Raw genomic sequence first — 57,671 nt, 5'->3', positions numbered from 1 at the left:
AATAATAATACAAACCAGGATAAAGCTTTTTTTCGTCCGAACCGATCCGATAACCATCCACCTATAGAAGCGCCTAAAAACATACCTAAGAAAGAGAAAGCTGTTACGTTTGCAATCGTTTTTAAACTGATGCCCCACTGATCGATAAGAGCAGGTGCAACATTACTTAACGTAAACAAATCAGCAAGATCAAAGAAATAGACAATACAGAGAGCAAATAGTACTTGGTAATGGACACGTGAAATAGGAAGACGATCTAACCGATTTGCTACGTTGGAAAACTCTCGATTGTGTGTATGTACCTGTTTCACACTAGTATTGGTCTGCATAATTACATCAACTCCTTCTTTTTTTGAAAACACTTTCAAAATTTAGTATTGTAAACTATTAAAGAGGATAATATAGCAGAATTATACAATTATTAATACATAATATTCAATATATTTAAAAAATAATAGTTTATTATATCCTAAAGAGGTGAAATAGTATTTAATCGGTACCGCTAATTTCCGGATTTCTACCAGTTCGCTCTATCATTCTTTTAAAATACTCATTTTAATTGCTTCTCTAGAATAATATGAACACCGAAAGTATCTTTGAGTCATTTTACAGTTCTGGTGCAAACATCATTTTAAAATATAATGCAAATACTGAGCATTCTAGATGGTTTGTATTTATTGAATTACGAACAGAATGTATTTTTGTTGATTAGTTTGTATTCACCTTGGTTTTGCTATCTACTTCCTTTTGCACCAGAACCATTACATCAGCGCTTTGATTTCTGTTAAAAAAATCCCAATAATAAAACCACAAATAGCTCCATTCACCCGAATCCACTGCAGATCTTTTCCGATTTTATTTTCCATCATCTGAATAAGTGTTTCATCATCTAGCTTATCCAAATTTTCTTGTACAAGTTTGCCTATTTTTGAATGATTCTCTTCAACAAGCTTGGCAATTTGCTTTTGTATCCAGTTTTCAATGATCTTGGTTCTTGCTGGCTCTTCCTTTAGATTGTTCAGTAAGCGTGTTAAAAAGGGGAGAAGATACGTATTCGTAAACTTCCTGTCTTGAACAAAGGACAACATTTTCTGCTGAGTTTTCTTTAAGATTTCGGTTATTTTTTCAGCAGGATCCCAGTCAGCAATAAGATGGTCCTTCCAATTTGCGATTTCTTCCAATAGTTTCTGATTGTCTTTTATGTTTCGCAACTCCGTACGAACATGTAAAAGCAAAGTCTTCCTGTTCGTATCATCGATCCGGCGCAAATTCCTTACAACACTAAGGAGAAGATTTTGTAGTATGTTGCCGAGTTTTTCTTCATTCAATAGGTTCTGAAAAGACTTCAGCGCAAACTGCAGAAAACCGTCTAACTCTATATTGTCAAGTGCTCGTACTGCTAGGTTGCCGAGTTGATTCTTCGTATTACTTTTCCTTATCCATTCTTCTACCTTGCCAAGAAGATAATCTAATGCTTTCTCATCATATTCACGAATGAGCACTTGATGGATGGCAGACTGAAGGACTGTTCTCATTTCAATTGAATGCAACGAAGACTTTATTTCTTTTTCAACAAAAGGGGTAACTTTTTCAAGATTGATATGACTTATCATTTGTGCGATGAGTGCCACAGTGCCCTTTTTAACTGAATCTGAATGGAGCTCTTTCTCAAGGACAGGCAATAGTTTCTCTGTAAAATTAATTTGTTTGATTTTATTTCTAATACTTTCTTTTGAAAGCCAGTCATTTTCAAGCGTAGAGACAAGTGCTTTTGTTATTCTATTCCGATTTTTAGGCAAAAGAGCCGTATGGGGGATGGGCAATCCCAGTGGATGTCGGAATAAGGCAGTAACGGCGAACCAGTCAGCTAATCCCCCCACAAGCCCCGCTTCAAAGCCTCCTTGTAGTAAGTCTCCAAGAAACGATCCTTGGAAAGGAAGGGTGGCGACAAAACCAATCCCCATAACGGCAAGTGAAAAACTAGCTAAGCGCTTTGATTTCTTTGCTTGTTTTGTCTTTTTAGATCTCATGTTTACCTCATCCTTTAAGATATAAATTTACTATAACCAAACGATTGTCAAATGATACATAAGGGAGTACTATGGCCAGCTTTTCCTGAAAGAACATGAAAAGTTTCATCTATGTTCCGATATACGATCAGTGCACACTGGTTTAGTTTTTCTGAAAGTGTTCGTGATGTAAAACCATATGTGTTGTATGATGATTTGTAGAAGATTTTTCTCTATTTTGAGATGGAAAAAGAAGGACGCAATGCAAGTTCCCATTCCGAGAATGACTGTTTAGGAGATCCCACAGCCTTCTACAAATGAAAGGCTTGTAATACGATTGAAATGTTGGCCTTTTTTCGCCATGAAAAATCCCCTTTGAGTATAGAGTGGAACATCCCGCATCCGAATAGTGGGCTTTTTCCACTGTCTACTTAAAGGGGCGAATATCACTTTATAAATAAAAATGCTATGAAAGAATTCGTAATCCTTTTGGGTAATAGTTTTTCAATGTTCCTTTCACTTCTTTTCCCCATCCAAGCGAATATCCGTCAACGGTGACAAGGACCCATCCGTTATCATTGCCTGTTTGCAATGTTTCGCCTCGTAAATATTTTATACAGTCATGTCCCTTTACAGGAAGGTCGATCGATGCTTTGACATCGTTTCGCGTTAAAGCAAGAGCTAAAGCATGGTTTGGTTCGAAGCGGTTTTTCTTTACTTCGCCTAAATGGAGGCCAGGACGAATTACTTTTAATCCATCAAAATTTGGACATTCATCAGGTAGGGCAAACAAATGCTGCTCGAACGCATAAATCGTTTTATCGCATTTCCAATGTAAGAACTCTTTTTCAAAAGTTTGATATTCACGCAATTGTTGTTTTGTTGCGTTTGTTGCTGCTATTTTCCCTTTCCATTCACGAGTTGGGCCGATCTTTTTCATTTTGGCAACAAAATGACCTTCTCCTTTTACATAATGTGGCCATAGGCGGGCTGTATAGGAAATTTCTTGAAGATTTGTTTTTGTCCATTCTGCTTTTCCAGGCTGAATGCCGTGATGTTTTTCGATTGGAAGCAAGGCCATATCTGGATGGTTTTGGAGAAACTGCTCGACAGTTTGTTCATTTTCTTCCGGTGAAAACGTGCAAGTGGAATACACAAGAATACCACCTTCTTTTAGCATCGCATAGGCTGCTTCCAATATGTGCTGCTGCCCGTGAGCACATTTTTGGACATGATCACAGCTCCAATAATTCGCTGCTTCCGGATCTTTGCGAAACATTCCTTCACCGGAGCAAGGAGCATCAACGAGTATTTTGTCGAAGTAACCCAAAAAACGTTCTGCCAACCGCTCAGGTGTTTCATTCGTGACAAGGGCATTCGTTATTCCAAGCCGCTCGATATTTTCTGATAATGCTTTTACGCGTTTCGGGTGAATTTCATTGGCCAATAAAAAGCCAGTATTATTCATCATACAGGCGATTTGCGTCGATTTTCCGCCTGGGGCTGCACAAAGATCCAACACTTTTTCCCCGGGCTTCGGGTTTAATACTTCTGCTACAAACATCGCACTTGGTTCTTGAATATAATAAAGCCCTGCCATATGGTATGGATGTTTGCCCGGCTGACTTTCACCAGGATAGTAAAATCCGTTAGAACAAAATGGCACGCGTTCTAACGGAATGGGAAAAAGAGAAAGGAACCGATCTTGACTGGTTTTCAAAGGATTAAGACGCAGCCCGTTTGCTTTTTCTTCGTTGTATGTAGCGAAAAACAACTCGGCCTCGTCTTTTAAAAGGGTTTTCATTTTCGAGACAAAATCGTCCGGTAAATTCAACGTACAAAACTCCTCTCTGTCACTTCAGTATGGTCAAGTTTTTCATTAGAGCCATTTCACTTTCGGTTCGGTTTTATTCATGATTCTCCGAATATTTGCGCGATGGCGGTAAAAGATAAAGGCAGCCTGCAAGGTAACGATAATCATTAATGGGATATCGTCAGTAAAGAAAACCGTATAAATAATTGCATATACTCCCGCAAGCATAGAGGATAATGAAACATATTTTGAAATATAAAGAACGATAAAAAATACCGCGATAAGCGTTAAAAATAGAAACTGAGAATAAAAGAGCAATACCCCGCCTGATGTTGCTACCGCTTTTCCACCACGAAAACCGGCAAAGATAGGGTACATATGCCCAATAACAGCAAACAATCCTACGAACAATGGATGGATATCAACGGACAATAAAACAGGAAGACTTGCAGCGAGCGTGCCTTTTAAAATGTCGGCAATGGTCACGATTAATCCTGCTTTTACGCCAAGAACGCGAAACGTATTTGTTCCTCCTAAATTTCCGCTTCCATGTTCGCGAATGTCAACTCCATAGCCAAGCTTTCCAACGACTAAAGCAAACGGAATCGACCCGAGAAGGTAAGCCAATATAAGTATCAATGTTTTTGTCATCAATCTTCATACACCCTTTACCCATTAAATTTTCACATGATTTTATTTTACCATGCATGATAAAAAACGCTAGATAAGAAAAGAATATATCGGAGAGCCATTATTACTATAAGATAGATTTATTAAACAAGTAAACATATATTTTTGAGTAAAATGAATAGTTAGTGATAGACGCTCGCTACTACTCTTTTACTTGCATTATTATTTCAGAATAAGTAAACTTTGTATTAAATAAATTTTGTATGAAGATGAATAATTTGTCGGAAGCCTTAGGTGTTGACCGCAAAAATGGATGGAATGACAGAGCTGAGCACGCAATGTTATGATAATGAAGGCGAAATAGTCTCTTTCGTTGTTGATTGGAGTCGCTTTATGTGACAGAGGAAACATGATTTGTCGATGGCGGACTGATGATGCGGTAACTCGTTTTTCCGATAAACACCGCGACACAGGCCTAGCGATAAGAAAAAGAATGAAATAAAAAATAACAACTAGAAGGGATTGAAGTTAAGTGAAAACAACAGTAACATGGACAGGACAAATGGCTTTCTCCGGTATCACACCATCAGGACATGAAATCAAAATGGATGCAGCCGAGGAAATAGGGGGACAAAATAGTGGAGCAAGACCTATGGAATTGCTTTTACATGCAGTTGCAGGTTGTACAGGAATTGATATTATTTCGATTTTGCAAAAGATGCGTTTAGAGCCTACTTCTTTTCATATGGAGGTAGAAGGAACACGCGCAGAAGATCATCCGAGACGATTTACACATATTCACATTCATTATGCATTAGAAGGAGAGCTACCTGAAGACAAAGTGATTCGCGCCATTCAGTTGTCGAAAGATAAATATTGTTCCGTTGCTCATTCATTAAATGCCATGATTACAGTGAGTTATTCAATCAACGGCGTTGCCGGACAACAAAAGATATAAGCGAGCAGCAAGAGATTGACATTTAAGGAATTTTAGATCTAAGAGGATTCATGGATAATTCGAATGTAAAGTCGTATTTCCAGAAAGTAACCATTAATGCAAAAGTTCCAGAATTACAACGAATAAAACTAGTATAAAATACGCGAGGCTGGCCAAAAAGTGAAGTGTTAGTTCTCACAACCATCATAATATTAGGACATAATAAATAAAAACACTATATATGATGGTTTGGATGTGAGGTCAAACACTTACAGGTCAGCCTCTAAAACCATGGATGTGTGATAAAATAATAGATCTCCATGGTGAACGTGTGAACAAGTCAAAAGGTTTTTATCCTTGTGACTCCGATTAAAAGACATAATATGTAAACCTGTTTTCTATCGAAAAGTATAGATTTGGTTAAATTTTAAAAATTCAGAAAATAAAACTTGTATTAACCGAAACGCTCTTCTTTAAAAGGATTAGCTGTCATCGAATAGCCTCTTTTTTCCCAATACCCTGCTTCATCCTCTTTCATAAATCGAATTCCCGATGCCCATTTTGTTCCTTTCCATAAATAAAAGGAAGCAGGAGGAATGAAACGAAGAGGATAGCCGTGCTTCGGAGAAATCTCTTGCCAATCGTGATACTTATCTTTCCACCGATACACAAACAAAGCGTCCTCTCCTAACAAAGGTTCGAGCGGCAAATTAGCTGAATATCCGAATCGATTCCCGCTTAAATACCCATAAATTTTAACATATTTTACATCCGGTTCGATTTCCACTAAGTTTAAAAATTCGCGGAACGCAATGCCTTCAAATGTAGTATCGAATTTGGACCATGTAGTGACACAATGCATATCGATGGTAGCGATTGTTTTCGGTAAATCCATGACTTCTTTATAGGATAAAGTGATTTCTTTTTTTACGTTGCCAAACAATCTAAAATCCCACGTCTCTTCTTGAAATTCATATACATCTCCTTCATGAAGAATTGGCCATTTTTCTGTTTCAAATTGGCCAGGAGGCAGCTGTTTTCCCATCTCTTTTCATCCTTTCTTTCGGCTGTCATTTTATTAAATATGATACTGTTTTGCTCATTGTTATGCAAGGATGGAAAAGGGGAGATGGCGTATATATCCGATTCGAATAATTATGGATATGACAGTCATTACGATAAAATAAAACTGTAAGGTTCCTGATAAGATAAAAGGAACAAAAGTGCCCGCTTTGGTGTCGTTGTTCGATAAAGCTAAGTTCAATTTTTTGCATTGGTGGGCAAAAACGTTATATGCTCAAATAAAGGATTCTTATCCTTGAAATCGAATTTTTACTTGAAACTGTGGGATCGTGTTTTGAAATGCCTAAGTTCTATTACAAAAACTATTTACAACGAGGAAGAGGATGAAAGAGTATGTCCAATAAAAAAACAAAACAGCTTCGTGATATTCCGTTGTCAGTTCTGGATCTTGTCCCGATTGTAGTTGGAGGTACAGCGGCCGACTCTTTTCGAAATAGTCTCGAGCTTGCTCAGCATGTAGAAAAATGGGGATTTCATCGTTATTGGCTGGCTGAACATCACGGAATGCCTGGTATCGCCAGTTCAGCGACATCGGTCGTAATCAGCTATATCGCATCCGGAACTTCCAAAATTCGTGTAGGCTCCGGTGGTATTATGCTGCCTAATCATGCTCCATTGGTAATTGCCGAACAGTTCGGTACTTTAGAGTCGATGTATCCCGGCCGTATTGATCTTGGGATAGGACGTGCACCGGGCACGGATCCGCTCACTGCCCGCGCATTAAGACGTGATTTTCAAAGAAACGGCGATGATTTCCCTGAATTATTAGACGAATTGTGTTCTTATTTGAATCCACCTTCATTTGACAACCCGCGCGTGCGGGCGATTCCTGGTGAAGGGCTAAACATTCCGATTTGGTTACTAGGTTCTAGCGGATTTAGTGCGCGATTGGCCGGCGAACTTGGGTTACCTTTTGCTTTTGCGAGTCATTTCTCTCCAGAATATACTCTTCCAGCTTTAGAAATATATCGCAGCAGTTTCCGGCCTTCAGAGATACTTGATGAGCCATATGTGATGGTCGGCATTAATGTGATTGCCGCTGATACGGATGAAAAAGCACGATGGTTGGCTACCTCACAGGAGTTGCAGTTTTTAAATTTATTACGCAATCAGCCAACTCCGTTGAGCCCACCGGTAGAAAATATGGATGAAATATGGAATGATTACGAAAAGGTCGCTGTCAAACGGCAATTGAGCTCCATGATTACCGGCAGCCCAGAGACCGTCAAGGAGAAACTGCAGGCATTTTTAGATGTTACTCAAGCCGATGAGTTCATCATCCATACGCAAGTTTTTGACCATAAGGCGCGATTACGCTCCTACGAAATTCTAGCTCAAGTTGTCATGGGGAAATAAGCCGGTCTTTTTCATGAAGCAGCTGTATCCACCTATTTTGCTGCAAGATGATTGTGTTTTTATACTTCAAAGTAAAAGTCGTAGAGGAAAATGGAATGTCAAGGTTAATTCACATGCCATTTTCCTCGAAAAAATGGATTCATTTATGTATAATCTCGCTCAAAGAGAAAAATAAAATGTAGTTATGTGGGAGATTAGGGTAAAGAAACAACTGAATGGAATTTTTCATGAGATTTGCGTTACAACATAAACATATGAAATATGAAAGAGGAATAATTAATTTCTCTACTTCCGTTGTGGGACAAATGTTCTCTACGTACAGTTTATACGCAGGCACAAAAGGAGTGGTAGGACAATTCACAAGCCAACTCGGGATCTGTCTACATTTATGTGTAAATTTTATATAGGGTTGAATCATTCGCGGCGCCAATTAGCGTCTTTTTTCTTATAAAGAAGATTGCTATTACATAGATTCTATCCCCTAATTGTAAAGGTTTTCAATATTCATACAACATGAATTTACTGAAAATTTACAACAATTTAGCAAAAAATAAGTATTTCATCTCTATCATTATACATTGTAATTGAGTTTAAAAGATTATGAAAGGGGATATGAACATGAAGTTTCCATCCAAACTGCTGAAAAAGGCGGTACCTATGCTTGCGTTATCGGTTGCTTTTTCTTCTGGAAGTGCATTTGCAGCCGAGCGATCACAAAATCTGGGAATTCCGCAACAAATCGATTCCTATCAACATCGTCGTGTTCATATACAGTTGCTAGGAATCAATGACTTTCACGGGCAAATTGATGTCACTCGGAAAGTCGGAGGAAGAGCGGTCGGTCGAGCAGATTATCTTGCTGCCTATTTAAAGCAGCGTGAATCCGAAAATAAAAATACGCTTCTCGTTCATGCAGGCGATGCAGTCGGAGCAAGTTCTCCCGTATCTGCTCTTCTTCAAGATGAACCAACGATCGAAATTTTAAATACGTTAGGTTTTGATGTTGGAACTGTTGGAAATCACGAGTTTGACGAAGGCGTTGATGAAATGTTGCGACTCATCTATGGTGGGACGCATCCGGCGACGGGCTATTTTTCAGGAGCTAAATTTCCATATGTAGCGGCTAATGTGATTGATAAAGAAACAGGAAAGCCGATTTTACCACCTTATGTGATTAAAAAAGTTAACGGTATTCCGATCGGGTTTATTGGAGTCGCTTTATCTGATACGCCGAGCATTGTAACTCCAAGCGGAGTAGCTGGTGTTGAATTCACCGATGAAGCAGAAGCCATTAACAAAGCGGTAGCGGAGTTGAAAAAGCAAGGAGTAGAGACGATCGTTGTACTTGCACATAACCCAGGAATTTCTAATACAGATGGTTCGAATGCAAGCGGAGAAATCGTGGATATCGCCAAAAACGTAGATGACGAAGTAGATGTTATGTTTGCTGGTCATAACCATTCTTATTTAAATGCAGAAGTGGATGGAAAACTTCTTGTTCAATCGTATTCGTATGGAACGGCATTTTCTGATGTCGATTTACAAATTGATCCGCGTACAAAAGACGTGGTGTCCAAGAAAGCCGAAATCGTCACAACATATCAAGATGCGATTAAACCTGACAAAAAAATTAAACGGTTGATCGAAAAATATGAGGAAAAAGTGGCGCCAATTATCAATCAAGTCATTGGCACGGCGAAGGCGACCATTACAGATGAGCAAAACGCAAGCGGCGAATCGGCTTTAGGCAATCTCATCGCCGATGCACAGCGTGATGCGATGAAGACTGATTTTGCTTTCATGAATCCTGGCGGCATTCGAGCGGATATTGAGCAAGGAGAAGTAATATGGGGAGAATTATATAACGTCCAGCCATTCAGCAATCAACTAGTGAAAATGACATTGACGGGCGAGCAAGTACGTCGTCTTCTTAATCAGCAATGGCAGTCGAACCAAACTCGCATGCTTCAAATTTCAGGACTAAAGTATACATGGGATTCGAAAAAGCCGATTGGAGAGAAAGTCGTTGATATTTACTTGCCGGATGGAACAAAACTCGATCCAAACGCAGAATACACCGTCACTGTTAATAGCTTTCTTGCTGATGGAGGAGATAACTTTACTGTATTAACAGAAGGAAAGAACCGCGAAGTCGGTCCTGTTGATCTTGACGCCCTTATCAACTATATTAAGAAACTCCCTCAACCATTTGACGCTAATATTGAAGGTCGAATTCAAAAGGTTTCTTAAGCTCCTTATTTTACATTTATATATCTATATATCGCGCAGTAAAACAGTCGAAATACAAACAAGCGACCATTTTTACCTTTTCTGTAAACGGGGCTGACCCCATAAGTGTTTGACCTCACGTGCATTTCACAATATATTGTTCATTTATCCAATGTTATGTCTTATATAATTGTGTTGTGGGGTCTGACACTTTATTTTTGGGTCAGCCTCCATAGCTATCATTTGTTATCCTTTCTAGCAATACTGTCCTCCAACCAAACTGTTTGCGTTAATATCTTTATGGGAAGGAAAGGTTTATTCTGGGTTGGGAGTAAAATTTTATTCTTTTATTCCTTCTTTTTGTAACAGTCTGTTATGTAGTTTAGAGAAGATCCATAACGCAACAATCGAACCAAGCAAGCAACATAACATATCCCATTGTGTATCCCAAATATCACCTTGGGTTCCTAAAAAGTCTTTAGTCGTTTTTCCTCCTTTTGGTATTTTAGAAGCTAACCATTCGATAATCTCATACAAAGCAGCGATGGCCAGCGACATACTTATGACAATGGTAAATAACCAAGGCCCTTTCGTTAATCGAGTTTTCCGTAATAAGATTTCTCTCAGTACAATCGCAAATAAGCCTTTAAGTAAATGCCCAAATCGGTCGTAATGATTTCTCTTTAAGTCATAAGCGTCCTTGATCCAATCAAAAAGAGGGACTTTGGAATATATATAATGCCCACCGACGAACATAATGATGGCTAGAATGGCCATAATGACATAAGAGAGAGTAGTAAAACGGAATTTATTATATGCTGCGATGACGATGATCAAACCGACAACAGCAGGACTAACCTCCAACATCCAAGTCAGGTAACTTGCTGGTTTGATCGCTGACCAAATAAAAACGGCAGTAACTACCAATAATAAAAATAGATGAATTCTTTTCATTCCATCTTTTTTCATTTTATTCGCTCCTTTAGAAGAACGGTTTTATTTACAGTATTAAAAAAAAAAGCTGGTTTCATACAGGGGATTGAATAATTGTCATGTTGAAAAATCGGTATTTAAAGCAACATAATGTTTATTATGTAAACTTATTAAAACGATATTCGGAAAAAGACCTTCTAAAGGTTGGTTTTGTAGAAACCAAAATGAATAATAGAAATCGAAAAATGGCGATGAATGATTCAGCATCATACACGAGATCTTACATATGAATTAAGTTTATTCTGCTCTGACTTTACGGTCGTTCCTCTTGATGGATTGTAGTTCCATCAATGGTGCTAAATTGTTCCTATTTTAGAGATTTTTGATTAAATGTATAAGATTTTTTACGAATTTCGTCGTAGATTTGTAACATATTTGTCAAACTGTCAAAGAAATTACGATCATTTTTTTGTTATAGTATTAGTGAGATTCTCATTCAATAGAGATTCTAAATAGAATTGTTTTCGTCAACCAGAAAGTGACCGGCTTTTTATGGAGTTTTCACGTTTCCCATATTAATAATGTTTAATTTTGTGAAATTGTGAACATAATATCATCTCGGGTTAAATTCTTAAGGGAGGAAATACCATTGATAAAGGTGCATAGTTATGTGAAATTGTGAACATATACTTAATTATGTGAAATTGTGAACATATACTTATGTGAAATAATGAACATGATATCGCCTCAGGCCAAATTCTGGCGAAATACTTAAAGGAGGAACTACTTACTATGGATCCAGTAATGTTGGCAAGAATACAATTTGCTTTGACTACCATCTACCACTTCTTCTTCGTGCCACTTACCATTGGCCTGGCATTTATTATCGCTTTGATGCAAACATTATACGTTGTGAAGAAAAAAGAGATTTATAAAAAAATGGCGAAATTCTGGGGACATTTGTTCCTGATTAACTTTGCTGTAGGGGTTGTAACAGGAATTATTCAGGAATTCCAATTTGGGATGAACTGGTCAGATTATTCTAGATTTGTCGGTGACGTTTTCGGGGCACCTCTGGCCATTGAAGCATTGCTTGCCTTCTTTATGGAATCCACTTTTATCGGCCTTTGGATTTTTGGCTGGGATCGTTTGCCTAAAAAAGTGCACTTGGCAAGCATTTGGCTTGTATCTATTGGGACTATGCTTTCCGGTTTTTGGATTTTAACGGCAAACTCCTTCATGCAAGTACCCGTGGGTTATGAAATTAGAAATGGCAGAGCGGAAATGGTTGACTTTCTTGCGCTGATAACCAATGGACAATTATGGGTGGAGTTTCCGCATGTCATCACAGGGGCATTGTGTACCGGAGCATTCTTCATTGCTGGTGTAAGTGCCTATAATCTATTAAAAAAGAAACATGTTGATTTTTACAAGAAATCCATGAATATCGCCTTAATCATTGGTTTAATCGGCAGTTTGGAGGCTGCCTTCAGCGGACATGCCCAAGCACAATATCTTGTGAAAACGCAGCCGATGAAGATGGCAGCTGCAGAGGGTATTTGGGAAGATACGCCCGATCCTGCACCCTGGTCAGTATTTGCTTGGATTGATACAAAGAATCAAGAAAATAAGTTTGAACTAAATATTCCTTATGCATTAAGCTATTTATCTTATTCTAAATTTGAAGGCAGTTTAAAAGGAATGAAAACTCTCCAAGCCGAATATGCGGAAAAATACGATCCAATCGTTGGCGAAGGTACAAATTATATTCCTCCAGTCAAGACGACGTATTGGAGCTTCCGTTTAATGGTTGGCTTGGGTACAGCGATGATATTATTATCGATGATTGGTCTGTATCTGTGGAAAAAGGGACGCCTTGAGAAAAGCAGTATGTTCTTGAAAATCCTTGTTCCTGCTATCTCGTTTCCGTTTTTGGCAAACACTTTCGGTTGGATCATGACCGAAGTGGGCCGTCAGCCATGGACGGTATTTGGATTGATGACAACAGCTGACGCTGTATCACCAAATGTTTCTTCAGGGACCATTTTATTTTCAATCATTATGTACACGCTGATATTCACGATTCTTGCAGGCGTGATGGTTTATTTAATGGTTCGCGAAATTAAACGAGGACCGGTAGAGCATCATGATGTAAATTCAACGGTATCAATAGATCCATTCAATAAGGCAGGTGCTTAAGATGGAATTGAGCGAACTTTGGTTTGTCTTAATCTCTGTACTCTTTATTGGATTCTTCTTTCTTGAAGGTTTTGATTTTGGCGTAGGAATGTCGACTCGTTTCCTTGCTCGTGATCAAAAAGAGAGGACTATAATGGTGAATACAATCGGTCCTTTCTGGGACGCGAATGAAGTATGGCTAATAACTGGAGCGGGCGCCATTTTCGCGGCCTTTCCGCACTGGTATGCAACGATGTTCAGTGGCTATTACTTGCTGATGCTGGCAGTTTTGCTGAGCTTAATTGGACGCGGCGTTGCTTTTGAATATCGCCGCAAGGTTGAAGACCCGCGCTGGACGAATGTGTGGGATTGGGTGATCTTTTTCGGAAGCATGCTCCCACCGTTTCTTTTAGGTATTCTGTTTACAAGCATGCTTAAGGGTGTGCCGATCCATGAAGATATGAATATGAAAGCAGGGTTATCGGATGTTATGAATATGTATTCCATTTGGGGCGGCTTAACGATTACATTGCTGTGCTTATTGCATGGTTTGACTTTCCTATCATTAAAAACAGAAGGAGAGATTAGACATCGGTCGGCTGCATTAGCTAAAAAATTGGTGTTGGCTGTATTTGGATCACTTGTCGTTTTTGTAGGACTCTCTTGGTTTATGACAGATATTTTTGAAGTACGCCCTATCCTTGAGCTTATTATTGTGGTATTAATTGTGCTTACTTTTGGATTATTATACTATTTCATTTCCAATAAACGTGAAGGAATGGCATTCACCATGACAGGGCTTGGAATCGTGCTAACGGTATCATCGATTTTCGTTGGACTGTTCCCAAGAGTGATGGTGAGTTCCTTGAACAAAGCCTTTAATTTAACGGTCTACAACGCATCCAGTGGGGCCTATTCCCTAAAAATAATGACAATTGTGGCCGTAACTATTTTACCGTTTGTATTAGGGTATACTATTTATAGCTATTACGTATTCCGGAAACGAGTATCTGATAAGGAGCATTTAACATACTAATGGATAAAGCGTTGTTCTCTTACAAAGGGATTAAGTCGGTTCTAGCTGGGCTGGCGATATTAACGGCTATTCAAGGTGCTATCATTATTATTCAAGCTTATTTTTTGGCAGACGCAATCTCCTCCCTTTTCGGGGGAGATTTGTTTGCCAATGTCTTTAAAAAGTTGATCATTTTCTTTCTTGCGTTAGTTGTTCGCCAACTGCTTACTGTTTGGAAAAGAAATATAGCCTACCGTTTTGCTGCCAGAACGAGTAAAGAGTTCCGGGAATCATTGTTGCAAAAGTTGTTTCAACTCGGCCCTCGTTTTGTAAAAGAAGAAGGCTCCGGACAGACAGTCACCTTGGTTATGGAAGGAATAATGAAATTCCGCCGCTATTTAGAGCTTATTCTTCCGAAATTGATGAATTCGGCAATGATCCCTGTTATGATCTGTATCTTTATCTTTTTCGTAAATATCCGTTCCGCTGTCATTTTAGCCCTAGCTGTTCCGATACTTATTGCCTTTATGATTTTGCTTGGATTGGCGGCAAAAGTAAAGGCTGATCGCCAATATGAATCCTATCAAATGCTGTCCAATCATTTTGTCGATTCTTTGAGAGGGTTGGAGACACTCAAATATTTGGGGTTAAGTCGGCAGCACATCAACAAAATTATTTTAGTAAGCGAAAGATATCGACGCGCGACAATGGGAACTTTGCGTATCGCCTTTTTATCTTCGTTTGCATTAGATTTTTTTACAATGCTTTCCATAGCGACGGTCGCTGTTTTTCTTGGAATGGATTTAATAAACGGGAAGATGGAGCTTCGTCCAGCGTTGACGATTCTTATCCTGGCACCGGAATACTTCCTGCCAATCAGGGAGGTGGGGGCCGATTACCATGCAACGCTTGACGGTAAAGAAGCAGGAAAAAAGATTCAGGAAATCCTCGATAAGGAGTCGTTGCAGCAAAAACAGGAGCCGATCCCTCTTTGGAAATCAACAAGCACATTTTCTGTTGAAGGAGTAAGTGTACATTTTCCTGACAGCGATCGTCCAGCTTTACACGATATCCAATTTTCTGTTTCAGGCTCAAAAAAAATTGGAGTTATTGGCGCCAGTGGTGCAGGAAAATCTACATTGATTGATATATTAAGTGGATTTTTAGCACCTTCGTCAGGCGAATTTCAGATAAACGGCAAGAAGTTAACTACTTTATCTCAGTTGAATTGGCAAAGTCAAATAACGTATATTCCCCAACACCCTTATATATTTCACGATACCGTTTTAAACAATATTCGTTTTTATGATCCGGAGGCAACAATGAAAGAAATAGAGGAGGCCGCAGAGAGAGCGGGCCTCACTGAAGTGATTCGATCGCTTCCGCGGGGATTTGAGACCATCATAGGGGAGGGGGGACGGAGCCTAAGTGGCGGACAAGAACAACGAATCGCCCTCGCGCGTGCATTCTTGGGCAACCGTCCTATCATTATGCTTGATGAGCCAACTGCCCATCTTGATATTGAAACGGAATACGAATTAAAAGAGACGATGTTACAATTATTTAAAGGCAAGCTTGTATTTTTTGCTACACATCGCTTGCATTGGATGCTTGATATGGATTTAATCATTGTTCTTGATCAAGGCAAAATAGTGGAAATCGGGACGCATGAACAGCTAATTGGACAGAAATCTACTTATTATCAGCTTTTTAAAACACAAATGAGGGGTATCTAATGGATAAGGAGAATTGGATCTTCCCATATTTGCGTCAATATCGCGGCTTGTTTGCGTTGGCTATTCTTCTTGGTTCGCTTACCATTCTCTTTGGCGGAGCATTGATGTTTACTTCGGGTTATTTAATTTCTAAAGCGGCGACACAACCTGAATCCATTTTAATGATTTATGTGCCGATTGTAGGTGTCCGTGCATTTGGAATTGGCCGTGCTGTGCTTAGCTATGTGGAGAGGCTGACAGGACACCAATTCATTTTGAAAATACTTTCCGAAATGCGCGTGCGCTTATATAAAATCATTGAGCCACAAGCCTTGTTTCTTCGTTCTCGCGTACGCACGGGTGACATTCTTGGTGTACTCGCCGATGATATTGAACATTTGCAGGATTTTTACTTAAAAACACTGTTTCCTTCGATTATTTCTTTAGTCATTTACACAGTAATCCTTATTTGTACAGGACTTTTCTCGATCCCATTCGCAATTCTCTTAGCTGTATTAATAGGGTTGTTGATTTTTGTCGGTCCAATTATTTCATACATTTATATGAAAACAAAGAATGAACAATTGAAAAGGGGAAGAAACCGACTTTATCAACAGTTTACCGATACGATTTTTGGCATAAGCGATTGGATATTTAGTGGGAAATACGCGACTTTTATTCAGCGATACGAAACACAAGAACATCAATTACTTGAACTCGAAACGAAGAAACATTCCTTTGTGAACTGGCGTGACGTTATGAATCAAATTGTGCTTGGTATCATTGTGGTCTTAGCCATCTATTGGGCCAATGAGCAAACAGTAGGAGGAGAATTCTCGCCCACGATGATTGCTGCTTGTGGTCTCGTAGCACTGTCTTTAGTGGAATCGTTTTTACCGATTGCAGGGGCAGTTAGTGAAACATCATCCTATCAAGATTCATTAAAGCGTCTTGAAGCCATTCAAGCAGAGTCCTCTCACCCCTGGATAGAAGCAGATGGATGGAAAGATTCCCTGGACTTATCTCAAGTAACGATTGAAATCAACCATTTATCATTTGGGTATCCTTCGGAAACACCACTGCTGGACGATTTTAGTTTAAAGATAGGGCAGGGTGAGAAAATTGCCATTATCGGGCGCAGCGGATCCGGAAAATCGACGCTGTTGAAATTAATCCAAGGGGCACTTGTACCGACTCGTGGAGAAGTGCTTATAAATGGGATGAATGCACATGAGTTGGCTTCGACTGTTCCAAAATTAATGGCTGTTCTCAACCAAAAGCCTTATTTATTCAATACATCCGTCATGAACAACATCCGCCTTGGCAACCCGGAAGCAACAGATGAAGAAGTATACGAAGTAGCCAAGATGGTTCAATTGCATCAGATGATTATGCAATTGCCTAAAGGGTATGAGACGAACATGCATGAAACAGGACAGCGCTTTTCCGGTGGTGAACGGCAAAGAATCGCACTGGCACGAATATTATTGCAAAAAACTCCGATAGTGATCATGGATGAACCGACAGTTGGGCTCGATCCTATCACAGAAGCGAACCTATTGGCTACTATTTTCGATACACTGAAGGGAAAAACCATCATTTGGGTAACGCACCATTTGATAGGCGTGGAGAAAATGGATCGCATCCTTTTCCTTGAAAAAGGAAAAATCACCATGGATGGCAGTCATCAACAACTTCTTAAAAGTGAGGAAAGATATCGACGTTTATATGCACTAGATCGTCCCCTTTACAGGAGTAAGTGGTAGGTGGTGTTATGTCAAGAAAACGGACACGTTAAACAGAGAGAAATAGCTGAATTGATGCAATTATTTTTCTCTCGTCAGCGTAATATGCAGCAAACACCATCTGTTCCGTCTCGTCAATCATTGGATGAGACGGAACAAATATCATTATCGTTTCTGCCATCGCTGTTCGTCTTTTTTATTTTCGGCTTTCTGATCATCCTCTTCAACGTATTCGTTCCTCGCATGAAAAAGTTTGTTCTGTAAACAGGTTATTTTTGGCATGTTTAGTATGACAGAATAATAGATTAGGAAGAAATACTAGATGTTTTGTATGATGGGATAATGAAAAAACTAATGGTAAAGTAGACATTAGATTTAAAACTAATGAGTGTGGTGACAGAATGGCTGTAGGTTTTAAAGTAAAATATTATTGGTATCCAATTGGTTATGGTGACTTTTTATATTCGTTTTTTCAACAGTAAGCTATCATTTAGAGCCGAATGGTTGGGAAACAAAGTATCCTCTTTTATTAAACAAACTATATAATGGTAAACTTGAATATAAATATATTTGCTATTAAAGAAATAGATGAAATTGAAGAAAATTTGAAAAATTACAGTCCATCACAAGTCATTTGGGATATCGAAGATCTTTCAAAAACACCTCCGTGGGGAGATAATATAAGTGGTGAAATTACAGACTTTCTAACTATTTTGTTACAAGTGATGGAGAAGATTTAATTACTACTTTAAAAAAAGCCTTAAATAAGGCTTTTAAAGTAGAGTCAGACATTGAAATAGAAAGTATTTAAGAAAGTTCAAACTATGATTTTTGATAACCTTGAATGGCTATAAGCCTTTCAAGGTTTTTTATTTTAAGGCTGATTATCTAAACGATACACTCGTTCAAAAAACAATGGAACGAGCTTCTTGCCAGCGTACCATCTGTTCAATGGCAGCCGGCATTGGCCGGGGTAGGGCCGGTTCCAGGGCAGGGATACAGGAGACCGCGGAAGAAGCCGCCAGCTCTGTGCGCTTTTCGATGAGTCAAGTCGGGGATGAAGTGATTGAAAAAGGAACAGGTGGTGTTGCTAAGGGTACGGGTAAAAAAACAATTGAAAATGGAAAAGATTATTCAACTCGTATTGACAATCAGGTAGAAGAGATTGAAAAAATGCCTTTACCTTCGAGTATTTCTACTACATTTAAAGATGCAAATTATAGAACAGTGATTATAAAAGAGGATATTGCAGTTTATAGAGCATTTGTTGGACATGCAGATGCAGGCGGAACATTTGCTACAACTTCTCCGGTTGTAAATAGGATACAAACTAAAATACGAGGAACTATGAAGCCGTAATTGAAGTTCCAAAAGGAACTATATTGAATATTGGCAGAGTTGGAAAACAAATTACTAAAACCGGTAGTATTCTAAAAGGGATGCTGACCAAATTTTATTACCTTTAAATGATCCTTTAGAATGGATAAAGGAAATTAGACCAATACCTTCAAAATAGGAGGTTTTGTTATGCAAAATGAAGAAATGGATAATATTAAAATTCAAGTACAAAAGGTTATGGATTTAGTTTACGAAAAAAAATCAGAGGGAACATAAATTTTTAGATACATTATTAGATAAGTTGCAAGAATTATCAGAAGCTGTAAATGCTAATAGCAATATTAATGAATTAAGGAAATATTCTAAGCTAAAAGGAGCCTTGATGGCATATTTTGATACCAACTTAGTTGAGAGTTACGATGAACCACTAGTAATTGAGTTAGATAAATTAGAAGTAATGTTACAACAGAAGATGAATTAAAGTGTTTTTTTCATTTAATATCTACAGGGAACATATTTATTCCAAAGAATTTTATGGGGGAGGGACCAGGAATTTTAAAAATATGTTTCCTCTAAATTTAATGTTGGGTATACACAATTCTCTAACGTATAAACAAAAAATTTACTAAATATTAAGAGATAAGAGTAAAATTATTATCTTAGCATCAAAAAATAGACAATTCAAAATGCATATACAGCTAAAAGATGACTCCAGTACAGTTTAAGTAGTTCAGATAATGTGGAGAAAATCTGAATTCACATTAAAAATTTCATTAAAAAACACAGTTGGAATAACATTAGGTTTAACAGTCCATTTAGCACCTAAAAACGCTTGGAGAAACATCCAAGCGTTTTTAATCGTATATTTTGTTCTTCAACTAAATCACCTTTACACGAAAAATATAAAAGGATAAAAGATATAATAGTCATCTATATTATGAACTAAAAGATACCAAACGATATAAGAAACGACACAGATTATAATGGAAATACCTATCAATATTAAAACATTCTTTTCTTTTTTTAGAAGTTTGAAAGATATTGCCAAACCGAAAAATAAAAGTAAAATTGCCCCAAATAACACATATAATCCAATTGAAAATCCAGAAATAAAACTTAAAAAATAAACAAATAAAGCACCCAAATAGAACCAAAGTGACACCTTCATTTCTTCACCCCCCTATTGATTTATAATTATTCACAATCTTATAAATTTATTTTAACATAAAATTCCATTATCCTTAAAAAACAAGTTCGCCTTCAAATTGACGAACTTATCTTTGATAGATTATATCTTTCAAATCAAATACTTTATCGGTTATTCCCAATCGTTGTGCAGGAGTTAGTTTTTTACCATCGGCAGATTTATAGGGCTTACAAAAGTTGTAATAAGTTCTCAAAATAGTTAAGGCATATTGAGCATATCTCGGATTGAAATTGGCGTAGATATAACTTTTGCCATCACCTCTGGCGGTCATTAAAGGTCTTTCAAGAATTGATAAACTTCTACGAATTTGTTGAATAAAACTATTCGTGGCATTATCATTCACATTGATTACCATTTTCGCTATGTCCTTCGGTTCGAGAGAAGATAAATCAGTTGTGCAATCCACTATATGAAATCCTTTATCTCTTGATGCTAATGGGTGTGTAATTGGATTTTTAGCCCAAACATTAAAGGATTGTTTTGGTGTTTTAATTTCGCTATGAAAATGATGCGTTTCAAATAGTTCTTTTAATGAAAGATAAGCCAATTTCCGTAAGTTCTTTGTTTCGTACCCTCTATGAAAACCCCAATCCAATAAGTCGGCTTTTGCATCGTCAAACTCTTCTAAGCATTGTTTTCTGCTCTTGTTCTTGTCAAGCAAACAAAGGAAGTGGTGTGCATCATATGTTCTTACTTCCTTTGAAAACACCCTAAAAAACGCTGTAATTACGGAAGAATCATTATCGCTAATCATTCTCCATTCAGATGCCTTTACAAGCTGTTTAATGAGCCAATAATGAGCAATTGTCGTATAAGTAGGATTGACGTGAAGACCATCTACATACTGCATTCTCTTATTAAAATTATTTAGTTCAGTTCGATATTCGTGTGGCTTTTGAGTATCTTTCGGTGAAGGTTCTTGTGGGTAATAGGAAAAGTCCAAACGATTATTCTTCTTGCTGAAATCATTCAAATGGTCTTCTTTATATATAACCGTATCGTATTTTAAATCTTCCACTGTCATTTCCCAATCATAAGCGACATCAGAGCGAAATACATATCGTGAGAGTGCATCTGCTGATACGACTACATATGTCTGCACTTGGCTGTCTTCTAAGCCAAAATACTTTTGACCACCTTGCCCCTTCTTGCGAACATTATTTAGGTTATAGTGCATTTTGTCAGTATTTAACCACATTTCTTTGAATGACATATTTGCTAAAGATGTTGTTTCGTACTTCTCTAAAAACTCCAAACTCATTAGCCCCCTAATGAATTTGGACACTCGATAAGGTGTTTTTTATAATCGAAGTGACCAAATGAAGGAGGCTTTTGATCTACATGAAACGAAGAAAACATTCGAAGGAATTTAAGCTACAAGTAGTGAAAGAAGCGTTAGAAGTTGGAAATAAAGCATTGGTAGCTAGAAGATACGAGCTTAGCCCGAATCTCGTGCAAAGATGGGTAAAAGCGTATGAAGACGGACAGCTAGGACAAGAAACGGTTACCCATTCCTCTTCAGCTGAGGTGAAAAAGTTGGAGGAGGAAAACGAACAACTCAAGAAGTTATTAGGGGAAAAAGATTTAGAAATCGCGATTTTGCGTGATTTGATAAAAAAGAAGAACCCTCACTTACTGAAAGATTGGAAGTAGCCAAGCAGTGGATTAAAAAAGGATATCCGATTACGAAAGTGCTGGAGATATTAGAAATTAATCGCTCAACCTACTATTATCAACAAAATGGAAAAGTCAAGGAGAAAACAGTAGGTGGGGGACGTCCAACACCCGGCTATTCTCTAACGATAACTGGTGAAAAAGTACCAGACGAACAAATCCAAGAATGGCTCTCCGAATTTGTGATGGGAGAAGGATTTGCCTACGGATACCGGAAGCTAACGATTCAGTTAAGAAGAGACCATCAGCTTGTCATCAGTAAGAAAAAAAGTGTATCGATTATGTAAAGCGATGGATTTACTACGTCCGCAGCGAGAGAAACGGATTCAATATCCAAAGAAACTCGCTCGAAATCGTATCATTACAGGATCGAATCAGTTATGGGAAATGGATATGAAATACGGATATATCGAAGGAGAAGGACGCTTTTTCTTTGTTTTGTCGCTCATCGATGTGTATGATCGTTCAGTGATTGATTACCATATCGGATTGAGTTGTTCAGGAAGCGATGCCGTAAAGACACTTCAAAGAGCGTTATTCAAGCGTCAGCAATTTGAACAGACAAATAAACCTGTGATTCGGACAGACAACGGTCCGCAATTTATTTCTCATGCCTTTGAAGCTGCCTGTGAGCGATTTGGAATCGAACATGAACGGATTCCACCGCGGACACCGAATATGAATGCACATATTGAAGCGTTTCATCGTTTACTGGAGGAAGAATGTCTAGGGAGAATGATGTTTGACAGTTATGAAGAGGCTTATCAAGCAGTGATGGAGTACATGAAATTTTATAACGAGCGAAGAATTCATTCCAGTATTCTTGATCTTCCACCGCATGAATTTTACAAAAAAGCGCAAACGGAAGCGTTAATCATCAAAGAAGTTCGCGTATAAGGCAAGAGGATTTCGTCTTCTTGCCAAGAAAAAACGAGAAATTTTAAGAATAACCTAAAATAAGATAGAATGTGTCCAAAATTAGGGGGTCAATCCGCAAGAAGTTGTTTACTATCAAGGGAATCCGATTTGGTCTATGTGTTATTCAGGCGGAGTTGATAAAGAATTTGAGATTGAATTTGTAAAAGAAGTTTACGCCTTTTTAAGAAAAGCAATGAGAAATGTTAGTGCAGATACTCCGTTTCGTGGACCTAAAGAATTTGTTGAAGGAGATTATATTTATAGAGATAGCCATAAGGGTGAGTTAGGTAAGTTCGAAGGAAAAGAGACGATATTCTTTGCCAACAGAGTTGTATATAGTCTTAGCTATTCTGGTGGATTTATCAGGTAAAAACACGGTCAGTTTTTTCTTGTTTTACTAACGTGATGGTGATCGTGCAGGGGAGTCATATGGAGAAAATGAAATTCATGACGTGAGGCAGCTACAAATGAATCGATTTTATTTCCCATTTTTAAAAATGATTCAAACATGTTCTTTTGATAATGAGATGTACCGTTTTTATGTCCTCTTGGATTCATGATATCGTTCACTATCTTATCGAATTGATTATGAGGTTTGACGAGGAGTGTTCAATAGATTGCATCAAAAGTAATCTTAAGATGGCATAGATAGTAATTAATGTAATGAATTTTACTCATCTCCAGCTACTTATTGATTTTGAAAAAGAAAGACAATATTTTCAAAGCGGTTGCAGGATTACTTTCCTCGATGAAGAAATACTAGAAAAAAGAACACACGAAAGAGGAGAGTTTAAAATGACCAACCAACGATCGAGTGTACGTGTAGCGGTTGTACAAGCTGCTTCCGTGATTATGGATCGAAAAGCAAGCACGGAAAAGGCGATCTCGTTAACCCTACAAGCTGCAGAAAAAGGGGCAAATATCGTCGTATTTCCAGAAGCTTTTATCCCAGCTTATCCAAGAGGGCTTACTTTTGGAACGACGGTCGGCAGCCGTTCACCAGAAGGACGAAAAGACTGGCTTCGTTACTGGGAAAATTCCGTAGCCGTACCAAGCGAAACAACAGAAATGTTAGGAGAAGCAGCCCGTAAGGCTGGAGTCTATCTTGTTATCGGTGTCATTGAAAGAGATAACGAGTTTAGTAGAGGTACTCTTTACTGTAGTGTTTTATTTTTTGGACCAGATGGTACTTTGCTTGGGAAGCATAGGAAGCTAAAACCTACAGCCTCTGAACGACTCATTTGGGGCGAGGGTGACGGAAGCACGTTACCTGTTTTTGATACGCCATATGGAAGAATAGGGGCGTTGATTTGTTGGGAAAACTACATGCCATTAGCTAGAGTAGCGATGTATGCCAAAGGGGTTCAAATTTATATCGCTCCGACGGCAGATTCTAGAGAACTCTGGCAGTCTACGATTCGCCATATTGCAGCGGAAGGAAGATGCTTCGTATTATCCTGCAATCAGTATGTTACGAAGGATATGTATCCTACTGATTTAGCCTGCTATGAAGAATTGGCGTCATCGCCTCACGAGATGTGCCCTGGAGGAAGTGCCATTGTGGGGCCATTGGGAGACTATATTAAGGAACCTGTCTATGGCAAGGAAGACATCCTTATAGCCGATCTTGATTTGCGTGATATTGCCTATAGTCAATTTGACTTTGATGTGGTCGGTCACTACTCAAGACCTGATGTGTTCCAACTGTTCGTGAATGAGGAGAAGAAGGATAGTGTGAAATGGGTAAAATCAACGACTTTTTAATATGAAATGAGGATGCTCGACTTTTTGGGAGAAAATAATATACTAGAGCTAGTATTTTAGGTGATTAATTTGCCTATATAAGTTCACGTTGAAAAACCGACATAAGTAAAATATTCCGATTAGGAAAAAGGTTTATACATATGCCGGAAAATTAAGCTGCATTTATATATAATCAATTATTTATAACAACAAATTTAAAAACTAATAACTATTAATTATTTAGATTTTACTAAAATCAAGCATTTTTAAAAAATAGATAAATAAAAGGTAGATGAATATGGAAAAAGCTAAAGAAGAGATTAGTAATAGTAATGTATTTACATTTTGATTACTAAGATAATTATATGCTGATATTCCTCCCCATCCCATCATAAATCCTGAAAATATAACCTTTAAAAAATCTTTTATATTTATGGAAAACCCAGTTAATTTTACAATAGTTAGAAAATGTAAGGAAGTACCTAAGACTACCCCTATATTAAAGGCCAATGCTACACCGTATATTCCAAATTCGGAATTTGAAGCTAATATAAAAGTTGCTATTAATGTAACAATGGTGGTGACTAAATTATTTATCATTGCTATATTCGCTTTTCCAAGTCCTATCATTACTGATTGAAAGGGAAGACGGAAATATTGTAAAAGAAAAAAAGGAGATAAAATTTTTAGAAACACACCTGCCTCTGGTGAATTATAAATAACAGTTGTTAGTAATTTACTAAAAACATATAGAATTATTGTCCATGGAACACCGATAATCAAAGAAATCCGCACAGCTTGCTGAATTCTTAGATCAATAAGAGGGAAGTTATTCTGTGCTTTTGCTTCGCTAATTGCAGGGATTAAAGAAACTGACAAAGCAGAGGTGATAAATCCGGGAAGTAATACTAAAGGCATTGCATAACCTGTCAGCATTCCAAATTGTTTTGTGGCTAAGGGTGTATCGATGCCTGCTAAAGCTAAGGATTGTGTAATAATAATAGGCTGAAGAACGCCTGATATGGAATATATGAGTCCAATTACAGTTGTAGGGAGACCGATTTGAAGTAAGTCAAATAAAATATCTTTCCCTTTACTTATTTCATGAAAAAAAGAATGGTGTAATTTGTATTTTTCATTCTTTGACCTTTTAAAGATTGAAATTAAGTAAAATATAGAGACTCCCTCTCCGATAACACCACCTAGAACAGCACCAGCTGCAGCAAATTCAATTCCATAGGGTAAAAGCCATTGAACTAACATAACCATAAAACTTATTCTAACCATTTGTTCAATGATTTGAGATAAAGCGATTGGTGTCATATTTTGTTTGCCACGAAAATATCCTTTAATTACTGAGGAAACTGCTGCAATAGGCACTATTGGTATAACAGAAATAAAAGAATAGTATGCTCTTTGATCTGTTAGGAAAAATGAGGATAAAATTCTTGATAAAAAGATACAACTTATCATTAACATAACGCTCAATATGCTAGTTATAGATAAAGAGACAAATAAAATTTTTTTAATCAATAGATGATTACCCTTAGAATCATATTCAGCAACGAGTTTTGATACAGCTACTTCAAACCCTAACGTAGTTAATGAGATTAAAATTCCCGTAAAAGGCATAGCCATCATCGCTAGGCCAATTCCTTCTGAGCCTAACATCCTTGCCATTACCATACTATTGACAAATCCCATTAACTTTGTTATGAATGCTGCAACAGTTAAAATCAGAGTTCCTTTAATCATGGATTGTTTACTCATTATAATACCTCATTGTTATTCCTTTATTTTTACAATAATTGTATGAAATTAAAGGACAAACATTACTAAAAGATTTAAAAATTGATATTGGATAGCCATAGAGGTTCTAAAAACATAGAGTGTGTCAATTTCCAGCTTTTAAGGCTAACCCGAAAAGGTTGTGGATGAATTCTTTTTGATTTTTGGCAGACTTCACCCCTTGGTGAACCTGTTTCTTTTTAATCATATGCATAGCTTCTTAATAAAAGTTTACGATTTTTCATCGAAAAAAACGAGTTTGATGAAATAGCAAGAAGAAGTGAAGAGAAACTTTCGTATGATGTATACTGGAAAGTTTTAAATCGTGGTGAGGAAGCAATTTTAACACAAAATATTGATGGATTACATCATAAAGCAGGAAATTTCAACATTATTGAATTACATGGAACTCTTCAAACTGCAACATGTCCGAAATGCAAAACAAAATATGATTTAACGTTTATTAACGAACATGATATTCCAAGATGTAATAAAACAAACAAAAGGGGGGAAATTTGTAATTTTATCTTAAAACCTGATGTTGTGTTGTTTGGCGGTATGGTTCAAAAATTCGACGAAGCATTAAATAAAGCGTATAACAGCGATCTTTTTATCGCAATGGGAACAAGTCTTGAAGTATATCCTGTTAATCAAATTCCTGTTTATTTAGACAGAGCTCCTAAAATCAAAAAAGCAATGATTAATAAAACACCAACAAAAATGGACCATTTATTCGATATTGTTATTCATGAAGGAATAGGAGATACAGTTACAAAAATAAATGAATATCTAAAAAATCAAACGAGCTTATAAATGGCTCGTTTTTTTAGGGGGGAGGAATATGAAAATTTTTCCTTTTTGCGACATCGAAAAATCAGGACAAAGATTTTTTGGAGGAACAAAGTAGAGAGAAAAGATTTAAGGTGGACCATCAAAAATAAAAACATTAAGCATAAATTTAGGTTGATCTATGTGTGCCATGACTTAAAGCATATAAAAAGAAGGACTATTCGGATGATGTGCTGGAAACATTTATCATTGTTTTTGAACAAAAGCTTTACTAATATGCAGCATTTTTTAATGAGACTTCTTATTTAGAAAAGGGATCATAGCATAGATTGTTGAATGCTATAAGATGGGGGTGGGTATTTTGTTAAAGTTGTTACTGACAGGGAAAAGAATATCTCTACGAACGCCAACGCGGGATGATGTACCAATTCTATATAACCTGATATATGGTGTGGAGAATCCAGAATGGAAAAAGTACGATGCTCCGTATTATCCGCTTGAATTTTGTACCTTTGAAGAGTTTTCTAAGAGAATGGAAGAAAGAATGAATGTTACGGATGTACCAAGTCAAATGATTATTGAATATCAAGATCAAATTATAGGCATGGTTAGCTATTATTGGGAGGATAAACGTACACGATGGCTTGAAATGGGGATTGTCATATATTCTCCTGAACATTGGAATGGTGGATTTGGAACCGAAGCATTATCTTTATGGATTGACTATCTCTTTGAAAATCTAACTATCGAGAGAGTGGGTCTGACGACTTGGTCAGGAAATCCAAGAATGATAAGATGTGCGGAAAAATTAGGAATGCGATTAGAAGGGAGAATGAGAAAATGCCGCTACTATAATGGCGAGTACTACGATTCCATTCGGATGGGTATTCTTCGTGAGGAATGGGATGAGTTTGAAAAGAATAATCCCTTATTCAATTCCCATGAAAGAACGAATTAACTTCCATAAATGTGTTGCCGCAAAATGTGGCATGGGTGGCTAATAGTCAGTTTAGTGAAGAAAGGTATAATAGAGATTTAGTATTTTTATTCGAATGAAGATTATACACTCGAAAGGAGTTAAAAAATGAGTGGGCATGTTTTAATTACTGGGGCAAACAGAGGTTTAGGTTATGAGTTACTAAAAGTATTTCACGCGAATAATTATGTTGTGTTTCCTTTGATAAGAAATAATACTGCACTTCAAAGAATTAGGGAAGAGTTTAGTGAAAGATGTTATCCAATTGAAGGAGATGTTGGCTTAGATTCGTGTAAAAAAAATATAGAATTAACTATTAAAAAATATACAAATAAGATTGACATACTAATTAACAATGCGGGAATTCCAGGGGTTGAGTACCAAATAGACAAGGTAAATACCAGTGAGGTATATGATTTATTCAATATTCACTGCTTAGGCATTATACGAACCGTTCAAGCTACTCTTCCTTTTCTTTTTAATTCCTCAAATCCAAGAATAATCAATGTTTCTTCCAGGCTCGGTTCTTTATCAAAGATGGCTTCTGGCGAGTTTAAAGATAGACACTTTTCTTACTCATATCGAATAGCAAAAGCTGCTCAAAATATGCTGTCAATATGTTTACACAATGAACTAAATAGTAAAGGCATTCATGTAAGTGTGATTCATCCAGGTCGATTAAAAACGGATTCTGGTTCATCAGATGCAGATATGGAAGCATTTGAAGCAGCTGAGTTAATTTTCAAGTGGATACAGACATTAAATAAAGAAAATTCTTGTCAATATGTCCAACCATTTTTTAAGGAATTAAAATGGTGATATTCACCAAAAGATTAATAGGAGCATTACTTCAAAAAGCAGGAAGTAATGCTTTTTTTGTTGAAGTAAAGGACAGCATTAAGAGAGACTATCAAGCAGAAAACCTTGAAATGATTAATCTTATTCTGGAGGTAATGAAAATGAGTAAAGTCAAAGTTTATCATTACGATGCATTCAGTAATGAGCCAAATATGGGGAATCCAGCAGGTGTAGTTTTAGATGGAGACCAACTCACTGAAAAGGAAATGCAAGAAATAGCGTTAAAAGTAGGCTTTAATGAAACAGCTTTCCCTCTTAAATCTGATAAAGCGGACGTTAGAATTCGTTATTTTACACCTGGACATGAAATGAATCTATGTGGTCATGCAACAATGGCTGCTATTTATGCATTAAAAACAAAAGAATTACTAAAAGAAAAGAGTGATTTAACAATAGAAACCAAAGCAGGAGTTCTGCCAATAAGAATAAATCGAAATTCACAAAACGAAATAGACATAACGATGAAACAAGCATCTCCACAATTTAAAGAATTTAATGGTTCAGTTGAAGATTTAGCCTTTTCCATAGGGCTGAAAAAAGACGATATAGAACCGAACTTACCGATTTTATACGGAAGTACAGGTACTTGGACTTTATTAATTCCAATAAAAACCCTAAGTGCTTTCAAAAGAATGAAACCCAATAATAAGCTCTTCCCAAGTATATTGAAAGAAATGCCAATGGCTTCTGTCCACCCTTTTTGTTTAGAAACTTATGATTCAAATGCACATATGCATGCTCGACATTTTTCTTCGCCTTTCTCTGGCACGATTGAAGACCCAGTAACAGGAACTGCTTCTGGGATAATGGGCGCATATTATGCAAAATATATCGCAGATAATAACGTATTAAACCTAAACCTTTTAATTGAACAAGGTCAGGAAATTGGAAGAGATGGAAGAGTAGAAGTAAATGTGATGAAAAATGAGGATTCATATGAAGTAGAAATTACAGGTAAAGCTGTTTTTGTAAAAGAGATTGAGGTTCTTATTTAATTAACAAAGTTTCCTGTTTTACTATCTACTATCCTGAAAATTTCTGAATCCAAAAAGGCAACACTCCCATACGAACTCGAAGTATCAGTTTGTAATCGACCTCTGACTTCAGCTATAAGAGCAGTATAGACATAATATATTTCACATTTTCATTCTTCTGATGGTGATGCATAGATGCGGTATGGTTGTCTCCCATGGAAGAATGAATTAACTTCCATCATCTGTGGTGAAACTTGTTTCATGTTTGGCTAAGGGCAGGGTAGTTGAAGAATTATATTGGAAGGAGGAATTTTTGGTGGCAGAAACAGTTGTGCCAATTACAACAGATAATTTGGAACAATGTATCGAACTATATATTAAAGTTTTTAATAGTGAGCCTTGGAATGAAAGTTGGACGTATGAAACTGCTAAAGAAAGGCTTATGGATTTATTACATACTCCTAAATTTACGGGATTTTTTTGGAAAAACAATGAAACTCCGATTGGCTTTATAGCAGGAAACAGCAAAAAAACATATCAGGGAATAACTTTTTATTTAGCGGAATTATGCATCAATAATGAAACTCAAGGAAAAGGTTATGGTTCCAAACTTCTCCAATTTTTAGAAGAAGAATTACAGAAGAAAAATGTTAAAAGCATTTATCTTTTAACTTCCAATGGGGGACTCGCAGAAAACTTCTATAGAAAAAATGGTTATGTTGTGAACAACAATAGAATTGTTATGAAAAAGAATTTGTAAATTGACAACACTTTGATAAGGTGTGTCTTATTTAATTGAACTAACCAACAGTAAAATTTTACCATTTTAGTTAAATGAATTGATATATTATATGGTATATTCACGCAAAAAAGCGGGTGGATGTTCTATGAAATATCGTGACTTTACCTTGAACGATTTCGATGCAGTAATTGATTTATGGAAAAGAGCGGGTTTAATCTTATCTCGCTCTGATACGATGGAAGGACTTGAGAAAAAATTAAAAAGAGATTCTGAATTATTTTTCGTCGTAGAGGAAGATGGACGAATTATAGGCGCGGTAATGGGTTGTTACGATGGTAGAAGAGGATGGATCAATCATTTAGCTGTTGATCCAGAATACCAAGGGCGAAATATAGGTCGGGAAATCATAATGGAACTTGAAAAACGGTTTAAGAAACTCGGGTGTGAGAAAGTAAATCTATTGATTGAGAAGAATAATTGTAAAGTTCAAGGATTTTATGAAAAAATGGGTTTTAAAACGGATGAATTAATATTCATGGAAAAGTGGATTTAGTTATCTTTTGTCAAAGGATTTAGTGACATTACTGCAATAACAACAGTAATACTTTTTATTAAAATAAAGGGAGAGTAGTGAAAGAAAGGACCTATTTTGGTCCCCTCTTTCTATTCTTTTATTCCAATTACACGAATTCGTTTATAATCTGCAAACCACGCACCGTTATGAAATAAGATTCCTTTCAGGTTGTTTTCTACTTGAGTTATGATTAAATTCTTTGTTTCCTCGGTTAACCCTTCGAATATACTCCTACCGAACATTTCAATCCAGTTTCTTATTCCATTATCTCCCTCTAACGGCGTAGGTCTATCAAAATGTTGAGCAAAAATAACTCTAAAGCCCACTTCCTCCATTAGCGTTGAATATTCGCCTATACTTGGAAAATACCAGGGGAATAGTTCAGCTTTATATTCAATCCCTAATTTTTCAAATTGGTTAAGGATTTCATCAGTAATTATTTTAACATTCCCTTTACCACCAAATTCTGCAACAAATCTACCATTTTGTTTTAAGGCATTATAAATACAATCTAAAGCCTGCTTTGGAGGTTTTACCCAGTGAAGAGTGGCGTTCGAGAAAACAGCATCAAATTCGCAATGATAATCAAGATTTAAAGCATCTTGCACCTTAAATTTTAAATGCGGGTACTTCTTTTTTGCTTGTTCTACCATATTTTCTGATTTATCGATACCAACAACATTTACTCCAAGTTTATGAAGTTTATAAGTTAAATCTCCTGTTCCACAACCAAGGTCAAGGATATACTCGCCTTTCTTTGGTGCTAACAACTCAATCAAATCCTCTCCAAATTTTGAGACAAATGAATGTTTACGATCGTACAACTTTGCATTCCAGTTATCACTATCAGTTTTATTATTTAACACATCTAAACCTCCCACTAACTGATATCACGTTTCCCAATTATCCAACATAATAATTAGGAATATTCTGACAAATAGATATAGAATTATTCAACTGCTATAGAAGAGCAGAGTTTTTCTATAATCTGTGGTGCTGCGTTCTTAGCATGGGTGGCTAACGGACGATGCTTATAAGGCATCGTTTTTTTATTCATCTAAAGGGCAGTATAATTTAATAAGAGTTTTAATGGAACTTTTGAACATTCATCGTGAAACCGTTTCGATGTACTTTCTAAATATAAAAGATACTTTAACGGTTAATAAAAAACGCCTATCTCCATCCAAGGAGATAGGCGATTCATTTATTTTAATGTTTGTAGATATTCAATTCGTTCTTCTAAACTAGGATGTGTAGAGAATAATGTGGAGAATAAAGAATGTTTTTGTTGGTTGTTGATTTTTAAGGTAGAAACCGCTGCGTGACTGTTATCAATCCATCCTAGGGAAGATTGTAATTGTCTCAATGCATGGATCATTTTTTCTTTACCAGCTAATTTTGCTCCGCCTTTGTCAGCCGCATATTCCCGTTTGCGAGAAAACGCGAAAACGACCAAAATTCCTAAAAGAGAAAAAACCATGCTAAATACAAAATAAGAAATTAAATACACTATATGAGCCAGTTCTTCGCGAACAAATTTAGAGATGATAAACGATATCACCCTTGATAAAAACTCTACAAATGTATTGATAATTCCTTGGAGCAGCGTCATGGTTACCATATCTCCATTCGCAATATGAGCAATTTCATGAGCTAAAACTCCTTCAATGGCTTGTTCGTCCATGTGTTGCAGTAAACCAGTAGAAACTGCGACTAATGAGCGTCGTTTGCTAGGTCCGGTAGCAAAGGCATTTACTTCAGGAGAATCATAAATTCCTACCTTTGGCATGACAGGAAGACCCGCTTTTTTAGCCAATCCGTGCACCTTTTCCACAAGCATTTGTTCTACGTTATTTCGAGGTTGTTGAGGATGAATAATATAAACTCCCATTAATTGAATTGCCATCCATCTAGAGATCCATAAAGAAAACAAGGAACCGGTGAATCCAACCACCAAACTGAATATTAATAATTCAGAGATATAAATACCATTTTCATATATGAATCGATTGACACCAAGTAACGAAGTAATGACGATAATAGTGGTAACTACCAGTAAGTTGGTTAAAACAAATAATGAAATTCGTTTTAACATATCAATCCCTCATTCTATAAAAGTATTCTACATTTATATTTTATTTTATCATAATATATTTGCTTATCTTTCAAAAAATTAATTATCCCCTAATTGAAACAAGTCAACAAGAAAAAGGCTTTTTCCTTGGTATTAAGTGATTTGAAAGATTCCAGTAATTTTATAATTGTAAAATTATTAGCTTCTTAATAGGTAATTAAAATTGCGAAAAAAATGGTACAATTTGTATAACTAAAATTAGGTTAGCATTAGAGGATTGTGAAACTATGACTATTGAGCAACAATTGGAACAGCAATTAAGGAATTTAATTCTGCTTCATGTCTATGGAAGAGCGAATTAACTTCGCCATCTGTGGGGAAGCTCGCTTCATGGGTGACTACGGGCAGGTTAGTTGAAGAGGGCACAACTTAATCTTCGTTTCGTTTTTATATGTAAAAATGCTTGAGGGGAATCAAAAGTGTACATACCAAAAGATCGAAAATCATAACTTGGCTACAGCATTTGTTCAGATACTTTTGAACCACTTCTAATTTAAATTCTACTGAATCCGTTTGTCTGATTTTTTCCATGAAAAAACCCCTTCATAGTAAACAGTATCAGCTTTTACTTTTTTCTGTCTACTATAAGGGGATAATATCAAAACGATGGACAGCCTTTACGAGCGTGTTATGCCTTTTGTTCGAACAATTTTATGATTTCGATAATGACGTTCGTTGCTTTTATCATGTTATCGACAGAAATGTATTCGTAGCGGCCATGGAAGTTTTCTCCGCCTGTAAAAATGTTCGGAGTAGGCAGTCCCATGTAGGAAAGCTGTGAGCCGTCTGTGCCGCCGCGGATTGGTGAGATTTTTGGCTCAATATCTAAGTTTTTCATTGCTTCGTACGCAATGTCAACGATTTCTTTGACAGGCTCAATTTTTTCTCGCATGTTATAATATTGGTCTTTGATTTCGATGGTGATTCGCTCTTTTCCGTACTTTTCTTGCAGTTTTGCTGCAATTTCCTCCATCTTTACTTTTCTTGCTTCAAATTGTTGGCGGTCAAAGTCGCGAATAATATAATGAAGCGTTGTTTTTTCTACATCGCCTTGGAAGGATAGAAGGTGATAAAATCCTTCATAGCCTTCTGTATGTTCCGGTGCTTCGTTGGCTGGGAGATGTTCGTGAAATTCCATTGCCATTTTCATCGAGTTAATCATTTTTCCTTTTGCTGTACCTGGATGTACGTTTTTTCCTTTGAACGTGATTTTCGCCTGCGCAGCATTAAAGCTTTCGTACTCTAGCTCTCCAAGCGGGCCGCCGTCCACAGTATAAGCATATTTGGCACCAAAAGCCGAGACATCAAATTTATGTGGACCTCTGCCGATTTCCTCATCCGGTGTAAAGGCGACACGAACTTTTCCGTGTTTGATTTCTGGGTGTTGAACGAGGTACGCCATCGCTGTCATAATTTCGGCGATTCCTGCTTTATTGTCTGCACCTAACAGTGTCGTGCCATCTGTCGTGATTAACGTATGTCCTTTATAGTTTGCGAGTTCGGGAAAATCCGTTGGAGAAAGAACGATATGTAACTCTTCATTCAATATGATATCCCCGCCATCATACGACTCCACGATTTGCGGGTTGACATTGGCTCCTGTAAAATCTGTTGCCGTATCCATATGCGCCAAAAATCCGATCGTTGGTACATCTTTATCGGTATTGGAAGGTAAAGTCGCCATCACATAACCATTTTCATCGACTGTTACTTCTTCCATACCAATTGCTTTTAACTCTTCTACGAGCATCTTCGCAAGCGTCCATTGACCAGGTGTAGAAGGACAAGTATTGCTATTTGGATCCGATTGGGTGTCAATTTTCACATACTTCGTAAATCGTTCGATGATTTCGTGTTTCATAAATCGTCATCTCCTTTTGTTATCTTTTTCCTATATATTTTATCACAAAAGTGAAATAGCTCCTATTGAAAGAGATAATGAAGGAATACCACGTTTACTAAGAAAAATTTCATGGATGCCAATGAACTGGAGCTATTCGATGTGACCTATCAATGTCCATATGAAATCAAGTGAAAAGATATAGCAGAAGCAGATTATCCAATAAGTATATTGGAGAAGTAGGATTAGACTTTCAAGGAGAAAATTTAGATAGCATTAAGAGGCAAATTAACAATTTCGAGTTTATTACTAATCCTACCTTTAATAAGGGGGGGCATATACATTATTCATTCCAGAAAAGCTGACAGAGACACTTATGCCAATTTTGGGCACAACGATGCATGAAAATAAGCTGTATTGCCCGTACTATTGAGTTTATATCTTTGTATACCGCTTATTTTCAGGGTAGCCTTATAAATATTACATTAACCCTCCAATAATAGGTTTATCAATCGTTGCATTGATTGTGAAATCCATTTCTTTTTATGGTAAACCAATTGCAAATACACTTTTAGTTCTGGGTGAGAAAGGGGAATACAAGCTAATTCTCCTTTTTTTATTTCTTCATCCACAGTCATTAGCGGTAAAAACGCGATTCCAAGACCATATGATACACAGCGTTTAATGGCTTCTATACTTTCTAATTCAATCGAGTATTCAAATCGTATGACATAGCTACGATATAAACTTTCTATTATTTCACGATAACTACATCTCTGCTCTGTAACAATTAACTTTTCACCATTTAAATCCTTTATGCTTACGTTATTGAATTGAACCAAATGGTGATTTGGTTTGGCAACTAAAACCAATGGTTCTTCTTTTATTGTGATAAAATTTAAGTCAGGGTCTTCTTGTTTTTTATCAAGTATGATGGCTAAATCATATTTACCTTCTTTTATCCCTTTCAATAAATCTTTACAAATTCCTTGTTGAAGCAGCAAGTTGACCTTTGGGTGCTTGTTTTTGAAAGCTTGTAAATACGGTGGAAGATAAAAACCTGCAATCGACTCGATTGTACCAATGGATAAAGTTCCAGAAAGCTCAGTTTGCTCTGAAAGATTTTGTTTGGCTTCCTCCAGCAAGCTTATAATTTTGTTTGCATATTCTAATAATTCTACGCCTGCTTGGGTTAATTTGATTTTTCCTCCCCAACGTTCGAATAAAACAACCCCGAATTCTTCCTCTAACTTTTTGATTTGTGTCGTTACACTTGATTGGGCATATCCCAACATTTCTCCTGCTTTTGTAAAACTGTTCCATTTAGCCACTTCACGGAATGTTTGTAAATAATCAATATTCATCCCCATCTTGGCTCCTATCAAAAATATTGATTTACGGTATCAATGATTATCAATAACACCTATAGAAAAAATTTTTGTAAAATTTATTATAACAAAAATTTCTTATATGCGAGGAGGACTTTTAATGCGAACAAGCAAGATCAAAACCTATGCTCTTCTATTTTTAACTACAACCATTTGGGGTGGGGCTTTTGTTGCGGGGAAAATTTCAACAGAAAGTTTGCATCCTGTCACAGTTGCTTTCTTTCGTTTTTTTGGAGCAAGCCTCATTTTATTTCCTTTGATGTGGTGGAAGGAACCTAAACAACCAGTTCCGACGAAAAAGGATTGGGGAATGTTTACGTTACTTGGTCTTACGGGGATTTTTTTGTATAACATTTGTTTTTTTATCGCGACTAAATATGCACCTATTGTAAAAAGTTCTTTGGTCATCGCTGTAAATGCTCCTTTAATCACGCTATTTTCAGCTATTTTCCTGAAAGAGAAAATAAATTGGAAGAGTATACTGGGGTTGATAACGGCTTTATTTGGGGCTTTATATATTATTACTAATGGACAATTAGGTGTTGTTTTAGAACTTGGATTTGCTCCGATTGATTTGGTCTTAATTTCTGCCTGTCTAAGTTGGAGTATTTATTCAGTGATTGGAAAGGTTGTCATGAAAAAATACAGCCCATTAACTGCAACGACCTATGCAACAGGCTTTGGAACGATATTATTATCTCCTTTAGCTATTTACTATACCTCTTTGGATTCAATAAAAAGCAGTAGGTGGGAGGACTGGCTAAGCGTCCTATATGTAGCTATTATTGTTTCTGCTATCAGCTTTGTTTGGTGGTATAGAGGTATACAAAATGTTGGAGCATCAACTGCATCTGTATTTATCAATGTGATGCCTATATCTGCAACGGTTATGGGAACTGTATTTTCTCATGAACCATTAACAATCATCCATGGGATAGGGGCATTGTTTGTGTTTAGTGGAATCCTTTTTATGATTTATAGTCAACAAAATAAAGAAAATCGTATACTGTCGCATAACAAAGGGGAACCGCTATGATGGTTGCAATTGTTTATGGTTTAGTTCTTTCGATTGGATTTTTATCATTGAGAGTTCACTATGATTGTGTTGAATAAGATTTCTGCTTTCGTCATGTGGGGAATTACAATCCCTATTGGTTCCTCATTTGTTCAATAATGTGGCAGATAACGGTGAAGGGTTCACGAACAGAAGTATTATTTCAACAAGCAGGAAGTAATGCTTCTCTTGTTGAAGTAAAGGATAGTTTAATGGAAAAAACTCTTCTATATTTTGGGTTTTATGCGATAACAGGAATATACGTTTGGTTGGGGGAAATTAATTGATGATGATCAAAAATGAGAAAGGTATTATTCAACTGATTAAAGAAGACGAGTGGATGATGAATATATTAAGAGCAGTAAAGTCGTTGAATTTACCTGATTGGTGGATTTGTGCTGGATTTGTTCGTTCGAAAATATGGGATACGTTACATGGCTTTAAAGAAAGAACTCCTATTCCAGATATTGACGTTATCTATTTTGATGATACCAATATGGAAGAATTAGAAGAAAAAAGATTAGAAATTAGGTTAAGAAATATCCTTCCTGACATTCCTTGGTCAGTGAAAAATGAGGCAAGAATGCACGTTGTCAATAACATTCCTCCTTATTCATCTTCCGTAGATGCGATATCAAAGTTTCCAGAAACAGCCACATCTTTAGGTGTAAAATTAGATGAAAAGAATGACATCATTTTGGTTGCTCCTTGGGGAGTAGATGATGTGATTAACTTGGAAGTAAAACCGACACCCTATTTTCAAGAATCAAAAGAACGAGCACAAATTTACGAAGAACGAATAACAAAAAAGAACTGGCAAGATATTTGGTATAAGGTTAACGTTTTTCATATTGAACATTCTTATTAAACTCTCATGTAAGAACAGCATTTCTTATATAATCTGTGGCGCTACGTTCATAGCACGGTTGGCTAATAGGCAGTTTAGTAGAACAAGAAAGAGTAATAAGGTTTAAGTAAAATAAAAGAATTATTGGGATTTAGCTATGAGTTGAGGTGAAATGAATGATTTTGGATTTAAAAGGCGAACCAAAAATGGAATCTATTATAGGTATGCTGTTTTCGATGGTTGATGGTAATTATAAACGATTAAAATCTATTGTTGCAGGTATGTCCCAGGAAGAATTAGATTATAAAGGTCCAAATCAAGAATATAATAGCACAGCACAGTTAATAAGACATTTAGCGTATGTAGATCTTAAGTGGGTTTATAGAATCAAGGGTGAGCCAGTACCAAAGTTGCTTGAAGAAAAATATGGGCCAATGTTCGATAAAAACAATCAAATTCCTTTAATTTATGGAATTTCATTGGAAACACTTCTTACTGATTATGATGACGTATTCAATATGTTTCAGTCTATTTGTTATCAGTTAACTGATAGTGAATGGGATAAAATCGTTGAATATGAAAACGGAAAAAAAGCAACGATTCGCTGGGGAATTTGGCATATCGCTGACCATAATCGATACCACCAAGCCCATATTAACCAACTTCGTAAATGGTATAAAGCAGAGAAAAATAAGGTGAATTTTTAACGTTTATACAATAAGAACGAAAGAAACTGCTTATTTGCCCTTAAAACATTGTAAAGTGCTGTGAAAGAGATGCAACAATTAGTTAATGAATATATTTCAGAAAAAACGGTATCGTGTGACTGCTAAATAAAACTGGTTCTGATACATATTGGATGAGACGCTGCAATTCAATTATAAAAAATATCTAAATAGTGAATACGCTCAAACATAGAGATGGAACCTCAGCTAAAAAATTAGACCACATTTCTTTGAGCATAAATAGATACATTACAACTGGCTGGGGCTGTTTTATTAGATTCTTATTCCTGAGGTTATTTAAATAATTAAACTACCGGAAGCATTACTTCAAGAAGCAGGAAGTAATGCTTTTCTTGTTGAAGGAAAAGATAGGTTGGTTCAAGAAGGTTTCAGTAAGGATGTAATCCGAGATAGATAGAAGATAAGGGTATAAATTTCTTTAGTCTGGAGGATTTATATGTCATTTGAACAATGCCATCATATTACTTCTTTCATGTCAGGATTTAATAAAACGTGGTTTTTCGCAGGTGGTTGGGCAATTGACCTTTTTATCGGCAAAGAAACGAGACAACATAAAAATATAGAGATTGCCTTATTTCGAAAAGACCAATTACATTTAAAGGAATATCTTAAAGAATGGGATTTTAAAAAAGTTATTAAAGGTGAGTTCTATCCTTGGGAAAATGAATTTTTAGATTTACCTATTCACGAAATACACGCTTTAAATAAATCAAATGGAGCTAATTAGTTTTTCTTTCGGGACTTATCGTACTTATTCATCAACCGTTCTCAATATTTATTTTGATTCTCATCTTCGTTTTCATGTCATTTATTTCTTTTTTTAATGGATTTTTCTCTCCTATAAAAAGTTCAATCGTAAGAGCCATTGTATCTGAAAGCGACAGAGTAAAAGCAAACAGCTTAATATCCAGTGTCGACCAAACATTTTTGTTTGCTGGATGGGCATTTGGTGGGGTATTGATTTCAATTTTAGGCAAGCAAATAACACTCGGTATTGCATTTTTCTTAATCTTATTATCAATTGGTAATTTGTATATAGTAAGAGTAAACGAAACATCAAAAATTGAATCAAAAGATGGGTTGATCAGTCGTTTAACAGCGGGGTGGAAATACCTTCTTCAACATCAAGGGTTACGAATCATAGTTATAATGGATTTAATGGAATCTTTTGTTGGAACGATTTGGATTGGAGCTGTCACTCTCACTTATGTCGAAGAAGCTCTCGGAAAAGGTGAAGCATGGTGGGGATATATTAACGGCGCCTATTATTTAGGGACAATGATAGGAGGTTTTATAGTTTATCGCCTTTCTAACATGATGATAGGACGTTTATCTATATTTATGATATTTGGCTCTTTGATGTTTGGGTTATTGACATTTATATATGGATTTGTATCAAATCCGTATCTAGCCTTATGTTTGGTTCTTTTAATGGGACCTTCCTATCAAATAAGGGACCTTGCACAAGAAACGATGTTTCAAAATAGTGCTAATGAAAAAACGTTAACAAAAATTCTTTCGGCTAGATCAGCCCTCATCCAACTCACTATTATTTTTTCTATCATTACCATTGGCGTTCTAACAGATATAATAGGAGTCCGCCTCGTTTACATATTGTCAGGGTGTTTATTAATGTCCTCGGCATTGTTTGGTTTTGTTCATTTATATGTTCGCAAAAAAGGCTTATCTTTGGAATCTGAAAGTGCTCAAATATAGATAATGCTATTATTGAAGGAACAAGTTTTAAGGATAAGGATATGAAGTAGGCAATAGGTCCTTTTATTGGTGAAGTATTTTCTCTCAACTAAAAACGAGCCAAACCTAAGCTATGGCTATTATTACATGGCACCATTGTTAAATAAAGTCCAAGGCCCCATAGAGGATGCTCCCTTATTGAAAATGGATAAGTGTAGAAAATATTGAGGAATTTTTGATTCACGAACATGGCTGTAAAAGAAGGGTTAACAAAATGAGATATTAAATAGTGTTTATTACATTACACTAATATGTGGCATTCAATAAACAGGAATAATGCTTATGCTGTTGAAGTAAATAACAAAGAATGTTGAGTAAAGGAAGGTTTTGGCTTATTGAACAAACGGAATAGCTCAGTAATGTCGTCATTGTTACTTTTGAAATAGAATAACGTTGGAAGACACTGACTGAAGGGAGTTAGTGTCTTTTTTCTTTTTAGGGTATCATGATAATGTTTTTTTCTAAAAAGGTGATGGTCTTATGACAACAAATCAGAAATCCAATAGATTAATCGCTGAAAAGTCTCCTTTTACATGAAGGAAAGAAAAGAGGGACAAGGCTAGGAAAGTGGGGAAATGGACCAGCACCTTATGATAGAAGTACAAAGAAGCTAAGAGTACATGACACAAAAAGAGAAATTATCCGCTTAATTTTTGATAAATATTTAGTTGGAGAACCGATGTATGAGATAACTCTTTATCTAAACGAATAGGTTTATCGTACTAAAAAAGGTTCCTACTTTCAGGACGCACAAATTTAGCGTATCTTAGCAAATCCGGTTTATAAAGGAACAAAAAAACGGAAGGATCAGGACTTTTAAATCGAAAAACGAAGCCTTTAAGAAGGGTTAAGGACGAAGATGAGTGGATAATTACACCTAATGCACACGAACCAATCGTTACACAAGAAGAGTTTAATAAAGTTCAATGTATGATGGCTTTAAGAAACCGTGTACCTGTTAAGGCTAGGCAAGGTGCTTTTGCATTGTCAGGGTTACTGTGGTATTGAAAATGTAGTTATGCGATGAGATTTACTTACAGCAAAAATTTTAATACGCAACAGGCTCAAAATGTTCAATAATAAAACAGTTTTATTAAACTAACCGAGTAGGTTACTCAAAGATGCACATGATCATGTACCCATCCTACATAATTGGGCACAAAATGTCGGGTAGGTACATTCAGCTCCTGCTATTCTTTTAATCAAGGAGGTCATATAATGGATTTGCTTAAGAACATGAACAGAGCAATACAGTATATTGAAGAAAATCTTACTCATGATATTGATTTTAAAGAGGTGGCAAGGATCGCTTTCTGCTCCGAATATCATTTTAAAAGGATGTTTTCCTTCCTTACGGGCATTACGCTATCGGAATACATCCGCCGCAGACGCCTTACCCTTGCAGCATTTGAGCTTAAAGATAGCAACGTAAAGGTCATTGACATTGCGATGAAATACGGGTACAACTCACCAGATTCTTTTGCAAGAGCTTTTCAAAACTTGCATGGTATAACACCGTCAGAAGCGAGAAATCATGGCCATTCACTTAAAGCCTATCCACGAATGACCTTCCAGTTATCAATTAAAGGAGGAAATGAAATGAACTATCGAATTGTAGAAAAAGAGGCGTTTCGCATTGTTGGTATTATGAAAAGAGTACCTATTATTTTCAAAGGTGAGAATCCCGAAATCACTGCTATGTGGAAAACTCTGAATATGGAGAAGATAAATAAACTTAAAGAACTTTCTAATGTCGAGCCTTTAGGACTGATTCAAGCATCCACGAACTTTTCTGAAGGCAGAATGGAGGAAAAAGGGGAGCTTGATCACTATATTGGCGTGGCAACAACTAAGGAATGTCCAGCTGAATTTACACAACTTGAAGTTCCTGCCTCAACATGGGCTGTATTCGAAACAATCGGACCATTTCCTGATACACTGCAGGATGTATGGGGACGTATATATTCTGAATGGTTTCCAACCTCAAACTATGAACAAATAGAAGGGCCAGAAATCTTATCGATCGAAAGCAAAGATTTAACTTCACCAACTGTAAAATGTGAAATTTGGATTCCAGTTTTGAAAAAGTAAAAATGGCATTTGGGCTGTTTTGTAAGACATTCCTAATTTAGTGATACAGCATTATAAATCAACACTTTTATCCTTTCATAAAAAAATAAAGTCGGCGAAAACTATTCCAAGAATGGTTTTCGCCGAAACAATAAAAAATCACTTTCTAGAGTTAAATGTTTCACTCATCCTCTACGACTTGTCCACCAGCACCCGGTTCATTTATTGCATCGATGATTTCATTCTCTCCGCCTTTTTTAGCGATCTGTCCGAATTGATTGGCGTTTTGGCTACCTTTTTCAGCAATTTGTCCGCCTTGGCCTGCGTTCTCCCCACCTTTCCCAGTGAGGTTTTGTCCACCTTCCGAAGCTTTTTGTTTTACCCCAGCATTACCGCCTTCGTTTGCAAGATTATTCGTGTTGTAAATATTGATATAAATCTTTAGGCCGTCTTTATCGTGCTTGAAGGAGATATCTTCTTTTGACTCCTTCTTATTATTGTCCTTTTTGCGTTTTTTATCTTTATTGCTTCCCAAATGATTCCCTCCATTCATCCTTGATACTTGAAATATATTTTTTATTTCCTAAAGTGCTTGTGTACTTGTTCGTCTGTAACAATCACTTTTATGTCATTTTCTTTATTGTTCAGGTAATATTAAGATTAGAAAAAATTAGAATAAGGGTGTGGTCATATGACAGTAAATAAAAGTAAACCCAATAGATTAATCGCTGAAAAGTCTCCTTATCTGCTTCAACACGCCTATAATCCAGTCGATTGGTATCCGTGGGGAGAAGAAGCATTTGAAAAAGCAAAACGAGAGAACAAGCCTGTTTTTGTTAGTATAGGCTATTCAACTTGCCACTGGTGTCATGTCATGGCGCACGAAAGTTTTGAAGACGAAGAAGTGGCTAAGATATTAAATGAGAAATATGTATCTATTAAGGTCGATCGGGAAGAACGACCGGATATTGACTCCATTTATATGCGGGTTTGTCAAATGCTCACAGGACATGGTGGCTGGCCGCTTAGTGTGTTTTTAACTCCGGATCAAAAACCGTTTTATGCAGGAACATATTTTCCAAAACGAAGCCGGTACGGATACCCAGGTTTTATTGATGTGCTTACACAGTTATATGAGAAATTTAAGGCGAATCCTAAAGAAATTACAGCCATTTCCGAGCAAATCACGAAAAGCCTCCATCAATCCGTTCAAGCTCATGGGAAAGATCGACTTTCATCAGCCGCTTTAGATCAAACATATCGGCAGTTATTGAACAGTTTTGATGGGATTTATGGCGGTTTTGGCGGTGCGCCGAAGTTTCCAATTCCGCATATGCTGATGTTTTTAATGCGTTATTACAAATGGAAAGGGCAGGAGCAGGCACTGTTCATGACGGAAAAAACATTGAACAGTATGGCGAATGGTGGAATTTACGATCATATTGGATACGGTTTTGCCCGCTATTCGACCGACGCGATGTGGCTTGTGCCGCATTTTGAGAAAATGCTTTATGATAATGCCTTGCTTTTAACGGCCTATACAGAGGCTTATCAGCTTACCAAAAATGAGCGCTACAAAGAAATGAGCGAGCAAATCATCGAGTTTGTGAAACGGGAAATGACATCGAAGGAAGGAGCATTTTACTCGGCGATTGATGCCGATTCAGAGGGAATCGAAGGGAAGTATTACGTATGGGACAAAGAGGAGGTATTCAATGTCCTGGGAACGGAATTAGGGGATTTATTCTGCGAAGCTTACGATATTACGGAAAACGGTAACTTCGAGGGGCATAATGTACCGAATCTGATACATACGGATTGGGCAAACATTGCGAAAAAATATGAGTTGAACGAAGAACAACTAAAGGAGAAGCTCGAAACAGCAAGACAAAAATTGTTTGCCGCCCGTGCGTTACGTGTTTATCCACATGTTGACGATAAAATTTTAACCGCTTGGAATGCGTTAATGATTGCTGGCTTAGCAAAAGCGGCGAAAGTGTATGAAAATGGTTCCTACCTTGATATGGCGAAACAGGCGCTGACATTTATTGAAACACATACCATTCAAGATGGAAGAGTGATGATACGCTATCGTGAAGGGGAAGTGAAAAACAAAGGGGTTATTGACGACTACGCTTATTTGATTTGGGCCTATCTCGAGATGTATGAAGCGACATTTGAACAATCCTATTTGAAAAAGGCGATGGAACGTACTCGAGAGATGATCGAGCTATTTTGGGATGAGGCAAACGGCGGTTTTTATTTTACAGGAAAGGACGCGGAACAATTAATTGTTCGCGAAAAAGAAATTTACGATGGAGCTTTGCCATCAGGAAATAGTGTTGCGGCCGTGCAAATGATTCGTCTTGCTAGACTCACCGGTGACTTACAACTATTAGACAAGGCGGAAAAGATGTATTCGACGTTCAAACGTCAAGTGGAAGCGTACGGAAGCGGCCATACGTTTTTCCTTCAAGGTTTGTTGCTTTTCGAGATGCCGACAAGGGAAATTGTGATTTTTGGAAAAAAAGGCGACGAAAAAAGAGAAAGTCTGTTGAAGCGATTGCAACAAGCCTTTGTTCCGAATTATTCTGTATTGGTTGCGGAACGTCCATCTGATTTTTCGGCGATTGCCCCTTTTGCAGCGGAATATAAACCCATCGGAGACGAAACGACTGTCTATATATGTGAAAATTTTGCTTGTTTACAACCGACGACCGATGTTGAAGCAGTGATGAAGCAGCTGTTCAAGTGAAAGGCGTATTTCCATGTTATTTGGTGAAAATGTTTTCAAAGAAATAGCAGGATTCTTTTTCTTGATGAAGAAATACTAGTAAAAGAACAAACAAAAGGAGAGAAACCATATGGCGATAACGAATCCAAGCCGCGAAGAAATCGCTGAAATCTTACAAAAAGCAAAGCGTATTGCGGTCGTTGGTTTATCCAACAATCCTGAGCGCACATCTTACATGGTCGCGAAAGCGATGAAAGACGCAGGATATGAAATTATTCCAGTGAATCCGACGATTGATGAATGGGAAGGGATTAAAGCGGTAAAAACATTAAAAGACATTGACGGTCATGTCGATATTGTCAACGTTTTCCGGCGTCCGGAGCATTTGCCGGAAATCGCTCGTGAATTTGTACAAATCGATGCGGATGTGTTTTGGGGCCAATTAGGCGTTGTCAATGAGGAAGCCTACGAGTTTCTAAAAGAAAAAGGGTATACCGTTGTGATGGATCGCTGTATTAAAGTCGAACATGCATTAACGAAAAAGAATTAAAACGGATTCGGGGCTGACCGAAAAGTGTCTAACCTCATGCGAAATCCATCATATATAGTGTTCTCATCTAACGCTATATATTTTGGATTGAGGGTTCTGGCGCTTTGCTTTAGGGTCAGCCTTTTTTCTATTTTTTAATAAGAAAATTTGCTTATTTTGCCTGAATCGTTAAAATAGGCGTAGACGTTTCAAAAATTTATGTTACAATAAACAAACAGAAACAAATGTTCTTGTTTTGCTTGAAAGGGGTATGTGCGTGACGAATAAACAAGTATATGAATATAACGAAGATGCGATTCAAGTACTCGAAGGACTTGAGGCGGTACGAAAGCGTCCAGGAATGTATATCGGGAGCACGGATAGCCGCGGATTGCATCATCTCGTTTATGAAATTGTGGATAACTCTGTCGATGAGGCATTAGCGGGTTATGGAAATTATATTCTTGTAAAAATACATAAAGATAACAGCATCTCTGTCCAAGATGAAGGACGCGGGATGCCGACGGGAATGCACAAACTCGGAAAACCGACGCCTGAAGTGATTTTGACAGTGCTGCATGCTGGTGGTAAGTTTGGACAAGGCGGATATAAAACGAGCGGCGGCTTGCATGGCGTCGGTGCTTCTGTCGTGAATGCGCTATCTGAGTGGCTGACGGTGACGATTCATCGTGACGGCTTTATTTATCAACAACGATTTGAAAACGGAGGAAAACCTGTTACAACTCTAGAGAAAATCGGAACAACAAAGAAGACAGGAACGACGATTCATTTTAAGCCTGACCCGACGATTTTTAGCACAACAACGTTTAGTTATGAAACGTTAAGCGAACGTTTACGCGAGTCAGCATTTTTATTAAAAGGGCTAAAAATTGAACTCGTCGATGAACGCACGGATACGCGAGATGTATTCCATTATGAAAATGGAATTGAAGCATTTGTAGAGTATTTAAACGAAGAAAAAGATGTCCTTCATCCTGTCGTTTTTTTTGAAGGAGAACAAAACGGGATTGAAGTAGAATTTGCCTTTCAGTTTAATGACGGATACTCTGAAAATGTTCTTTCTTTTGTCAATAATGTGCGCACAAAGGATGGCGGCACACATGAAGCTGGTGCGAAAACAGCCATGACGCGCGTATTCAACGAATATGCACGCAGGGCTGGATTATTGAAGGAAAAAGATAAAAACTTAGAAGGTTCCGATATACGTGAAGGTTTATCAGCCATTGTATCTGTACGTATTCCAGAAGGGTTGTTGCAATTTGAAGGACAAACGAAAGGCAAGCTCGGAACAAGTGAAGCACGTTCGGCTGTAGATGCGGTCGTTTCCGAACATCTGACTTACTTTTTGCAGGAAAATCCAGACATCAGCACGATGTTGATTAAAAAAGCAATTAAAGCGTTCCAAGCGCGTGAAGCGGCTCGTAAAGCAAGAGAAGAAGCGCGCAGCGGCAAAAAACGAAAAGGAAAAGAAGCGATATTAAGCGGCAAGTTGACACCGGCACAATCGCGTAACCCGAAAAAAAATGAGCTATATTTAGTTGAGGGGGATTCTGCAGGCGGTTCGGCGAAACAAGGACGTGACCGTCGCTTCCAGGCCGTTCTTCCGTTGCGTGGTAAAGTGATTAATACGGAAAAAGCAAAATTGGCCGATATTTTTAAAAACGAAGAAATTAACACCATTATTCACGCTATCGGTGGCGGTGTCGGCCCGGAATTTTCGCTTGAAGATATTAACTACGATAAAATCGTGATTATGACGGACGCTGACACAGATGGGGCTCATATCCAAGTTTTGCTGTTGACGTTCTTCTATCGCTACATGAGACCTCTAATTGAAGCTGGTAAAGTATTCATTGCTCTTCCACCACTTTATAAAGTAAGTAAAGGAACAGGTAAAAAAGAAATTGTCGAGTATGCTTGGACGGATGAGCAGTTAAAAGAAGCGATTAAGAAAGTCGGCAAAGGATATACGATTCAACGTTACAAAGGTCTTGGTGAGATGAACGCTGATCAATTGTGGGAAACGACGATGAACCCAGAGACGCGCACGTTAATCCGTGTGCGTATTGATGATGCGGCAAGAGCGGAGCGGCGAGTGACAACGCTTATGGGCGACAAAGTAGAGCCGCGCCGTAAATGGATTGAAGCGAACGTCGCCTTCGGTTTAGAAGATGATGTGAGTATTTTAGAAAATGAACATTTATCGGTCGCAGAGGAGGTTTAATGTATGGCACAAACAGAAAGAATTTTAGATTTACCATTGGAGGATGTATTAGGCGACCGTTTTGGACGTTATAGTAAATATATTATTCAAGAGCGTGCTCTTCCTGATGTACGCGACGGTTTAAAACCGGTGCAGCGCCGCATATTGTATGCCATGTATATGGACGGCAATACATCTGATAAAGGGTTTCGAAAAGCGGCGAAAACGGTCGGAAATGTCATCGGTAACTACCATCCTCACGGTGACTCTTCCGTTTATGAAGCAATGGTGCGGATGAGTCAGGATTGGAAACTGCGCAACATTTTAATTGAAATGCATGGAAATAACGGAAGCATCGATGGCGACCCGCCAGCAGCGATGCGTTATACAGAAGCCCGTCTCTCCGCCATTGCTTCGGAATTATTGCGGGACATTGACAAACAAACAGTAGAATTTGTGCCTAACTTTGATGATACAAGCAAAGAGCCTGTCGTGCTGCCAGCGATGTTTCCGAACTTGCTTGTAAACGGTTCAACAGGGATTTCTGCCGGATATGCAACAGAAATTCCGCCGCATCATTTAGGAGAAGTCATTGATGCGGTGATTATGCGAATTGATAAACCGAATTGTACAGTGGATGACTTAATGACTGTTCTTCATGGCCCTGATTTTCCAACGGGTGGCATTATTCAAGGGAAAGACGGAATCAAAAAAGCATATGAAAGCGGAAAAGGAAAAATCATTATCCGCGGCAGGGCAACGATTGAAACAGCAAAAGGCGGGAAACAACAAATTGTCATTACGGAAATTCCTTACGAGGTCAATAAGGCGAACCTGGTCAAGAAAATCGATGAACTTCGTCTCGAACGAAAACTAGAAGGAATTTCTGAAGTTCGTGATGAAACGGACCGCACCGGTTTGCGAATTGTCATCGAATTAAAGAAAGAGGTAGACGCAGAAGGAATTTTAAATTATTTGTATAAAAATACAGATTTGCAAGTGCCTTACAACTTTAATATGGTGGCGATTCACAAGCGGCGCCCAAAACTTTTAAGCCTTCCGGAATTGTTAGACGCCTATATTGAACATCAGAAAGAGGTTGTCACGAACCGTTCGCAATTTGAACTTAAAAAAGCACGTGAACGCGAACATATTGTCGAAGGCTTAATGAAAGCTTTATCGATTCTTGATGAAGTGATTGCGACGATTCGCGCTTCGAAAGACAAACGCGATGCCAAAGACAATTTAATCGCAAAATACCAGTTTACCGAAGCGCAGGCAGAGGCGATTGTATCGTTGCAGTTGTATCGTTTAACGAATACAGATATTACGGCTTTAAAACAGGAAGCGGAGGAGCTGGCTAAAAAAATTGCTGAACTAACCGCGATTTTAGCCAGTGAAAAGAAATTGTTTTCTGTCATTAAAGCTGATTTGAAAAAAATGAAAAAAATGTATGCCGATGAACGTCGGACAACAATTGAAGAGGAAATTGAAGAAATTAAAATTAATTTAGAGGTTATGATTCCGCAAGAAGATGTGATTGTGACAGTAACGAAAGAAGGATATATCAAACGAACGAGTCTTCGTTCTTACACAGCTTCTAACGGACAAGATTTAGGAATGAAGGAATCGGACCGTTTGCTTACGCAGCTAGAGATGAGCACAACAGATGTGTTGTTGTTATTTACAAGCCGTGGAAATTATATTTATTGTCCTGTGCATGAATTGCCTGATATTCGTTGGAAAGATTTAGGACAGCATATCTCGAACATTGTTCCATTAGAGCGTGAAGACGAGATCATCGCAGCGATTCCGGTGAAGGATTTTGCACAACCACTTGATATTATATTTGTTACAAAAGGTGGTTTAGTGAAGCGAACGGAGCTAACTCAATACAAAGTACAACGTTACACCAAACCGTTAGTGGCTATCAATTTAAAAGAAGACGATCAAGTAGTTGCTGTTTATACAACGGATGGAAAGCAAGAGATTTTTCTTGTCACTCATCAAGGATACGGACTATGGTTCAGTGAAGAGGAAATTAGTGTTGTTGGTGTGCGTGCTGCCGGAGTGAAAGGAATTAACCTGAAAGAAAACGACTTTGTTGTTTCTGCTCATCAAATTAAAAATCAAGATTTACAATGTTTGATTATCGCTACTCAACGCGGTGCAGTGAAAAAAATGCCGCTCGTTGAATTTGAGAAAACGTCACGGGCGAAACGCGGTGTTGTTATGTTAAGAGAGTTAAAGACGAAACCGCATCGGATTGTTGCATCATTGTTAACAGAAAAGGACAATGAGATTGTCTATTTACAAACAGAGAACGGACATGTCGAGGTAATACAGTCTTCACAGCTACGATTCGTTGATCGATATAACAATGGTGAGTTTCTCGTTGATACCGAGGAAGTAGGCGAAGTAAAAGAAATGTGGCTGGGTATTCATAACTTAGAAGAATAAACGTACAACGATCTAGACTTTCCTGATACGGAGAAGTTTAGAGAAAAGTTGTTCGCAGTTAGGTGGGAAGGAAAAACGCAAGCATTGGTCATCATGGTAGACCGCTGCTTGCGTTTTTTATTTTATCGTCGCCCAAAATTTCCACCATTTTTTTGTTTTTTTCATTTCGGCTGTTGGTGTCGATTCTCTAAATGCTAAAACAAGCTTGCGGAATGCGCGCTCACGTTCCATGATTTTTTGTTCATATAATTTTCTTTCATGCTCTAGCGTTAAAAGATCATATTCTTTTTCTTCCTGTAAAGTTTCTTCCTCTAATAAAATTTCTTCTAATAAGGTTTCCTCTAATAAAGCTTCTTGTGATAAGGTTTCTTCTAACTCTTCTAACGTTTTTATATTTGTATTTTGGAAATCATCTATTTGTTTTTGAAAAACCTGTACATGCTGCTCTGTTTCTTCTTTTATCTGTTCTATTGAATGAGCCGTTGCTTCATTCTGATCGGAGATTTTCTGCATACAACTTTTTTTGAGGTCTGACATGGAATGAAGGTATTCAGAAACTTGACTCGCCTCTTCTTTAACAATGTCATATTCTTCATGAAGCTCTTCTTTCAAATGCAGCGATGTTTCTTGTAAATCTTTGTTTGCTGAATGATCATCGCTCATTTCCTCATTTATCACAATCATCTGTTCGACTGCGTTTTCTTCTTGAGAAACATGTGTTGACGCAACCGGGGTGTTCTGTGATTTTAAATAGTTTATAATCTCATGTTTCTTTAACTTTTTTTCATACAAAGCTTTAATGTTTTGAAAAAAATTCTCTTCTGCTTCCGAATAAATACGTGCACCTTGTTTGGTTCTTGGTATCGAGATGTACGTTTCGAAATCTTTTTCCCATTGTTTTATCACTTTGGGCGACACACCCATCCTTTTTGCGAATTCCGGTAACGTATACGACTTCATCCAAACCCATTCCTTTCTATGTTTTAAAGTCAATACATTTTTATTCCACTATGTATGGTCCGTTTTCCTGCCAAGTGACAAAACATTACAAAATAACAATTTGATACACAAAAATTAACAAATACAGTCTGATATGTAAGCAAATATTGACGAAAATATATTATTTTTTTGTTGACTAACTTGTATATACAAGTTAAAATGAAATCGACTTGTATATACAGGTTTTTGAAAGCGTTTAAAAGGAGTGCTAGAGATGTTTAAAAAATTATTTGGAAAAAGAGAGAAAAAGGAAGAAACGTTGTTTGCTCCTTTAAATGGAAAAGTTGTTGATATTGAACAAGTTCCAGATCCTACTTTTTCTCAAAAGTTAATGGGAGAGGGGATCGCCATTGAACCAGCGGATGGAACAGTTGTTTCACCTGTGAATGGAGAAATTATTCAGTTTTTCCATACGAAACATGCAATCGGCATCCGTTCAGAAACGGGATTGGAAATATTGATTCACGTCGGGCTTGAAACTGTCATGTTAAACGGAGAGGGATTTACAGGACATGTTCAAGTGGGAGATAAAGTAAAAGTAGGCGATCGTTTAATTACATTTGATCTTGAGGTTATTAAAGAAAAAGCAGCAAGTTCCATTACACCTATCGTCATTACGAATATGGATGCAGTTCAATCCATTGAGAAATTTCCGGTTACTCATGCAAAAGCAAGAATGGATCAATTAATGCACATCATGATAAAAAAATAGACACATTTTTGTAAACGGTTACGGGGGGTTAATGATGAGTGTCAACAAACAATCAGTAGAAAAGATTGTGGAAGCGATTGGAGGAAAAGAGAATATCGTTGCAGCAACGCACTGCGTAACGCGTTTAAGATTTGCCTTAAAAGATGAAGGAAAAGTGAATAAAGAGGCACTTGAAAGCATCGATATTGTAAAAGGTTCGTTTTCTGCAAATGGTCAATTCCAAGTCGTTATCGGTCAAGGGCTTGTCGATAAAGTGTACAATGAAATGGTGGAAATGACAGGGATTGGACGAGCGACAAAACAAGAAATTAAAGATGCAGCTGAAGCGAAATTAAATCCGTTGCAACGTGCGATTAAAACGTTGGCAGACATCTTTATTCCGATTTTGCCAGCGATTGTGACAGCAGGATTATTAATGGGAATTAACAACGTGTTAACAGGTCCTGGCATTTTTTATGAGGACAAATCGTTCGTTCAAGTGCATAAAGAATGGGCTGATTTAGCAAGTATTATTAACTTAATTGCCAATACCGCTTTCGTCTTCTTGCCTGGTTTAATTGGTTGGTCTGCAGTGAATAAATTTGGCGGCAGTCCATTGTTAGGGATTGTGCTTGGATTAATGCTTGTACACCCTGACCTTTTAAACGCATGGGGATGGGGAGCGGCCAAACAAGAAGGAAATATTCCTGTTTGGAACTTATTTGGCTTAGAAATTCAAAAAGTAGGTTATCAAGGTCAAGTATTACCAGTATTAGCTGCATCTTATGTTTTAGCGAAAATTGAAATTTTCTTGCGTAAGCGAATTCCAGATGCGTTCCAATTATTGTTAGTTGCACCGTTTGCTCTATTAATTACAGGATTTTTAGCATTTATCGCCATTGGACCAGTTACGTTCGCTATCGGTAATACGATTACAAACGTATTCGTTGGCATTTTTGATAACGCTCCAGCGATTGGTGGTTTTATTTACGGTGCTTTGTATGCTCCATTAGTTGTAACAGGGATGCATCATACATTCCTACCAGTAGATTTACAATTGATTTCAAGTACAGGCGGTACATTCTTATGGCCGATTCTTGTTATGTCCAATATTGCTCAAGGTTCTGCAGCATTAGCCATGATGTTCTTAGCGAAAGATGAAAAATTAAAAGGATTGTCATTTACTTCTGCTGTTTCCGCTTATCTCGGTATCACAGAGCCAGCGATGTTTGGTGTGAATTTGCGCTTTAGATATCCGTTCATTGCAGCGATGACTGGAGCAGCGATTGCCGGTATGTTTATTACGTTCAATAAAGTAATCGCTCCATCCATTGGTGTGGGCGGTTTGCCAGGATTTTTATCCATTGTGCCGCAAAAATGGATGCCGTTCTTTATCGGCATGGCGATTGCGATTGTTGTACCAATTGTATTAACTTCGATCTTTGCCAAACTAAAGAAGGATCAATAAGCAAACATCTTTTTCGCAACGATGCCATTGGTATACAAACCATTTGCCAATGGTATCGTTTTGTTTCTCGTGTTTCAAAAATAGGAATAGGTGGGGGTATCCATGGAAAAACAACCTTGGTGGAAAAAGGCAGTTGTTTATCAAATTTATCCAAAAAGTTTCAAAGATACAACAGGAAACGGAGTTGGCGATTTACAAGGGATTATCGAAAAGTTGGATTATTTGAAAACATTAGGCATCGATGTCATTTGGTTAACACCGATTTATAAATCACCTCAGCGCGACAACGGTTATGATATTAGCGATTATTTTAGCATTCATGAAGAGTATGGAACAATGGAAGACTTTGAGCGTTTGCTTGATGAAGCTCATCAGCGCGGAATCAAGATTATTATGGATATGGTCGTTAACCATACGTCTACGGAGCATGAATGGTTTAAACAAGCGCGTTCATCCAAAGATAATCCATATCGTCATTTTTACATTTGGAAAGATCCAAAGTCGGATGGAAGCGCACCGACGAACTGGCAGTCAAAGTTTGGTGGTTCGGCTTGGGAGTATGACGAGCAGACCAGTCAATATTATTTGCATTTATTCGATGTCACACAGGCAGACTTGAACTGGGAAAACGAAGAACTGCGCAAAAAAATCTATGACATGATGCATTTTTGGTTTCAAAAAGGTGTCGATGGTTTTCGTTTAGATGTAATTAATTTAATTTCTAAAGATCAGCATTTTCTAGATGATGACGGCTCCGTGCCGCCGGGGGACGGCCGTAAATTTTACACAGATGGTCCACGCATTCACGAATTTTTGCAAGAAATGAATCGCGAAGTATTTTCGAAATATGACATTATGACCGTTGGTGAGATGTCATCGACAACGATTGATCATTGTATTAAATATACAAACCCAGAACGCAAAGAATTAAATATGACTTTTAATTTCCATCATTTAAAAGTCGATTATCCAAACGGGGAAAAGTGGGCGGTTGCTGATTTTGATTTCTTGGCATTAAAAAGAATTTTATCAACTTGGCAAGTAGAAATGAACAAAGGCGGCGGCTGGAATGCTTTATTCTGGTGCAACCACGATCAGCCTCGTGTCGTTTCCCGCTATGGGGATGATGGAAAATATCATAAAGAATCAGCAAAAATGCTTGCTACGGTTATTCATATGATGCAGGGCACGCCATATATTTATCAAGGCGAAGAAATCGGTATGACTGACCCAAAATTTGATCGGATTGAAGATTATCGCGATGTTGAAACGTTAAATATGTACAAAATTTTACAAGAAAAAGGAAAAACAGAGGAAGAAGTTCTTGAAATTTTAAAACGTAAATCGCGTGACAATTCCCGTACTCCAATGCAGTGGGATGGAAGCAAACACGCTGGTTTTACAACAGGGACACCATGGATTAATGTTGCAGCAAACTATAAAGAAATTAATGTAGAAAATGCGCTTAATGACCCAACATCTATTTTTTATCATTATCAGCGGCTCATTCAATTACGAAAAGAGTATGACATTATTACAACCGGTGATTACCAGCTCATTTTAGAAGAGCATCCATCCATTTTTGCTTATGTGCGAAATGGAGAAAACGAGAAACTTCTTGTTGTCAACAATTTTTATGACAAGGAAACAACATTTGAGCTGCCAAGTACAGTTGATATTGAAGGCTATACGAGCTCCATCTTACTTTCGAATTATGAAAACTCACCAGAAGATTTCAAAAAGATGACATTACGGCCTTACGAATCGATTGTTTATCACTTAAAAAAATAATGATACAATACTTTTCGGTGATAAACATGCGAGAAAACAAATATTTAACGATTTATAATGACTTGTTATTAAAAATTCGGCAAGGAATATTAAAAGCAAATGAAAAGCTGCCATCAGAAAATGAATTAGTTCAACAATATCAAACTTCGCGGGAAACGATTCGCAAAGCGTTAAATCTTTTATCAGAACATGGATACATTCAAAAAATTAAAGGAAAAGGTTCCATTGTTCTTGATGTAAGCAAATACGATTTTCCCGTTTCCGGATTGGTCAGTTTTAAAGAGTTAGCGCAGAAAATGAAAAAACCGTCAAAAACCATTGTTTGTGAATTGGATCTTGTGAAGCCAGATGAGTATTTGAAAAAACATTTACACGTTACAAATAAAGATGAAGTATGGAAAGTCATTCGTGCTCGTGAAATCGAAGGGGAAAAAATTATTTTAGATAAGGATTTTTTTAATAAAAAATTTGTACCTTCTTTAACGCGAGAAATATGTGAAGATTCCATTTACGAATATATTGAAAATGAGCTAAAACTAAAAATCAGTTTCGCGAAAAAAGAAATATTTGTCGATAAAGCAACTGATGAGGATGATCAATATTTAGATTTAGAAGGATACAACCATATAGTTGTCGTGAAAAACTTTGTATATTTAGACGATGCCAGCCTGTTTCAGTACACGGAATCAAGGCATCGGCTTGACAAGTTTCGTTTTGTTGATTTTGCACGGAGAAGTCATCAGTAATGGATATGAAGCACCTGTACATTCGTACGGGTGTTTTTTATTTGTTAATGTATGTTTTATGTTTTTATTAAACTATGTTCTAAATAATCAATATTAAAATAGCACATTTTATTAAGAAAAATGATTGTAATATCACGAAAAATTTATGGCTATCCTTGTAACATATAGAGGAGATGAGGATTATGCAACCATCATGGTTATCGCTATTACCATTCTTAATTGTCATTCCAATGGCAATTTGGCTTCGAGAAATATTATCAGGACTTCTATTAGGTTTGTTAGTCGGTTCCTTTTGTTTAGAACCGCATTGGCTCGGCGGATTAAAAAAAACAATCCAATACATGATTCAAAGTTTGACAGATGTCGAACATGTAAAAGTAGTTCTTTTCTTATACCTTTTTGGCGCTTTAATTGGAATGATGCAAATCACTGGAGGAATAAAGGGGTTTGTTCAATGGATTAGCGAAAAGATTCATTCGCAAAGAAGAATGTTATTGTTTGTATGGTTTACCGTTCCATTTACATTCTTTACGCCGATGTTTCGCATCATGTTAATTGGTCCTGTGATGAAATCGATGATTGAAAAGCTTCATATAGATAAAAGGAGAATGGCATACATTATTGATGTATCAACAGAGCCAATTATTGTATTATTGCCGGCTGCTACAGCTTTCATTGGTTTTATGACCTCTGTAGTAGAAGGGGCTTTAAAGCAAAATGGTCTGGAAGAGTCTGCATATCAAATGTTTATTGCCAGCTTGCCGTTTAATTTTTTTGCCATTATCGCATTGTTTATTGGCTTGTTTACGACATTTATGAATATCGGTAACCGCGAGAAAAGCGGAAAAAATGAAAGGGAACAACATGAGACGAATCATTTTCACCGTTTAGGAATAAAGAAAGAGCTGGCGTTAGTTGTAGGGGAGCCGCTACATCTTATTTTTCCGCTCTCCCTTATTTGGTTATTTACG

Annotated in this window: 42 protein-coding genes and 9 pseudogenes (2 of these 51 cut by a window edge); 36 read left to right on the top strand and 15 right to left on the bottom strand. The window is 37.2% G+C overall.

What is annotated here, in order from left to right; translation table 11 throughout:
- The 4 genes from HNQ85_RS12800 to plsY form a co-directional block, all read right to left on the bottom strand.
- Positions 1-329: the 5' end (the start) of an MFS transporter gene (locus HNQ85_RS12800; protein ID WP_181538104.1), read on the bottom strand. It extends 1,036 nt beyond the left edge of the window; the window shows 329 of its 1,365 coding nt (coding positions 1-329); it begins with the start codon at positions 327-329; its stop codon lies off the left edge, out of view.
- A gap of 432 nt (positions 330-761) precedes the next feature.
- Positions 762-2,030 carry a DUF445 domain-containing protein gene (locus HNQ85_RS12795; protein WP_181538103.1) on the bottom strand — a complete coding sequence of 423 codons (1,269 nt, stop codon included), beginning with the start codon at positions 2,028-2,030 and terminating at the stop codon, positions 762-764.
- A gap of 445 nt (positions 2,031-2,475) precedes the next feature.
- Positions 2,476-3,843 (bottom strand): RsmF rRNA methyltransferase first C-terminal domain-containing protein, encoded by a 1,368-nt coding sequence (locus HNQ85_RS12790; RefSeq protein ID WP_281363463.1) that lies wholly within the window; start codon positions 3,841-3,843, stop codon positions 2,476-2,478.
- 45 nt (positions 3,844-3,888) lie between these two features.
- The gene (plsY, locus tag HNQ85_RS12785) at positions 3,889-4,473 is read right to left on the bottom strand and encodes a glycerol-3-phosphate 1-O-acyltransferase PlsY (RefSeq protein WP_181538102.1); all 585 of its coding nucleotides are present in this window, start codon (positions 4,471-4,473) and stop codon (positions 3,889-3,891) included.
- A gap of 511 nt (positions 4,474-4,984) precedes the next feature.
- Between plsY and HNQ85_RS12780 the strand changes: the two genes are divergently transcribed.
- Positions 4,985-5,410: an OsmC family protein gene (locus tag HNQ85_RS12780; RefSeq protein ID WP_181538101.1), complete on the top strand. Its 426-nt coding sequence runs from the start codon at positions 4,985-4,987 to the stop codon at positions 5,408-5,410.
- 433 nt (positions 5,411-5,843) lie between these two features.
- Here HNQ85_RS12780 and HNQ85_RS12775 read toward each other — a convergent pair whose 3' ends face one another.
- On the bottom strand, positions 5,844-6,434 hold the full coding sequence (locus HNQ85_RS12775) for a molybdopterin-dependent oxidoreductase (protein WP_181538100.1): 591 nt from the start codon (positions 6,432-6,434) through the stop codon (positions 5,844-5,846).
- Between the two features lie 371 nt (positions 6,435-6,805).
- Here HNQ85_RS12775 and HNQ85_RS12770 point away from each other — a divergent pair, with 371 nt between their 5' ends.
- The 3 genes and pseudogenes from HNQ85_RS12770 (at position 6,806) to HNQ85_RS12765 (ending at position 10,078) form a co-directional block, all read left to right on the top strand.
- On the top strand, positions 6,806-7,828 hold the full coding sequence (locus HNQ85_RS12770) for an LLM class flavin-dependent oxidoreductase (protein ID WP_181538099.1): 1,023 nt from the start codon (positions 6,806-6,808) through the stop codon (positions 7,826-7,828).
- A gap of 272 nt (positions 7,829-8,100) precedes the next feature.
- Positions 8,101-8,199 (top strand): annotated as a pseudogene (locus HNQ85_RS17660) (3-ketoacyl-ACP reductase); the annotation flags it as partial.
- A gap of 247 nt (positions 8,200-8,446) precedes the next feature.
- Positions 8,447-10,078 carry a bifunctional metallophosphatase/5'-nucleotidase gene (locus HNQ85_RS12765; RefSeq protein ID WP_181538098.1) on the top strand — a complete coding sequence of 544 codons (1,632 nt, stop codon included), beginning with the start codon at positions 8,447-8,449 and terminating at the stop codon, positions 10,076-10,078.
- A 318-nt stretch (positions 10,079-10,396) separates the two neighbouring features.
- On the opposite strand, the gene HNQ85_RS12760 is transcribed toward HNQ85_RS12765, so the two are convergent.
- Positions 10,397-11,026 carry a DUF2238 domain-containing protein gene (locus HNQ85_RS12760; RefSeq protein WP_181538097.1) on the bottom strand — a complete coding sequence of 210 codons (630 nt, stop codon included), beginning with the start codon at positions 11,024-11,026 and terminating at the stop codon, positions 10,397-10,399.
- A gap of 756 nt (positions 11,027-11,782) precedes the next feature.
- Between HNQ85_RS12760 and HNQ85_RS12755 the strand changes: the two genes are divergently transcribed.
- From HNQ85_RS12755 to HNQ85_RS18090, 7 genes and pseudogenes are all read left to right on the top strand, one after another.
- Positions 11,783-13,189 carry a cytochrome ubiquinol oxidase subunit I gene (locus HNQ85_RS12755; RefSeq protein ID WP_181538096.1) on the top strand — a complete coding sequence of 469 codons (1,407 nt, stop codon included), beginning with the start codon at positions 11,783-11,785 and terminating at the stop codon, positions 13,187-13,189.
- 1 nt (position 13,190) lies between these two features.
- Positions 13,191-14,204 carry a cytochrome d ubiquinol oxidase subunit II gene (cydB, locus tag HNQ85_RS12750; RefSeq protein ID WP_181538095.1) on the top strand — a complete coding sequence of 338 codons (1,014 nt, stop codon included), beginning with the start codon at positions 13,191-13,193 and terminating at the stop codon, positions 14,202-14,204.
- Positions 14,204-15,919 carry a thiol reductant ABC exporter subunit CydD gene (gene cydD / locus HNQ85_RS12745; protein WP_181538094.1) on the top strand — a complete coding sequence of 572 codons (1,716 nt, stop codon included), beginning with the start codon at positions 14,204-14,206 and terminating at the stop codon, positions 15,917-15,919. The genes cydB and cydD overlap by 1 nt, the downstream gene beginning before the upstream one ends.
- Complete coding sequence (cydC, locus tag HNQ85_RS12740) at positions 15,919-17,664, top strand: thiol reductant ABC exporter subunit CydC (RefSeq protein WP_181538093.1); 1,746 nt, start codon at positions 15,919-15,921, stop codon at positions 17,662-17,664. The genes cydD and cydC overlap by 1 nt, the downstream gene beginning before the upstream one ends.
- On the top strand, positions 17,665-17,907 hold the full coding sequence (locus HNQ85_RS17655) for a hypothetical protein (protein ID WP_246326866.1): 243 nt from the start codon (positions 17,665-17,667) through the stop codon (positions 17,905-17,907).
- Positions 17,908-18,044: 137 nt separating this feature from the next.
- Positions 18,045-18,454, top strand: a pseudogene (locus tag HNQ85_RS12730) (immunity 70 family protein).
- A gap of 81 nt (positions 18,455-18,535) precedes the next feature.
- Positions 18,536-18,750: pseudogene (locus HNQ85_RS18090) on the top strand (EndoU domain-containing protein); the annotation flags it as partial.
- A 1,505-nt stretch (positions 18,751-20,255) separates the two neighbouring features.
- Here the strand turns inward: HNQ85_RS18090 and HNQ85_RS12720 are convergent.
- Positions 20,256-21,443, bottom strand: a pseudogene (locus HNQ85_RS12720) (insertion element protein); the annotation flags it as partial.
- An 86-nt stretch (positions 21,444-21,529) separates the two neighbouring features.
- On the opposite strand from HNQ85_RS12720, the pseudogene HNQ85_RS12715 reads away from it, so the two are divergent.
- From HNQ85_RS12715 to HNQ85_RS12705, 3 genes and pseudogenes are all read left to right on the top strand, one after another.
- A pseudogene (locus HNQ85_RS12715) lies at positions 21,530-22,759 on the top strand (IS3 family transposase).
- 109 nt (positions 22,760-22,868) lie between these two features.
- Positions 22,869-23,150 (top strand): annotated as a pseudogene (locus HNQ85_RS12710) (DUF5680 domain-containing protein); the annotation flags it as partial.
- A gap of 425 nt (positions 23,151-23,575) precedes the next feature.
- Complete coding sequence (locus HNQ85_RS12705; protein ID WP_181538090.1) at positions 23,576-24,544, top strand: carbon-nitrogen hydrolase family protein; 969 nt, start codon at positions 23,576-23,578, stop codon at positions 24,542-24,544.
- Positions 24,545-24,763: 219 nt separating this feature from the next.
- Here the strand turns inward: HNQ85_RS12705 and spoVB are convergent, their stop codons facing one another.
- On the bottom strand, positions 24,764-26,293 hold the full coding sequence (gene spoVB / locus HNQ85_RS12700) for a stage V sporulation protein B (protein ID WP_181538089.1): 1,530 nt from the start codon (positions 26,291-26,293) through the stop codon (positions 24,764-24,766).
- Between the two features lie 124 nt (positions 26,294-26,417).
- Positions 26,418-26,531: pseudogene (locus tag HNQ85_RS17645) on the bottom strand (IS6 family transposase); the annotation flags it as partial.
- A gap of 119 nt (positions 26,532-26,650) precedes the next feature.
- Here HNQ85_RS17645 and HNQ85_RS12695 point away from each other — a divergent pair.
- The 6 genes and pseudogenes from HNQ85_RS12695 to HNQ85_RS12670 all read left to right on the top strand — a co-directional run.
- Positions 26,651-27,124: pseudogene (locus HNQ85_RS12695) on the top strand (Sir2 family NAD-dependent protein deacetylase); the annotation flags it as partial.
- 334 nt (positions 27,125-27,458) lie between these two features.
- Entirely contained in the window at positions 27,459-28,058 is a 600-nt protein-coding gene (locus HNQ85_RS12690) for a GNAT family N-acetyltransferase (protein ID WP_181538210.1), read from the top strand.
- A 126-nt stretch (positions 28,059-28,184) separates the two neighbouring features.
- Positions 28,185-28,895, top strand: coding sequence for an SDR family NAD(P)-dependent oxidoreductase (locus HNQ85_RS12685; RefSeq protein WP_181538088.1), 711 nt, complete (start codon positions 28,185-28,187; stop codon positions 28,893-28,895).
- A gap of 140 nt (positions 28,896-29,035) precedes the next feature.
- On the top strand, positions 29,036-29,929 hold the full coding sequence (locus HNQ85_RS12680; RefSeq protein WP_181538209.1) for a PhzF family phenazine biosynthesis isomerase: 894 nt from the start codon (positions 29,036-29,038) through the stop codon (positions 29,927-29,929).
- A 295-nt stretch (positions 29,930-30,224) separates the two neighbouring features.
- Positions 30,225-30,668 (top strand): GNAT family N-acetyltransferase, encoded by a 444-nt coding sequence (locus tag HNQ85_RS12675; protein WP_181538087.1) that lies wholly within the window; start codon positions 30,225-30,227, stop codon positions 30,666-30,668.
- Positions 30,669-30,795: 127 nt separating this feature from the next.
- Positions 30,796-31,203 (top strand): GNAT family acetyltransferase, encoded by a 408-nt coding sequence (locus HNQ85_RS12670; RefSeq protein ID WP_181538086.1) that lies wholly within the window; start codon positions 30,796-30,798, stop codon positions 31,201-31,203.
- Positions 31,204-31,313: 110 nt separating this feature from the next.
- Here HNQ85_RS12670 and HNQ85_RS12665 read toward each other — a convergent pair whose 3' ends face one another.
- The 4 genes from HNQ85_RS12665 to HNQ85_RS12650 all read right to left on the bottom strand — a co-directional run bounded on the left by HNQ85_RS12665 (position 31,314) and on the right by HNQ85_RS12650 (position 36,568).
- Positions 31,314-32,090: a methyltransferase domain-containing protein gene (locus HNQ85_RS12665; protein WP_181538085.1), complete on the bottom strand. Its 777-nt coding sequence runs from the start codon at positions 32,088-32,090 to the stop codon at positions 31,314-31,316.
- A gap of 338 nt (positions 32,091-32,428) precedes the next feature.
- Entirely contained in the window at positions 32,429-33,319 is an 891-nt protein-coding gene (htpX, locus tag HNQ85_RS12660; protein WP_181538084.1) for a protease HtpX, read from the bottom strand.
- A 667-nt stretch (positions 33,320-33,986) separates the two neighbouring features.
- Positions 33,987-35,219, bottom strand: a complete 1,233-nt coding sequence (gene pepT, locus HNQ85_RS12655; RefSeq protein ID WP_181538083.1) for a peptidase T — start codon at positions 35,217-35,219, stop codon at positions 33,987-33,989.
- A 464-nt stretch (positions 35,220-35,683) separates the two neighbouring features.
- Positions 35,684-36,568, bottom strand: coding sequence for a LysR family transcriptional regulator (locus HNQ85_RS12650; RefSeq protein WP_181538082.1), 885 nt, complete (start codon positions 36,566-36,568; stop codon positions 35,684-35,686).
- A gap of 118 nt (positions 36,569-36,686) precedes the next feature.
- On the opposite strand from HNQ85_RS12650, the gene HNQ85_RS12645 reads away from it, so the two are divergent.
- From HNQ85_RS12645 to HNQ85_RS12615, 7 genes and pseudogenes are all read left to right on the top strand, one after another.
- Complete coding sequence (locus HNQ85_RS12645) at positions 36,687-37,622, top strand: DMT family transporter (protein ID WP_181538081.1); 936 nt, start codon at positions 36,687-36,689, stop codon at positions 37,620-37,622.
- A gap of 304 nt (positions 37,623-37,926) precedes the next feature.
- Entirely contained in the window at positions 37,927-38,508 is a 582-nt protein-coding gene (locus HNQ85_RS12640) for a nucleotidyltransferase family protein (RefSeq protein ID WP_181538080.1), read from the top strand.
- A 155-nt stretch (positions 38,509-38,663) separates the two neighbouring features.
- The gene (locus HNQ85_RS12635; RefSeq protein ID WP_181538079.1) at positions 38,664-39,194 is read left to right on the top strand and encodes a DinB family protein; all 531 of its coding nucleotides are present in this window, start codon (positions 38,664-38,666) and stop codon (positions 39,192-39,194) included.
- 475 nt (positions 39,195-39,669) lie between these two features.
- Positions 39,670-39,960 (top strand): nucleotidyltransferase domain-containing protein, encoded by a 291-nt coding sequence (locus HNQ85_RS12630; protein WP_246326863.1) that lies wholly within the window; start codon positions 39,670-39,672, stop codon positions 39,958-39,960.
- A gap of 17 nt (positions 39,961-39,977) precedes the next feature.
- A complete protein-coding gene (locus HNQ85_RS12625) occupies positions 39,978-40,949 on the top strand; it encodes an MFS transporter (protein ID WP_343046514.1) in 972 nt (323 codons plus the stop codon).
- Between the two features lie 867 nt (positions 40,950-41,816).
- A pseudogene (locus tag HNQ85_RS18085) lies at positions 41,817-41,996 on the top strand (recombinase family protein); the annotation flags it as partial.
- A gap of 210 nt (positions 41,997-42,206) precedes the next feature.
- Positions 42,207-43,079, top strand: coding sequence for an AraC family transcriptional regulator (locus tag HNQ85_RS12615; protein ID WP_181538077.1), 873 nt, complete (start codon positions 42,207-42,209; stop codon positions 43,077-43,079).
- A gap of 160 nt (positions 43,080-43,239) precedes the next feature.
- Here the strand turns inward: HNQ85_RS12615 and HNQ85_RS12610 are convergent, their stop codons facing one another.
- Positions 43,240-43,593 (bottom strand): hypothetical protein, encoded by a 354-nt coding sequence (locus tag HNQ85_RS12610; RefSeq protein WP_181538076.1) that lies wholly within the window; start codon positions 43,591-43,593, stop codon positions 43,240-43,242.
- Positions 43,594-43,749: 156 nt separating this feature from the next.
- On the opposite strand from HNQ85_RS12610, the gene HNQ85_RS12605 reads away from it, so the two are divergent.
- From HNQ85_RS12605 to parC, 4 genes are all read left to right on the top strand, one after another.
- Complete coding sequence (locus HNQ85_RS12605) at positions 43,750-45,813, top strand: thioredoxin domain-containing protein (protein WP_181538075.1); 2,064 nt, start codon at positions 43,750-43,752, stop codon at positions 45,811-45,813.
- A gap of 109 nt (positions 45,814-45,922) precedes the next feature.
- On the top strand, positions 45,923-46,342 hold the full coding sequence (locus tag HNQ85_RS12600) for a CoA-binding protein (RefSeq protein ID WP_181538074.1): 420 nt from the start codon (positions 45,923-45,925) through the stop codon (positions 46,340-46,342).
- A gap of 250 nt (positions 46,343-46,592) precedes the next feature.
- Positions 46,593-48,566: a DNA topoisomerase IV subunit B gene (parE, locus tag HNQ85_RS12595; protein WP_181538073.1), complete on the top strand. Its 1,974-nt coding sequence runs from the start codon at positions 46,593-46,595 to the stop codon at positions 48,564-48,566.
- A 3-nt stretch (positions 48,567-48,569) separates the two neighbouring features.
- A complete protein-coding gene (parC, locus tag HNQ85_RS12590) occupies positions 48,570-51,005 on the top strand; it encodes a DNA topoisomerase IV subunit A (RefSeq protein ID WP_181538072.1) in 2,436 nt (811 codons plus the stop codon).
- 117 nt (positions 51,006-51,122) lie between these two features.
- Here parC and HNQ85_RS12585 read toward each other — a convergent pair whose 3' ends face one another.
- A complete protein-coding gene (locus HNQ85_RS12585; protein ID WP_181538071.1) occupies positions 51,123-51,965 on the bottom strand; it encodes a MerR family transcriptional regulator in 843 nt (280 codons plus the stop codon).
- Between the two features lie 253 nt (positions 51,966-52,218).
- Here HNQ85_RS12585 and HNQ85_RS12580 point away from each other — a divergent pair, with 253 nt between their 5' ends.
- The 5 genes from HNQ85_RS12580 to HNQ85_RS12560 form a co-directional block, all read left to right on the top strand.
- Complete coding sequence (locus HNQ85_RS12580) at positions 52,219-52,716, top strand: PTS sugar transporter subunit IIA (RefSeq protein ID WP_181538070.1); 498 nt, start codon at positions 52,219-52,221, stop codon at positions 52,714-52,716.
- Positions 52,717-52,750: 34 nt separating this feature from the next.
- Positions 52,751-54,163, top strand: coding sequence for a PTS system trehalose-specific EIIBC component (gene treP, locus HNQ85_RS12575; RefSeq protein ID WP_181538069.1), 1,413 nt, complete (start codon positions 52,751-52,753; stop codon positions 54,161-54,163).
- Between the two features lie 102 nt (positions 54,164-54,265).
- Positions 54,266-55,954, top strand: a complete 1,689-nt coding sequence (treC, locus tag HNQ85_RS12570) for an alpha,alpha-phosphotrehalase (RefSeq protein ID WP_181538068.1) — start codon at positions 54,266-54,268, stop codon at positions 55,952-55,954.
- A 26-nt stretch (positions 55,955-55,980) separates the two neighbouring features.
- On the top strand, positions 55,981-56,700 hold the full coding sequence (treR, locus tag HNQ85_RS12565) for a trehalose operon repressor (protein ID WP_181538067.1): 720 nt from the start codon (positions 55,981-55,983) through the stop codon (positions 56,698-56,700).
- A 182-nt stretch (positions 56,701-56,882) separates the two neighbouring features.
- Positions 56,883-57,671 carry the 5' portion of a Na+/H+ antiporter NhaC family protein gene (locus HNQ85_RS12560; RefSeq protein ID WP_181538066.1) on the top strand. 627 nt of this gene lie beyond the right edge of the window, so the window shows 789 of its 1,416 coding nt (coding positions 1-789); the start codon lies at positions 56,883-56,885; its stop codon lies off the right edge, out of view.

The sequence above is a fragment of the [Anoxybacillus] calidus genome, from assembly GCF_013760845.1.
GTDB classification, from domain to species: Bacteria; Bacillota; Bacilli; order Bacillales; family Anoxybacillaceae; genus Paranoxybacillus; species Paranoxybacillus calidus.
The sequence above is the reverse complement of the archived record's forward strand: the minus strand, read 5'-3'. Positions and strand labels throughout refer to the sequence as shown.

Bases quoted from the DNA above. Each gene is read 5' to 3' on its own strand.
- HNQ85_RS12795 (WP_181538103.1), bottom strand. From the start codon at position 2,030: ATGAGATCTAAAAAGACAAAACAAGCAAAGAAATCAAAGCGCTTAGCT.
- plsY (WP_181538102.1), bottom strand. From the start codon at position 4,473: ATGACAAAAACATTGATACTTATATTGGCTTACCTTCTCGGGTCGATT.
- HNQ85_RS12775 (WP_181538100.1), bottom strand. From the start codon at position 6,434: ATGGGAAAACAGCTGCCTCCTGGCCAATTTGAAACAGAAAAATGGCCA.
- HNQ85_RS12770 (WP_181538099.1), top strand. From the start codon at position 6,806: ATGTCCAATAAAAAAACAAAACAGCTTCGTGATATTCCGTTGTCAGTT.
- HNQ85_RS12765 (WP_181538098.1), top strand. From the start codon at position 8,447: ATGAAGTTTCCATCCAAACTGCTGAAAAAGGCGGTACCTATGCTTGCG.
- HNQ85_RS12760 (WP_181538097.1), bottom strand. From the start codon at position 11,026: ATGAAAAAAGATGGAATGAAAAGAATTCATCTATTTTTATTATTGGTA.
- HNQ85_RS12755 (WP_181538096.1), top strand. From the start codon at position 11,783: ATGGATCCAGTAATGTTGGCAAGAATACAATTTGCTTTGACTACCATC.
- cydB (WP_181538095.1), top strand. From the start codon at position 13,191: ATGGAATTGAGCGAACTTTGGTTTGTCTTAATCTCTGTACTCTTTATT.
- cydD (WP_181538094.1), top strand. From the start codon at position 14,204: ATGGATAAAGCGTTGTTCTCTTACAAAGGGATTAAGTCGGTTCTAGCT.
- cydC (WP_181538093.1), top strand. From the start codon at position 15,919: ATGGATAAGGAGAATTGGATCTTCCCATATTTGCGTCAATATCGCGGC.
- HNQ85_RS12705 (WP_181538090.1), top strand. From the start codon at position 23,576: ATGACCAACCAACGATCGAGTGTACGTGTAGCGGTTGTACAAGCTGCT.
- spoVB (WP_181538089.1), bottom strand. From the start codon at position 26,293: ATGAGTAAACAATCCATGATTAAAGGAACTCTGATTTTAACTGTTGCA.
- HNQ85_RS12685 (WP_181538088.1), top strand. From the start codon at position 28,185: ATGAGTGGGCATGTTTTAATTACTGGGGCAAACAGAGGTTTAGGTTAT.
- HNQ85_RS12680 (WP_181538209.1), top strand. From the start codon at position 29,036: ATGAGTAAAGTCAAAGTTTATCATTACGATGCATTCAGTAATGAGCCA.
- HNQ85_RS12670 (WP_181538086.1), top strand. From the start codon at position 30,796: ATGAAATATCGTGACTTTACCTTGAACGATTTCGATGCAGTAATTGAT.
- htpX (WP_181538084.1), bottom strand. From the start codon at position 33,319: ATGTTAAAACGAATTTCATTATTTGTTTTAACCAACTTACTGGTAGTT.
- pepT (WP_181538083.1), bottom strand. From the start codon at position 35,219: ATGAAACACGAAATCATCGAACGATTTACGAAGTATGTGAAAATTGAC.
- HNQ85_RS12650 (WP_181538082.1), bottom strand. From the start codon at position 36,568: ATGGGGATGAATATTGATTATTTACAAACATTCCGTGAAGTGGCTAAA.
- HNQ85_RS12645 (WP_181538081.1), top strand. From the start codon at position 36,687: ATGCGAACAAGCAAGATCAAAACCTATGCTCTTCTATTTTTAACTACA.
- HNQ85_RS12640 (WP_181538080.1), top strand. From the start codon at position 37,927: ATGATGATCAAAAATGAGAAAGGTATTATTCAACTGATTAAAGAAGAC.
- HNQ85_RS12635 (WP_181538079.1), top strand. From the start codon at position 38,664: ATGATTTTGGATTTAAAAGGCGAACCAAAAATGGAATCTATTATAGGT.
- HNQ85_RS12630 (WP_246326863.1), top strand. From the start codon at position 39,670: ATGTCATTTGAACAATGCCATCATATTACTTCTTTCATGTCAGGATTT.
- HNQ85_RS12615 (WP_181538077.1), top strand. From the start codon at position 42,207: ATGGATTTGCTTAAGAACATGAACAGAGCAATACAGTATATTGAAGAA.
- HNQ85_RS12605 (WP_181538075.1), top strand. From the start codon at position 43,750: ATGACAGTAAATAAAAGTAAACCCAATAGATTAATCGCTGAAAAGTCT.
- HNQ85_RS12600 (WP_181538074.1), top strand. From the start codon at position 45,923: ATGGCGATAACGAATCCAAGCCGCGAAGAAATCGCTGAAATCTTACAA.
- parE (WP_181538073.1), top strand. From the start codon at position 46,593: ATGTGCGTGACGAATAAACAAGTATATGAATATAACGAAGATGCGATT.
- parC (WP_181538072.1), top strand. From the start codon at position 48,570: ATGGCACAAACAGAAAGAATTTTAGATTTACCATTGGAGGATGTATTA.
- HNQ85_RS12585 (WP_181538071.1), bottom strand. From the start codon at position 51,965: ATGAAGTCGTATACGTTACCGGAATTCGCAAAAAGGATGGGTGTGTCG.
- HNQ85_RS12580 (WP_181538070.1), top strand. From the start codon at position 52,219: ATGTTTAAAAAATTATTTGGAAAAAGAGAGAAAAAGGAAGAAACGTTG.
- treP (WP_181538069.1), top strand. From the start codon at position 52,751: ATGAGTGTCAACAAACAATCAGTAGAAAAGATTGTGGAAGCGATTGGA.
- treC (WP_181538068.1), top strand. From the start codon at position 54,266: ATGGAAAAACAACCTTGGTGGAAAAAGGCAGTTGTTTATCAAATTTAT.
- treR (WP_181538067.1), top strand. From the start codon at position 55,981: ATGCGAGAAAACAAATATTTAACGATTTATAATGACTTGTTATTAAAA.